Source organism: Candidatus Hydrogenedentota bacterium, assembly GCA_016791475.1.
In the GTDB taxonomy this organism is placed as follows: Bacteria; Hydrogenedentota; Hydrogenedentia; order Hydrogenedentales; family JAEUWI01; genus JAEUWI01.
Map to the genome: position 1 here is coordinate 1 of JAEUWI010000033.1, position 57,671 is coordinate 57,671.

Here is a 57,671-nt window from a genome sequence, read left to right on the forward strand (position 1 = left end):
AGCCTACAGCCTACAGCCTACAGCCTACAGCCTACAGCCTACAGCCTACAGCCTACAGCCTACAGCCTACAGCCTACCCCCTCATCGCCTTCACCGCGTCGATCAAGGTGTTCAGAGACTCGCGACTCTGACGCGGATTAATCGGGAAAGTCACCAGCCGCTCCGCCATGGTCTCTGCGACGGGGAACTGCCCCCGGGTGTAACCGCGATTCTGGAAGGCGGTGGACCAGTGGAGTGGGATGTAATGGAATCCGATGTGGATCTGCTTCTCGTGGCGCATACGGTAGATGAAGTCTTCCTTGTTTACGCCAAAGACCGCAGGATCAATCATGACAGGATAGAGATGGAAGACGTGCTTGTGTTCCGGCAGTACCGTCGGCAGGGTAAGTCCGGGCACATCTCTCAGATGCTCCGTGAGATACGCCGCGTTGTCGATCCGGCGCTGGTTCAGGACATCGGCCTTTTTCAACTGCTCGGTGCCCACGGCGGCCTGGATATCGGTCATGCGATAGTTGTAGCCACAGTCGTCGAAGTCCTGCCACCAGAACTTCTTGTCCATGGGGAACTTGTCGGGATCCAGCGCGCAGTACTTGGTGTTGCCACCATGAACCCGTGTGCAGTGGGAACGATAGAGTGAGACACGCTCGAAAATTTCCGGATCGTTGGTGACGACCATGCCGCCTTCGCCGAGGGTGGAGATGTTCTTCTGCTCGTGAAAACTGAAGCAACCCGCCGCGCCCATGGAACCCGCCATGCGGCCCTTGTACTGCCCGCCGATGGTGTGACACGAGTCCTCCACCACCGGGATGCCGTGCTTGTCGGCTATGGCGAGAATGGCGTCCATATCGGCACATTGGCCGTAGAGGTGCACGGGGATGATCGCCTTCGTGTCCGGCGTAATGGCCGCTTCGAGCTGGGCGGGATCGAGGTTGAAGGTCACGGGATCCACGTCGACAAAGTCGATTTCGGCGCCAAGGGTCACCGGGACCGCCGCTGTGGCAATCCACGTCATCGGCGTGGTGATGACGCGGTCGCCGGGCTTGATGCCCAGACCAACCATGGACAGGAACAGTGCGGCGGTGCCGTTACTGACGGCCCGGGCGTACTTTGTGCCGCAGTACTCAGCGAATTCCTTTTCAAAATCAACGCAGGCATTGCCGCAGGTGGGGGCGTTGTCGCGCAACACGCGCAGCAACGCTGCCTCTTCTTCCGGACCGTATTGGCTGCCAAACTTGATGGTAAGTTCGTCGTTCATGGGGAAACCTCTTTTTTTGAACCGCAAATGGACGCGAATTAACGCGAATTAAGAATACCGGCAACTGAAGTGGCGACTTTATCGTCGCATATCGTCTGCTTCAAAAATAGCCTCGGCTCTCGCGACAGATACTGGCGTATATTTCACCGCTATGGTTGAGGCGAAGCCCCGTGATGGGATTGCTCTATTGAAAACAAGCATAGGAAAGGCACTTATCAGCGAACGTGTCCCCGAACCAACGAAGATACGCGTTAATTCGCGTTCATTCGCGGTTCACCTTCCAAAGATCATATCCAGCGCCTCGTCCAAATCGCGCATGGGAGTCTTCAGCGTTTCCTTCGCCAGGGCATTGGCGAGGGAAACGTTGTTGGGCCGGGGTGCGCGGCCGGGCATGGCATTGGAGTCGGTCGGGACGATCAGGCCTTCGCTGTGGCCGAGCTTTCGGGCGATTTGCTTCGCCATTTCATAACGATTGAGACAGGTGCTGCCCGCAAGATTGATGGTTCCGGTAAAGTCGTTCCCCGCGAGTTCCAGCAGGCTTTTCCCGAGGGTGATGACGTCCACGGGCGAACGCACTTCGTTCTCCGGGATTTGAATCTCCCGGCCTTCCCGGAGATTTTCTTCCATCTTCACGAGGAATGAATTGCCCGACCCCATGATGGGCATGCCGATGACCAAAGCCACGCGAACAATGACGGAGTTTTCCAGGGCCTCGTGGGCGAGGACTTCCGCGGCCACTTTGGTGCGGCCGTAGAAATTAACCGGTGATACGAGGGCATCTTCACTGTAGAAACCGTCCACACCGTCAAAGACATTGTCCGTGGAGCAGAAGAGGAAACGCGCGCCATGCTCGGCCGCGAGGCGCGCCAGGCGACCGGTCGTCTCCGTGTTGACCAGCGCGGTCTCTTCCTGGTTGGCCTCGGCATAGTCGATATTGGCAATGGCCGCAATGTGGATGATGGCGTCGGGCTTTACCGACGCGACGATTTCCGCCGTTTTCGCCTTGTCGGCGAGGTCAAAGGCATGATGGACCACGTTGGCGGGCACCCCCGCGAGGGGACTTCGGCTGCAGGCATGCATATCCCAGTCGGCGGGCGCATGGTGCAGGACGCTGCCGCCGACGAACCCGCTGGCACCGGTGACGAGAACCTTCTTACTCATTCGAACTTTGCTCCGACTGCTGACGCAGTTCGTTTCGTTTGTGAATGCGATGAACCTGCCACGAGAGGATGAACATGATGACAACAAAGAGCAGGGCCGTCCCGAGGCCGAGCATGTTCACATTTCGAATCTGATCCACCGGCTCGCGTCCCTCCATGAGGTAGGGAATCCAGAGTTCCTGCACGACCGGCCCGATACTGCCGATGCCATTAACCAGCCCCGCAACGGCCACGGCGTTGCGCTCGCCCGCGACGACGACCGCCGCGACACCGCACAGCAGCGTGTCCGGTCCGTAGAGCATGAAGCCCACCATGCCAAAGCAAATTGCGAGCATGGTCGGATCGGTACCCCACTGCAAAACCATCAGGTAGCCCACGACAATGCCGATGCCCATCAGCAGGGTAAGGCGCTCCCACCGCCCGCGAAACAGTCGGTCCAGCACGATTCCAGCTATGATGGCGCCCGCGAAACCGGCGAAGTCGAAGATGGTGGAGTAATAGGATGCCTGATCCACGCCGAGCTGATTGGCGGGGTCCAGTCCTTCCTGCCGCGACTGGATATAGAGGAAGGTGGGCAGCCAGGAATCAAGGGCATAGCGCAAGAACTTGATGCAGAAATAGGCAATGCCCATCAGGGGCACGATGGGATTGAGCACAATCCGGAGATAGTCCTTGAAGTTGACGGACTCGGCGGTAGAGGCCTGTACCGCATTGTCCACGGCGTCTTCGTCGTGATCGATGATGGGATCGAGACCGACATCCTCCGGCTTATCCCGCTGCCAGAAGTAGATAATCCACCACACGGCGAAGGCAACGAGGGTACAGCCCCAGAACGCATAGGGAACGCCAAGATGGGCGAGAAGCCAGCCCGCCAGGGCCTTCACAACGATGTTGCCCACCAGATAGCTGGTGGACCAAACGCCCATGATGGTGCCGCGCTCCGCTTTGCGCAGCCATTCCGCCACCCCCCCCACCACGCCGGGCCAGCCCGCGGCCTGCACGAGTCCATTGAAGAACATGAACACGATGAAGGTGCTCAGGGAGTTAGAGAAACCGAAGACGACGTTGATGGCGATGGAAGCACCCAGGCCACCGAGCAGGAGACTCCGGGGACCATACTTGCGTCCGACGAAGCTGTTGACGAACTGGCCGATCATGTAGGCGACGAGATAGGCCGTCCAGATGTAGGAAACGCCGTGGAGGCCAAAATCATAGCCGCTCCCCTCTTCCAGCATCAGGGGCTTTGCGGAACCGAAGGCCTTGCGAACAAGATAGAAGCCCGCATAGGCCATGTAGGTGGAAAACAAAATCTTGTATTGCCAGGCGCGCTGGTCGCTATTCAGGGGCTTTAATGCAGCGGACACGAACTACTACTCCTCGGGTGAAATCGCAGAACCGGCGGAGGCGTCCAGTATTAAAGGTTACCACACCCCGATCGGCGCGCATTGGGTTGATTCCTGGGTTGGAATATCTTACCCCGACGGTGAAGATTATTGGGCTTCCGGACGCTCCCCATCTGGAAGAGCCGATATAGTACCGCTTGCACGCCGCCGCTGCAAGAATACTACCAGCGCATCTGCTCCGCGCGCGATGGGTCCAGCGTCACCCGAAGGATACTCGGGCGCATGGTGGCCTCGGCGATGACGTGGCCGCCGGGGTGAATTGCAAGAGAGTGGCCCACCCGAACCTGCGGCCCTTCCACACCGCAGTGGTCCGCACGCAGAAGATAGGCCCCGCAGAACTTGGCCAGCATCCGCATCCTCATGCGCCACTCATCGAGGCATTCATCGACCATACAGTCGATGACCTCGGACTTACCGTAATTGGTCTTGGCGAGGCCGTAGGAGGGCACAAGGATAAGGTCCGGACGCTGCTCCGCCATCGCGTTCTGGTTGGCGCGTTCGATGGTGTCCAGGCAGATGAGAATTCCCACCCGGCCAAAGGGCGTCTCCACGACCTCGATTGTAGACCCCGCGGTGAAGCCGCCGGTCAGGTCGCAGGAGGCCAGGGTGACTTTCCGGTGCTTGTGGAGCAGATCGCCCCCCGGCGAATAAAACAGGGCCGTATTGTAGACGGCATCGCCATCGCGCTCGATGGTGCCGCTGCACAGATATACTCCGTGGCGCTGGGCGAGTCGGCCAAGCCGGTCACTGAAGGGACCGGGCACCGCTTCCGCCAGAGGGCGAAAGTCGGCGACCGTGGTGTAGGGCGTGAAGGGGGTCTCGGCGATGAGGACTAGATCCGCGCCCACGGCGGCCTCGCCAATCAAGGTCTCGAGGCGCGCAATGGCTTCGTCTTTGTCGGGAGGACAGTCAAACTGAATGACTGCGGCTTCGATTTTCTTTCTCAGCATGACGTCCGCGTTCCTAAGCTATGGTGAGTCCGTCCAAGGCCTCGGCGAATCGGGACTTGAGATCTTCCAGCGGTTCCAGACCGATGGATACCCGGACGAGCCAGCGAGATACCCCGTGGCTCTCCGCCCAGTCGAGCTCTTCAAAATGGGCCAGCAAGGTGTAGGGACAGGCGAGGGAGAAGTTGTTTCCGAGGCTCGGGCCCTTTGAGATTTGGAGGCGATCATAGAACCGGGGCGCGTTGGCCGGGCCGTTGTGGAGAACAACGGAAAACAGGCTGCCATAACCGCCGCCGGGTCGCATGATCTCCCCATAAGCGTCGCGCAGGCAATACTTGGGATAGAACACCGAGTGGACCGCGGGCTGCCGCACGAGCCAGTCGCAGAGCGCTTCGGTCGTGGCATTGGACTTGAACACACGTTGTTCGAAATCCCGGGAATTCCGCTCCAACACGATCGCATCGTCGTCCCAGAAGAGCTCGTCAAAATTGCGGGCGGCCTCGGCCGCGAACGCGGCGCCAAAGGGCCCCCCGCCATGGACCGCCAGCCCCCCCGCCATCACGTCACCCTCACCGGAGAAGGCCTTGGTCAGGCTGGTCACCACGATGTCCGCATGGGGAAACACGTTTACGTTGGCGTACGTGGCCGCCGTGTCGTCTACGATCAGAGGAACCCCGTGGTGGTGGGCGAGTTTCGCGAGGTCGGGCAGGCTGCAGCCCGTCAGGAGTGGGTTGCCGGGAAATTCGCAGACGATGGCGGAAATCGGCTGGGAGGCCAGGAGCGCGCCGACCATATCGAGATCATAGTCTCCCACGAAGTGACTTCCGGGTCCAGAGACCGTCTGCACCTTGAAAACATCGACGTAGGGAAAGCCCAACTGGATGCTTTTTGCGCCGGGGCGACGTTCCTGCACGAGGCGCATGGCCCGGCTCATCGCCGCCATGCCCGAGGGATAGAGCCACACGTGGTCGGGGGATTCACCCAGAAAAGCGCCGATGCGTTCGCGGATTATCTTCTTGGCTTCGGGGCCGCCGGGAGCGGCTTCGCGCCCTTCGAGGGCGGCTTCCGCCCGGCGCGAACTGATGATCTTCCCGAAATGCTGCCAGAAGGCCTTGGCATCGCGGAAACCCTCCTCGGGGAAGAAGACCCCATGGATCCGGGTCTCCGGGCAGAGTTCACGGCGCGCGTTGGCCCAGCCTCGCTCCATGAGGAAGAGAACACACCGGTCCGCGGCTTCCTCCGAGGGGAAGGCGAAACATCGCTCACCGGGCCGACCGTAGCGTTTCTCGAGCAGGGCGAAAAGTTCGGCGACCTGGGGATGAAGCACGAAACGGGGATAACCCAGTTGCATGGCGGAGACAATTTCCGGGCGGCCTTCCTCGTAGCCCACGGCATGATCCCAGCAGGGCAGGGCCACGGAGGTAGCGTGGGGCGAATCCGGCAGGGGCTTCCCCAGGTCCTCGGCGCTCCAGCAGGGATCAATCAGAAGATTTCGGCTCATCAGTCGGGCGTACCATGGCGTAAAAGGGTGACATGTTCCTACGCAGCCCCTCGATCCATGCACACATTGAAGGGGGCTTACGGGCCGCACACCATAGCACAATCGGGTGTTATTCCGGAAATGCGCACCCGAGGCGGAGTCCGGCGCCCGGAGAAGTGACATTTTTTGTCACTCAGTCCCCCTCAGGGGCGAAATAATGCGCATCGCCGGGTGGTCGCGAGAGGGGGCATATTGCTAACCATCCTGTTTACAACACCTTAAGCATCTGGCACGGCAAATGCTCTATCCTGGCAGGTCAATTGACCTCCAGGTACAGAATATTACCGCACTGATCATAACGAACGGATAGGAGATGGGATATGAGCAAAAAAAGCGGCTTTACTCTGATTGAGCTCATGATTGTTGTCGGGATAATCGCCATCATTGCGGCCATCGCCATCCCGAATCTGCTGCGCTCGCGTATCCAGACCAACGAATCGGCGGCGATACAGAATCTGCGGACGGTGATGGGCGCACAGACGGCCTACAGCGCGACGAACTATGTGTTCGCGACGGATTTCGATGACCTGACAACGGCCACCCCATCCTTCCTGGCGGGCGACTGGGATCCGGCCCGGGGCGGCTACAATTTTGTCCTCGGCGGTGATGTGGACAACTTTACGCTCAACGCCAACGCGAAGGAGTATGGCGTGACCGGGAACCACGGCTTTTACACCGATGCTTCCGGGGTCATTCGATTCGCCGTGATGGGCGATGCGGACGGATCGGGTGAGCCGATCGGCTGACTTACGGACTTGAGGATGGTGGTGGTGTCGGTGCGCACCCCATGCCGCGCCGATACTGGAAACCTGGACTCGGCTGCGCGCGGAAAAAGCGGGAGCAGACACATTGGGCAGGCCCCCCACTTCGGGGGGCTTCGTATTTCTGGCAAGACGGATGACTTTTTAATCCTTCCCGGCCATCGGGTACACTCCTCTACTGGCAACCCAAACGCAGTGAGGCAACGAGTCGTGGGCGAATCCGATCTGAAAGTTTCTTCCACTCAGGCTCTGGACGAGATTCCCGCGCCGGAGCTCCCCTGGCTTCCGCCCCGTGCGCCCCAGCCCATACCGGGAATCGGTCTCATCGGGTGCGGGGGCATCACGGCCTACCACCTCGACGCTTACCGCGACGCCGGTTTTCCCGTGCTGGCCTTCTGCGATGTCGATGAAGACCGTGCATCGGGTCGGCGGGATACCTACAATCCTTCGGGCGCGGTCTACGCGGACTACGTCACCCTGCTCGCACACCCCGGTATCGAAGTGGTGGATATCGCCACCCATGTAGAGGTGAGGGGTGCCATGATCGAGGCCGCCCTTCGCGCGGGGAAGCATGTGCTGAGCCAGAAGCCCTTCACGCTGGACCTTGCCGAAGGCGAGCGGTTGATTGCGCTGGCGGAGGAGAGAAATCTCAAGCTCGCCGTCAATCAGAACGGCCGCTGGGCCCCCCACTTCAGCTACATGCGCCAGGCGATCGCCGCGGGAGTCATCGGCGAGGTAAACGCCGTCCATCTGGCGGTGCACTGGGACCATGCCTGGACCGAGACTACGGTCTTTAACGACATACCGCACCTGATTCTGTACGACTTCGCGATTCACTGGTTCGACATGCTGACCTGCTTCATGGGCGATACCGCGCCCTTGCGTGTCTTTGCTTCGGAAGCGCGGACGGCACGCCAGACCAACAAACCGCCCATGCTGGGTCAAGTTATTGTGGAGTACCCAAACGCTCAGGCCACGCTGGTGTTTGATGCGGCCACGAAATTCGGCGCGACAGACCACAGTTTCATCGCGGGCACGCTCGGCACCCTCCAAAGCACGGGCCCCGACTTAAGCCACCAGGCGGTAACGCTGTACAACGAGCACGGTATCGCACGCCCCGCCTTAACCGGAGAATGGTTCAAGAACGGCTTCGAAGGAACCATGGCGGAATTGCTGTGCGCCATCGCCGAGAACCGCCCCCCAGCTAACAGCGCCCGAAACAATTTGAGGAGTTTGGCGTTGTGTTTCGCGGCGATTGAAAGCGCCCGTAGTCACCAGCCCCAGGTTCCGGGTAACATCCGGCGCATGCCAAACTGACGTTCAAACACGACGGAGCATCAACATGATTCAAGTCGGAATTCTAAACGCCTATTTCCCCTACACGCTGGAAGAGAGCGCGCGGCGCATCCGGGCGCTGAACTTCAACACGGTCCAGCTCGACCTCGTCTTCAAGGATATGGATCTCGGTGTTAACGACATCAACACGGCGAAATGCAAGACCATCCGCGACACCTTTCGCCGCTACAATCTGCCCATCTGCTGCATCTCGGGCTACACGAACCTGGTTCACCCCGATCCGGATAAACGCAAGGCCAATCTGGCGATGCTCAAACAGATCCTCCACCACGCGTGCGAACTGGGCACCCCCTACGTCATCAGCGAGACGGGAACCTTCGACCCCGACAGCGACTGGGTACACCATCCAAGAAACAAGACGCGCGAGGGCTACGAGGAATGTCGCGACGTGATCGCGGACATCGTCCAGTGCGCCCGAGAGCACGGCGCGCGCTTTCTCATCGAGACCTACGTCAATAATGTCATCGGATCGATTGAGGAGACCCTTCGGCTCTTTGCCGACATCAACGACCCGACACTTGGCCTGCTGATGGACCCGACGAACTATTTCGAGACGCACAATATCGACCAAATGGACACGCAACTCAACGCCATCTTCGATGCCTTATCCGACAAGATCGTCATCGCCCATGCCAAGGACGTGCGCAAGGCGGAAAAGGATCAGGGCGTGGTGCTTTCCAACATTGACGCGGGTGAAGGGCACGCCTTGCAGGGCGTCGGCATGATTGAATTGCCCCCGCCGGGGCTGGGAGTGTTGAACTACGACCTCTACCTGAAGCGCCTCGCCCGGAAGCACCCGAACATTCCTATCATCATCGAGCACCTGGATGAATCGGATGTACCCCGGGCGAAGGAATTTATCGACGGGCGGCTGATGGCAAACGGGGTGTGAGGCGGGCGGGTCTCAGAACCCGGCGAACAACTTCAGGAGGACGACGGGTATCTGTGTGGCACGCTACGCCCGCCATCCGCCGGGTGATTTTCCCCATCGTCTTGTGTACACTGTATCCATCGAGTATTGGCAACACGTCAGGCGGGTATTAGCATGTCTTTGAAGTCTTTCGCGCGCGCTCTGTTCATCGGGACGCTGACCGTTGGTTCCGGCGTCATTGCCGAAGAAATGAGAGCCCCGGCATCGCCCCAGGACCTGGAATTCTTTGAATCCAAGGTGCGACCGGTGCTGAGCCAGTATTGCTACGAGTGCCATGGCGCGGAAACCCAGAAGGGCGGTCTGCGCCTGGACCATATTAGTACCATCCTCGCGGGTGGCGAGTCCGGCCCGGCCCTCATCGCAGGGAATCTGGCCGAGAGCCGTATCCAGCTCGCCGTAGCGTATGACAACGTAGATCTCCAGATGCCGCCCAAGGGCATTCTCCCCCAGGAAGCGCGCGACGCCCTCGCCGAATGGATCACGCGCGGCGCTCCCTGGCCTGAAGAGCCCGTACCAATGGGCGGCGCGGCTGTGGAGGTCTTCGACCTGGAGCAACGGCGCGATACGCACTGGGCCTGGCAGGCTGTGAGCGATCCCGCGCCGCCTGCGGTTCAAGATGAGCGCTTTCAGCACCACCCGGTGGACCAGTTTCTCCAGGCGAAGCGCGAGGAAAAGGGACTGACCACCGCACCCGAGGCGGATCGCCGGGTGCTTGCGCGGCGCGCCTCTTTTGCCCTGACCGGTTTCCCGCCCGCCCCCGAAGAGGTGGATGCCTTCGTCGCCGACGCCTCGCCGGACGCCTACAGCCGCCTTTTGGATCGACTCCTGGACGAGCCGGCCTTCGGCGAACGCTGGGCGCGCCACTGGTTCGACCTCGTGCGGTATGCCGAGACCCACGGCCACGAAGGCGACTATCCCATTCGCCATTCCTGGCCCTACCGCGACTATGTGATTCGCGCGTTGAACGACGACGTGCCCTACAATCAGTTCGTGCGCGAACACATCGCGGGCGACCTGCTGAAGCAGCCGCGCGAGAATCGCGAGGGACGCTTCAACGAATCGGTCCTCGCCACGGGCTTCTGGTACATGCACCAGGCCACCCACGCCCCGGTGGACGTGCAGCGCGATCAGGCGGATCGCATCGACAACCAGCTCGATGTCATGTCCAAGGCCTTTCTGGGTATGACGGTCTCTTGCAGCCGCTGCCACGACCACAAGTTTGACGCCATTCCCGCACGGGACTACTACGGGATGGCAGGTCACCTTTACAGCGCCCGGCAATCGGTGGCTTTTCTCGATCCCGGCCACAAAATACACTCCAGTACAGTGGCCCACCAGGCCGTGTTCCGCGACCAGATCGCCAGAACGCTGTCCGTCGTTGACGCGACACCTACTGTCGATCACCTTTCCGTCGCCCCTTATTTAACAGCAGCCGCAATCGTTCTGTTCGACGCACCCAAGCCCACGGACGGCGTACCCCTGGAAATTCCGCCGGACAACGCGCATCCCGAGCCACGGCCCGCCGTGGGACGCCCCATCGCCGTGGTTGCGGGAGAAATGCAGCTTGACGCGGACCTGCTCGATCGCTGGGTTGTGGCCCTGTCCGAGCCGGGCGTCGAAAGGCCCAGTCATCCCCTCCATGCCTGGCATCGACTCGCCCGCGAATCGCGCGTGGCGGAAGCCCAGACCTTTCTCGACAGCACTCGCGCTCTGGCCACCGCGCCCGCGACGACTCAGGAAGATCCGACGAACCGGGTCTATGCCACCTTCGATGGGACGGACTTCGAGGGCTGGTTCAATTCGGGAGACGCCTTTGGCGCAGCACCTTCCCCGGCCAATGCCTGGCAGTTTCTCCACGGGGAGGTGTTCCCCACGCTCCAGGGCACGGCTCACAGCGGCCTCGGCGCTGGGCGCCTGCAGGGCATACTCCGCTCCCCCAATTTCAAAATTGACAGCGACTATATCCATTTCCGTCTGGCGGGGCAGAACACGCGCATTCGACTGGTCATCGACGGCTACCAACTGACACCCGACAATGGCCTCCTCTTTGGCGACACGATGATCTACGTGGGCGACACCCGTGGGGCCTTTGCCTGGCACTCCATGGGCAAGCAGGTGGGAAAATACCGGGGACGAACCGCCTACATCGAGATTATCGACGAAAGTAATGGTTACATCGCGGTCGACAAGATCGTTTTCAGCAATAATCCTGAGCCGCCGATCGACCCGGCGTTGTCCTTCGCGGATCTCGTTCAGCCGGATGCCCCGAACGCGACAGCGACGCTGGAAGAGCTCGCACGGCGCTACGAAGCGGCTTTTCGAGCCGCGTGGGCGACCGGCGATCTTCAAGCCCGCTGCTCGAACCCCTATGCCGCCCTTCTCCTCCGTCGGGGCCTCTGGTGGAGCCCGGAAAAACTTGCTGAGCGCGACGCCATCCGAGCGGCCCTCTTCCAGTCCGAAGAACGCATTGCGGAGCCCATGAAAGCCGTGGCCATCACCGACGGCTCCCCCGACGATGCGGAGTACTTCATCCGCGGCGACCACAGGAATGCCGGCGACCCCGTACCCCGTGGCTTTCTGGCGGCGCTGAGCACCCGCATCGATCCCGTCGCGCCCGATCGGCTCACGCTGGCGGAGAAAATGGTGGACCCGGCAAACCCCTTGACGGCCCGAGTGTACGTGAACCGGATCTGGCACCATCTTTTCGGGCGGGGCATCGTGGCGTCCGTGGACAATTTCGGCAAGTTGGGCCAGCCGCCCACGCACCCCGAACTGCTGGATTTCCTGGCCACGCGCTTCGTGGAAAACGGGTGGTCCACGAAGTGGCTCATCAAATACCTCATGAGTACGGAGACGTGGCGAATGAGCAGCGTGCCCTGCTCCCCGGAAAGCGAGAAGCTCGATCCGGCGAATCTTTATCTCCACCGCATGACGGTGAAGCGCCTTGAAGGCGAAGTTATTCGCGATTCCCTCCTGGCGCTCGGCGGCAATCTGGACGCCACCATGTACGGCCCGTCCGTTCAGGCTTACGTGGCTCCATTCGAGCAGAACCGGCGCAGCCCCGCGTCCGGCCCGATGGATGGCAATCGACGCCGCACGGTCTATCTGGAAGTGCGTCGCAATCACCTTCTCCCCATGGTGATGGCCTTCGACGCCCCTGTCCCCGACACCACCATCGGCGCCCGAACGGTATCCAATTTGCCCGCGCAGGCGCTCATCATGATGAATGATCCCTTCGTGCTGGCCCAGGCACAGGTCTGGTGCGAAAGGATGCTGGCGAGCGAGCCCCCGGATCTCGATACCCTGCTGGAACGGCTCTATCAGGAAGCACTTACACGGGCCCCACGGGACGACGAACGTGGCGCGCTCGGCGCTTTCGTGCGGTCCCAGGCCGCGCTCTACGGCATCTCGGATGGCGACGTCTGGAAGGACAGACGCGTGCTGACCGACTTGTGCCATACCATATTCATGCTCAAGGAATTCATTTACATCGGCTGAGCCCAGGATTTACCCCATGAATCAAGACCGTGAAACTGGATGCGCCTGTCGGCAACATACGAGCCCCGCGCCCCTGACCCGGCGCGACATGTTGCTGCGCTGCGCCAATGGCTTCGGCGCCATAGCGCTCTCCGCCCTGCTCGCCGAGCGCGCTTACGGCGCCGTGCAGCGCGGCGGGGTCGCACCCGCAGCATCGCACTATCCCGCCAGGGCCCGCAACGTCATCTTCCTGTACATGGATGGTGGTGTCTCCCAGGTGGACAGTTTCGATCCCAAACCGCGTCTGACTGCCGAGAACGGAAAGCCGTTTTCGATGACCATGGAGCCAACCCAATTCGATAACAACGGCTCCACCCTGGGCAGTCCCTGGGCCTTCAAGCAATATGGCCAGAGCGGGACGCCGGTCTCCGATCTCTTCCCCTACGTGGGCGAGTGTGTGGATGACCTGGCCATCATCCGCTCCATGGTATCGAAGTTTTCCGAACACAACCAGGCCAATTACTTTCTCCATACGGGACACGGCCTCGTGGGTCGCCCTTCCATGGGCGCGTGGACGCTCTACGGACTGGGCACGGAGAATCAGAATCTTCCGGGCTTCGTTGTGCTGAACGGTGGCCTTATCCCTTCCGGTGGCGTGGACAATTTCGGCGCGGGCTTTCTTCCCGCCGCGTACCAGGCATCGCTCTTCAAGGCGCAGGCCTATCCACTGGCAAATATCGCCCCCACGGAAAGTGTGCCGGGCGCGCAGATCGCCCAGCTCGGCCTGCTCAATCAACTCGATCAAGCGTCCCTCAATGTGCGCGGCCACCACGACGCGCTGGAGGCCGCCATCGCCAACTACGAACTCGCCTACCGCATGCAGACGGCGGTTCCCGACATGGTGGATCTCAAAGGCGAGAGCGATGCGACCAAACGCCTCTATGGCATGGAAGCCGCCTATGAACAGACCCGCGCCTATGGCCTTCAGTGCCTCATCGCACGGCGACTCATTGAACGCGGGGTTCGCTTCGTCGAATTGACCTGCCCGCCCATCGACGGCCAAGACCGCTGGGACGCCCATGGCGATCTGGTGAGCAACCACAGTCTCAATTCCCTGGCCGTGGACCAGCCCATTGCGGGCCTGCTCAAGGATTTGAAGTGCCGCGGACTGCTGGACGAAACCCTGGTGATCTGGGCGGGCGAATTCGGGCGAACGCCTTTCGCCCAGGGCACGGTCGGGCGCGACCACAATCCCTTCGGCTTCACCATTTGGATGGCGGGCGGCGGCGTGAAGCCCGGCGTCGTCTACGGCGCCACGGATGAATTCGGTTACAAGGCGATCGAGAACAAGGTGGAGATTCACGATCTCCACGCGACGATACTCCATCTGCTGGGCTTTGATCACACGAAGCTGACCTACCATTACAGCGGACGAGATATGCGCCTGACCGACGTGCACGGACACATCGTGCATGATATTTTGGCATAAGGTTATTGAGCGGAGGCTTTACAGCCCCCAAAGAGGAATATGGTTGCGATGAAAAGCAACCGGGGGATGCGTAGTCCCCGCTCCATAGTTCCATAAATCCTGCCCAGACACCGGGCCTAATCGAACATTACTGGAGAGCACTAAATGACCACCAACGGATCGCACCCCTTTTCACTGGCAGGCAAGGTTGCCTGGATTACCGGCTCCAGCACGGGCCTGGGAAAGGTGATGGCCATGCAACTGGGCGCTGCGGGCGCCAAGGTTGCGCTGAATTACAACAACAATCAGGCCCGCGCGGAAAAGACCTTTCAAGAGTTCAAGGATGCGGGACACGAAGGCATCATGCTGCGCGGCAGCGTCATCGTGGAAGACGAGGTAAACCGCATGCACCGGGAGATCGTGGATACCCTGGGACCGGTGGACATTCTGGTGGTGAACGCCACGCCCGATCAGCCCCAGATGCCCATTGAGGAGTATACCTGGGAGTTCTACCAGTCCATGCTGGACTTCTTCGTAAAGAGTCCCTATCTGCTCACCAGAGCCGTACTACCCGGCATGAAGGAACGTCGCGCGGGCCGCATCATCAATATCGGTTCCGAAGTCTTCACACGGGGCGTTCCGAACTTCACCGCCTATTGCGCGGCCAAGGGCGGTCAGACCGGCTTCAACCGCAGTCTTGCCAATGAGCTTGCCCCCTGGGGCATCACCGTTAACATGATTTCGCCCGGCTGGATCCTGGTGGAGCGTCATGAGAAAGACCCCCAGGAACTCAAGGACGGCTATTTGGCCGGCCTGCCCATGAAGCGCTGGGGCGTGCCGAAGGAAGTGGCGGACACGGTGCTGTTTCTTTCCAGCGATGAGGCCTCCTACATTTCGGGCCAGAATATCGCCGTGAACGGGGCGCACACACTGGGTTGATTCTTCTTGGAAGCGAGGCCGCCCCTTTGCGTGTGGGGCGGCCTTCGTACTTTACAGGACGGATAGGATCGATACGACCCATGCAAATCCGTCCCGTCGGTCCTATCCGTCCTATCCCCCCGCGTTGCCTTTCCCCAAGCCCCTTGTTATAGTGGCGGCGGTTCATTTGCTCACAACAGCTCCCGCGCAACAGGCAGGAAAAACGATGGTCCTCTCTTTTCCCATATCGGCGAGCGCCACAATGGTCGCCTTCGCCGCGCTGCTTTTCGCTTCGAGCGCCCCCGCGCAGATCGATCGCCTTCCTGATCTTATTGTGGACCCCGAGCGCATGGACAACAACTTGCTGGACATCAATCGCCAGCCGGGTCGGGTACTTTTCCGCTTTGATTCTTCCCTGCCCAACATCGGCACGGGTGACTATCTGCTGGAAGCAACCGGCGAGGACCTCGGTGATGGGCGACAGCCGGTAAATCAACGCATACAGCAAACGGGAGGTCCCGGATACCTCCGCGATGCGGGCGGCTTCATATACAATCCGGCGATCAGCATGATGGAGGCCGAGGGCTGGGTGGCCTATCGCCTCCGCGAAATTACCGACGGCGATGGCGTGGGCGACATCGTGGCCACGGGAACGAAACCGGCCGTGCGAATTACGAGTTCCGCCCCCTATGATCGCAGCCTGCCCGGCGCGCCGGTTTTCGGCTTTCAGGCGAAGGATGGAAATCATGGTATCTCCGTCGGCTGGACGGACATCTATCCCCGCTTCCTGGAAAAGCAGTGGATCGATGTGACCAATGTGCCCTCTGGCTCTTACTGGCTGGAGATCGAGGTGGACGCCGCCAACCACATTCTGGAATCGGACGAGACCAATAATTTCGGTCGCCTGCGGGTTACGCTGGATATCCCCGAACCGGATTGCGACGACGACAGCGCGCATGTAGGTGAAACAGGGGACTTTGTCGCGACTGACCACGACGTGGCGGGCACCGTCACGGTGGTCAACAACTGCACGCTGCTCCTGGAGAATTTCTTCTTCGATGGCGAGGGTGGCGATGTGCGCATATTCGGCTTCCCTGATACTACTCTTGAGGGTGGCGTCGACCTTTATGGCAGGGATATCCGAAAGGTTGGCGGATATGACAACGCCTCATTGGCGGTTCATCTTCCCATCGATGTAACTTTCGACGAGGTGCGTGTCGTTCGCATTTGGGATGTGGAAACCGGAAGCAGCTTTGGCGAAGCCGTGCTTGCCCACGCCGGTGAGGGCGAGGGCGAGGGTGAGGGTGAGGGTGAGGGTGAGGGTGAGGGTGAGGGTGAAGGTGAAGGTGAAGGTGAAGGTGAAGGTGAAGGTGAAGGTGAAGGTGAGCCCGATCCTGTCGAGCAGGCAACCATCCTGCTGGACTCCTTTGACGAACTCGATCTGAATAGCGACGGTCAGTTGAGCTTCGCCGAGGCAACCGCCGCGTTTTCTTCGTTCAGCATCGGCGAGTTCGAGATGTTCGATGGCAATGGCGACAGCGAGCTCAGCGAGGCGGAGTTGAATGCGATTATCGATGGTGGCGGAAGTGGCTGCTTTCTTCGGGGCAAGTTTGTATGGCGTTATCTTCCGGGGGATTTGATGCTGCTGGGAATCGCCCTGCTGGGCCTTGGAATGCTACACGGAATATCTCACCCGCCTCGTTAGGCTCATGGCTTCTCCCCCACCTTCGCCGCTCGATTGCGCACGCTGAGCACAGGCTTTCCCGCCGAGCCAAAATCGCCGGTGAACAGGAGCCAGGTATCCTGCGGCTCGCCGCCGGACGGAAGGGTCAGGTCCAGCGATATTTCCTGCCGCGTCATGGGATCCAGAGCGACCTCCCACGTGTTCGCGGGCAGCGTCTCCCCCGATGACTGCAAGACCATTTGCAGGGTCCCGGATGCTTTCGCGGCTCCCAGATTGTAGACCGTCATGTTTCCCTTCAGTTCGGTGCCGGGCTCAAATTCATAGGCCGCTTCCTGCGTCCACTCCACGGTGCGAATAACCGGTTCGATGCCCGGCGCGTCGAACTGTAGTACGATGGGCGACGCCTCTCCTGTCCGCCGGGTTTCCACCGCGACACTTCGCAACTTCAGTGCGTCGCTCGATCCTGCGGGCAGCAACAGAAACACTGGCGCGGCACTCAATTCCGCAGGGGCGCGGGGCTCCAGAGGCCGACCAAGATAGTCGAGTGCGGCCTCGACCAGCAGAGACTCCGGAATCGGCCACGGCGCGCTGATTCTGCCCCGCTCCGGCCAGTCAAACTCGCCCTCACACCAGGCCACGAGGACATCGCGCTCAACACCATCGGGACGGGCGCGGAAGGCATACACGTGCAGCTCAGGTTTTTCTGGAACTTCGTATCGTCCCAGGCAGCGCCCATCCGCCAGCAGGCGTCCCAGCGTGGCCAGGGCCACATAGCCGGGACGGGGCGTGTGGTCCGCACGGAGTAGTCCGAACTGGACGCGATTGTCCCCTTCCATATAATGGCCCAGGATAAAGTGAAAGTGGCGACTCGCACCGGAGAAAAGGCTGCGGACATAGGACTGGGTCACAAACTCCGCCTTGCGACGGTCCATTTCTGGCGTGAAATCGCCTGTTGCGGAGGCTGGGTCGGCGTTCATCCCCCGATCTCCCTCGGTCACCCAGATGGGTCGGCCGCTCGCCCCGTTGCGAGAATCGGCCCAATACCCTTCATAGCCGTGGGGCCAGTCATAAGAATGTATGCTGTAGACGTCGAAATAAGGCCAGGTTTCGTTCCGAAGCAAATCCTCGACCTGCGTGGCCCGGTTAATGCCGCCCAGGGGGTTCCAGCACACGGTGAGCGATGGGTCACCCGCCTTGAAGCCCAGCCAGGCCGCTTTTTGCAGGGTGCATAACTCGTCCATCGTGAAGCCCCCGAAATTCGCGGCGTTGCCTTCGTTCCATGGTTCCCAGGCCTGCACGCGGCCGTGAAATCGCTCCGCCATCCCTCTGCAGAAGGCGTGCAACTTCAGCAGGTCGGTGCGGGGGCGCTCCGAGCCTGTGGTTGAGATCAGGGCCCACTGAGGTCGGGTATGGAAGACTTGGAGAATCTTGAGGCCCGAGGCCGTCTGAATATCGGCACTGTCGTCGTACTTCGTGCGGGGCAGAAAGACCCCCGTTGATTCCTGAACCTCGCGCCAGTGAATGCGATCGCGCACCCAGCCAACACCCGCCCGCCGCGCCAGTTCGGCCATCAGGGGCCAGTCGCGCTGATCCTTTGCGCCGAGCCACGCCAGGGCCACGTCGAGTGCGATGGGCGAGTCCCCCGCAGACGGCGCCACTGCGGGCTCAAGCACGGCGGCGGTGGTGAAACCGAGCGATGCACCGTCCTGTGCCTGAAATTCGACGCGGTACCACCCCACAGGCAGGGCCCCCAGATTGACGCTCGCCCCGGACACCGGAAGCTCGGACAGGGACTCCATACGCTCGTTCAGCAGTCGCAACGAATGGACAGGGGCGGAGAGGTCATCGGGAAGGGGAACGAGAACGGACTCGCCTCGGAGGAAGACGTGTGCCTCAGCGCCGACACCGGGCTCGACGCTCCGAGTTCGCAAGCAGGTGATCGCAAAGAGCGCAGCGACGGTGATGACGAATAAGCGGCCGACAGGAGTGGTCAACATCGGCGGGGTACCTCCATGGGCAATGCAGGCCGCTCCCCCGAGTCAGCCCGCGCACGGAACAATACCGTAGCACCCCGGAGCGCTTCCGCGCCACAACGAGCTACGCAAGCCTTAGTCCTCGCTCTCCTTAACGCCCACCTTCGCCGCCCAGGTGTCGTAGAGTGCCTGAAGTTCTGCGGCTTTCTCCGGCAAGTCTGCAATGCGATTCTTCATCTCACTTCGATCTTCGAGCAGGTTGTACAGCTCCCAGGGCCCGCCCTTGGCGGCCACCAGCTTCCAGTCCCCCTGGCGCACCGCGCGATTGCCCATGTGTTCCCAGTAGAGGATCCGCTCGCCGTCCGGGACCTCGCCGCGAAATGCGGGTACCAGGCTGCGCCCCTCCATCGGCAGGATGGCCTGGCCTTTGGACGTCTGGGGATAGGTCGCCCCGGCCAGCTCCACGATCGTTGCCATGATATCCACTAAATGGCCCGGCTGTCGTGTGAGGCCGCCACGAGAAGGAATGCCCGAGGGCCAACGCGCGATGAGGGGCGTCGATATGCCCCCTTCATGAACCCAGTGTTTATACATGCGAAAGGGCGTATTGCTTGCGCTGGCCCAGGAGCGGCCATAGCTCATGTAGCTGTCCACCCCCCCGGCGGGCTGGCCGTTCTTGCGGTTATCGAATCCCAGCGCCCCGCCTTCATGACAACCGCCATTGTCGGACAAGAACAGAACCAGTGTATTGTCCCCTTTCCCCGTCTCGTCCAGCGCCGCCAACACCCTACCGATCCCCTGATCCATGCGGTCAATCTGCGCGGCATACACCGCCATGCGGCGATCCATGTCGGCCTTATCTTCCACAGACTCCCAGTCAACGGTCTCGCCGTCGCGCGGCGGCAGCGCCCACGCCGGATCGATGAGCCCCATTTCTATCATGCGCTGATAGCGGGCCTTGCGCAGGACATCCCAGCCTTCCGAATACTTGCCCAGGTAGCGCTGGATATCTTCCTCCAGCGCGTTCAGGGGCCAGTGCGGCGCGGTGTAGGCCACGTAGAGGAAAAAAGGATTCTCCTTGACGCCGTATTCTCTGAGGTAGGCCACGGCGTTGTCGGTAATTGCATCGGTGAGATACCAGTCTTTATTCGGCGGCTCATAAGCTTCCCCGTCGATCGCGAACTTTCGCACCTCTCCGGGATTCTTCACCTGCTTGATGTCGAAATAGTTCATCGCGCCACCAATCAGACCGAAGTAGCGATCAAAACCCCGATCAACCGGCCAGTGGGGCCTGTCCTCTCCCACGTGCCACTTGCCCGCCATCAGTGTGGTGTAGCCCGCATCCTTCAGCACTTCCGCCATGGTTACGCACTGGTCGTTGAGGAACCCCTGATAGGGGCCGGGGCCCGTCTTGCTGTTGACCATGCCGCCCATGCCCGCCTGGTGGGGATAAAGACCGGTGAGCAATGAAGCGCGCGTGGGACAGCATCGCGCCGCGTTGTAGAACTGCGTGAATCGAAGCCCTTCCGATGCGAGCTTGTCCAGGTTGGGCGTGCGAACTTCGCCGCCGTAGCACCGGATGTCCGAATAGCCCATGTCGTCCGCCATGATCAGGACGATGTTGGGGCGCGGTGCGGCCTCGCTTGAAAGTGTGGCCAGAATCAGGGCTGCAAGTATTCCAAGTTTCTTCAACGATTTTCTCCGTGGCGGAAGCCCCCAGACGATGGAGGCCCTGCTAAAGCGACTAAGCTGATCTTACGCCTACTCACTTAGGCGAATCCGGCGCGGGAAACTTCCGAATCTCGCTGAATCGCGGGTAGGTCTCGAAGACTTCACCTTCTCCCGTAGCGCGGGGATCGCCTGTCTCTTTGAGAAAGGCGTCAAGCTTCCCCGAAAGCTCCCGCTTCACTTTGGCGGAATCGGGATGGGTCGCCAGATTCACCAGGCAATCGGGATCCGTGTTGATGGCGTACAGCTCTTCAGCAGGACGCTTGCCCACGGCGAGATCGAGAAACTTTCGAATACCTGGATCACTGTGGCCCTCCACGAGATACGTCAGTGAGGGGCCCGCGTCGATGTCGTGGTAAGCGTCATGCATTGGACCAAGCTGGCTCAGGTCTTCCGAATTCTTTCCCGTTCCGTATTTCTGCGGGTCCCCGGCGGGCCAACGGTCCGGATGGTAGTTCCGCACGTAGAGGTATTCGGCTGTACGGATACCGCGCTGGGGATAGCCCCAGTTGTTGTACCGCGAGGAGGAGTGTCGCTCCCGCGCGCTGAAGACTGCATCGCGCGATGGCTCGACCACGCCGGACTTCCCGCTGATGAGCAACGCCAGCATGCTCTTGCCAACCATGGACGGCGCGTCGCCCATTGCGCCGGGGTGTGTTACGCCTGCCGCCTCCAGCAGGGTCGGCGCGAGATCGGTGAGGCTGATCAGGTCGTCGCTTGTACGACCGCCGGGCGCCTTCGCGCCCCACCGAATCGCCAGCGGCATCCGTATGCCCGCTTCATAGACATTGGCCTTGGCGCGTGGAAAGGACATGCCGTTATCGGCCGTCACGATAACAATCGTGTTGTCCAGCTCCCCTTCCTGCTCCAGCATCGCGATCATGCGGCCCAGATGGGCGTCGAACCATTCTATCTCCGCGCAGTAGTCCAGAAGGTCGCTGCGAATCTCCGGGGCATCGGGCAGGAAGCCCGGCACCTTGGCGTCCTCAAGGCGCTTGCCCTGCTCCAGGCCGATGCCCTTCTTATACGTGCGGTGCGGTTCCTTGCCGCCATACCAGAAGCAGAAAGGTTGCCCCGGTTTTCGCGCCTTGAGAAAATCGCCGAAGTTCGCCGCATAGTCATTCGAATTAATCCCATCGGGAGAGGCCATCGTCTTGTCCGCAAACTCGGGGCCCGCCGGATTTCGCGAGCGGCCCGAAGCCTTGAAGTCGCCCGGCCCCCATCCCTTGCCGGTGAATCCCACGAAATAACCCGCAGCTTCCAGGAGGTCCGGATAGGTCACGTACTTCGTCGGAAAACCGCTCGCGTGGGTAGCCGCGTCTTCCAGTTGCCAGCAATAGCGTCCCGTCAGCAGGGCGGCGCGGGAAGGACTGCATCCCGGCGATGCAGTGACTGCATGGGTGAAGTAAACGCCTTCATTCGCGATCCGGTCAAAGGCCGGCGTCTGGATAGCGGGATAGCCCGCTTTGGAGGTGTGGTAGAAGGACTGGTCGTCGGAAATGGCGAGGAGGATGTTGGGGCGGTCGGCCGAGAACACCCGTGGGGTGCAGAAGATGACAATAAGCAGGCCAATAACAAGGCCAAAACAGCGACGGATGAATAGACTGCCCATACCAACCTCCATTAGCCGACCACAATCGGCTTCGATTGCTCAGTACACTCTCTGCAGGGCGCTATTGAGGTGATAGTAGCCAGAAGAGAGAATACGGATTGCAGCGCGGGAGGTCAAGTTGGGCATGACAGTTCGGCGTGACCTATCGGACGAGGCGACGACCAATCTTGCATTCGAACGATACAGGCGCATTCACCCATTGCGAATCCGCCTTCTTCTCCTCCCTCTATTGGCAGGGCGCTCGCTTCCAGCAGTCGGCGCCCGATAACGAATACAAACAGGCACTGCGATGCTGTCTCTTAGACGGCGTCTGGCTCTACGTCTCGGTATCCCCATAACGCGATGACCACTACTCTTCGGCAGCTTCCAGGACTCTATCAATAAGCGCCGCGCTGACGTGAAAGCCTGCTTGCGTATTGAGCGCTTCGAGCACCGGCCGCAGTACCGACAGGTGCCCTTGCACCTTTGCCTCAAGCAACACACCCAGCACCCCCACGACCCTGCATCCGAGCCGAGTCGCGGCCATGCGACCTCGACGCTCATCCATCAACAGCAGGCCCGCCTGATTTTCCACGGAGAGGGCTATCGCCTCAGCCTCGCCCGGGTCCAGCTTAAGCGTTAGGGCTTCCACCAGCGCTCGATCTCTCACGGCCCGCACGCGTATCCACGGGGCCGAAACGAGAGCCGCTACTCCGGGGGCATCATCTTCTACACCTATGGCTTCACCGTGGACGGCTTCGGGAATCAGCACCACTGAATAGAGCTTTTGCAAGAGGTCCAGATGTCCGACCACAGCCAGGCTGATGAGTGGTGACGCGTCACTGACAACAATCACACGCGTCCCAGCTCACGAAGCGTACGCAAGTCGTTCTCGAATTCAGCCACGTCGTAGTGTGCCTCAATTCCCCGGCTCGCCAGTAGGTGCTGGAATCGCAGACGATTTACCTCCGCGAGGCGTGCGGCCTGGGCTAGCGTAAGCCGCTCCCGTTCAAAGAGGAAAACAGCCAGTTCCATACGGAACTCACTCCCGCTCATCTGCACGGCTTCGAGGAGATCGTCCGATATCGTTACACTCATAAATCGCTCCTGATCAGAGGATCGCTTTGACCTCGAATTGAATTAGCGGTACCGACGACCGGGGTGCCCAGTTACGGAGAGGCGCATGCCATTGCTCGCCGCACTCTATGACGAATTATACGATCAATGCGGCAAAGGCGCAATGGCCTATCGGTCTTGCGATAGCAGCCCAGTGCGACCGTCTCCCCCCTACTCCTGCAACCGCTTCTTTTCCTCGCCCTTGAGCAGCGCGTGCGCTTCCTGGAGTCTTTCGGGAATCACGGAGGCATAGGGATGCTTCGCAACGGTCGCCGTGACCGCTTCGAGATCAACGCCTTCGAGTTTCTTACCGGGAAACCAGTGCCCGCCGTTGCCGAGGAGGCCATAGCGCATTTTGCCGTATTCGACCATATCGAAGGCCTTGGCATAGTTCCAGAGGCGAAGCACGACCGGAATGTTCACATCGCCGGGGGTCTCGTCCCATTCGGGGAGGCCTTTTTCCCAGTTGGCGACCCAGTCTTCGCCCAGTTGGTCGACGAGTGCCTCGTGAAGGCGGGATTCGATGGGGGCGATGTGTTCGGCGGCCTGGTCCATCAGACGGACTGTTTCCATGTGAATGTCAAAGTCTTCGGGGCAGGAAACGCCGCAGCTCAGGGTGTGCACTTCGGGCCGCGCGAGACAGAACAGACCATTGAAGACCATGGGATGGAGCGGCGCGCAGAGCTCGATGAGCTTCTGGCTGGGCTTGTAGAGCAGACCGCCTTTGTCATTGGGAGAAATGATGAAGACGCCCATGTCGCGCTTCGTTGCTTCGAGCACGGCGGGCCAGTTGTTCTGGAAGATGTAGTACCAGTGCAGGTTCACATGCTCGAACATGTCCGTCTTTATCGCGTCTGTGATAACGCTCAGGGGTCCATGGGTGGAAAAGCCGATATCGCGGATTCGGCCTTCTTTCTTCCACTGCAGGGCGGTGTCCATGCACTTCTTCGTATTTTCGAGACACTCGGGCGTGTTCACGCCGTGGAAGGAGAAAATGTCCACATAGTCGAGCTGAAGCAGGCCCATGGACTTTTCAAACTCCTCAACGAATTTCGACACGTCGGCGCTGGGGCCCACCTTGGTCTGCACGATGATCTTGTCGCGCTGGAAGGTCGGCAGGATTTTGCCCAACTGGTATTCGCTCGTGCCATAGCCCCGGGCGGTTTCGATGTGATTGACGCCCAGCTCCACGGCGCGGTGAATGCAGGCTTCGAGGTTTCTCTGGTTCTCGGGCGTGACCTTGTCAGTCTCGTAGTCTTTCCAGGACTGCTGGTAGCGCATGCCGCCGCAACTGATAACGGGAATCTGGAGTTCGGTTTTACCGAATCGACGATATTGCATTCGATTTCTATCCTTTTCTTCTCCGCCCGCAAAGCGACCGAAAACCTTTAAATCTTACTCTTCACCTTCCGCCACGGGACACGTGGCATCATTTCCCCACTCCGCCATGGAGCCGTCGTATACGGAGACGTCTTGAAAGCCCGCGATGCGATAGGCGAGGTAGCCCACGGTCGCATCGCGACCGCTGTTGCAATAGGTTATCACGGGCTTCTTCCCAGCCGGGACGCCCGAGCCAATCATCTCCCGAATCTTTTCAGGAGACTTAAAGGTGAAGTATTTCCCCTCGACGAAAGATGTGGCGGGCTTGCTCTTGGCGCCGGGGACGTGGCCGGCATTCTGGACGAAGTCCTTCTTCTTCGCGCCGGTGTACTCGTCTTTCGAGCGGAGGTCCACCACGAGCGCCGTTCCACGATCCATCGCCGCCATCAGTTGCTTCTTATCCACCACCAGCGCTTCGGCCCGCTTCAGGTCCGTCAGGTGGTCCACGCTGGAAGGCGGCACCTTACTCGGGCCCGTCTCCGGAACGCCGCCTTCGGCTTTCCACTTCGCGAGGCCACCATCAAGCACGCGGACGTCGTCGAAGCCCGAATGCTCGAGTACCCAAAAGAGGCGGGTGACCCCTTTCACTTCCGCGCCGTCCTCCAGGCCGCCATAGACCACCAGCGTCTTCCCCATCTCAAGGCCTGCGGCGGCAAACAAGGGAACCAGAGCGTCGTGCGATTTGAGCATCCCGATGACACCGTCGCGCGTCTCCGAGAGGGAATCCACATCAAGATTTGCAGCGCCGGGGATATGGCCCGCCGCGAAAGATTCCGCGCTTCGCGCATCTACAAAGAGGGCATTGGTCAGTGTTGCCACGCTGGCGCTGTCCACCAGCGGGGATTCGGCCCGTACCGCGCAGGCCAGCAGCAAGGTGAGGGAAAGAATTGTGCGCATGAGGTATCTCCAGTCCAAATACCGTCCAATATTTTCGAATGTCTCCGGCCCGGACTCACGCGGGCGCGGATTTGTTTCCGGGGCGATAGCTCTGCACCAGCCCCAACAGATCGTCCGCCTTGAACGGCTTGATAAGGTACCCGTCGGCGCCACACTCGTGCAACTGGGCCAGGCTCTTATCCACGGGCTTTGCGGTGACCATATAGACCTTGATGCCGGAAATGGCCGCGTTGGACTTGATCCGCCGGCAGGTCTCCCAGCCGTCGATGCCCGGCATAGCGATATCGAGTAGCACCAGCCAGTAGTCGCCGTTGGCCACCTTTTCCAAGGCATCCTCGCCGTTATTGCAGCGTTCCGTGGGGTAGCCCTCGTTTTCCAGGCATCGCGATATGAAGATGCCGATCTCCTGGTCATCATCCACGCAAAGCACCTTGTCACCCAACTGGTCGAAGCCGGGGACGCCATGGCTCAGGGCATAGTGAATCCCGCTGAGAAGGGTGCTCTTACGGAAGCCTCGCCGGATACGCGCGGCGACTTGAGACTCGTACTTCGCATAGAGCGTATCATCGTTGGTGAGTAAAATAACGGGCACGCCCACCGCCGCGGGTGTGTTGACGATCTCCTCCACCACCACGCTTCCGAGGGGGCCGGCCTCCGTGTCGACCAGCAGCACGTCGGGGCTGTACTTTTCCGCCAGGGCACGGGCCACGGACGGGTAGGCGGCGTGAATGACATCCATCCCCTCCGAAAGGAGCAAATTGCGAATCTGCGCGCTCAGGGCACGGTCCTGTGTTACCAACTCCACGAGCAGGTGAGTTTCCGTGGGCAGAGGTGGATTGGGCCCGGCGTTCGAGCGTTCCGGATGCTGGGACATGCTCAGGGGGAGCACGAAATTGAAGGTCGTTCCCTTGCCCACCTGGCTGGTCACGGTGATCCGACTGCCATGCAGGCGCATGATGTCCTGGGCGATGGCAAGCCCGATACCGGTGCCGCCATACTTCCGGGTGGAGGAACCATCGTACTGGTAGAAGCGCGTAAATATCTTGTCCAGCGCCTCTTCGGGGATCCCGATGCCCGTATCCGACACAGAAACGGAAGCCTGTGCGCCGTCGAATTTGATTTCCACGCTTACCCGACCGCCGCCGTCGTTGAATTTGACGGCGTTGGAAAGAAGATTGTTGAAGACCTGGCCCATCTTACCCTTGTCGCCTTCGACAAGGACCGGCCCCTCCGTGGCGATAAGATCCAGCGCGATATCGCGGCTGTCCGACACGGGTTTGATAATTTCCATGCTCGTCCGGGCGCAATCCACCAGATCGAAGGTGTCAAACACGAGCTCTTCCGCCCCACGATGGAGCCGGGAGAAATCGAGGAGATTCTCGATCAAGGTAACCAGCTTCTCGATATTGCGGAGGCTGATGCCCAAATAATCCGACTGCACTTCGTTGATCGGGCCCACCTTGCCATTGAGGATCATGTCCGTGTAGCCCATTACCGCCACCAGGGGCGTCCTGAGTTCGTGGGACACATTAGACAGCAGGTTGGTCTTGAGCTCGTCCAGCGTCTTCAACTCGTCGTTCATATCGTGGAGGCGTTCCCGTGCCAGGGTCACTTCTTCGAGCGAGTGCTGTAGATTTTCCAGGAGCTGGGCATTCCGAATGGCCACGGCCACATGGGGCGTCATCTGTTCGGAGATCTCGATTTCGTGGCGCCCGAAGGCGGCCACCTCTTTCGCGCCGAGATTGAGGGTCCCGATGATGCGCTCGGTTGCGTAGAGCGGCAGGCAGAGACAACTGCGAATCTCTTCCGGAAATTCGCTGGCGAAGGGCGAGTTCCCCTTGCGCAGATCGCGCACGCAGAGCACTTTTTTCTCCCGTGCGACCCAGAGGGCGCTTTCCGGTCCTCCCTCGGTTCGTTCCAGAGCCATGTTTCCGCTTGCCGGCTCCGGCCACAGATGATGGGTCTCCAGGGTGTCGCTCTGAGGATTCATCAAGACCACTTCGGCGTAGTCAAAGGTGATCAGCTTGCGAACTTCGACCACGATGCTTTCGTAGACGCGCCCGGCCTCCAGGCTGGAATTGATCGTGTTGGCGATCTGGTTGATCGCCGCAATGCGATCGGAGCGCTCCCGGGCCTCCTGTTCCAGCATCACGTTCTGGGTCACATCGCGGAAGGTGCCCTCCATGCCGATGAAGGCTCCGCTCTCGTCGAAAATGCGATTGGCGCTGAGTTCCACGCAGATCGTCCGATCATCGGGCCGTTTCATCCAGACCCGCGCCCGTTCCACGAAGCGATGCCGTTCCAGCTCTCCGGTGACGCGGGCGTAATCCATGCGTTCGAGAAAGAGCTCCCGCAGATTGAGCCCCACCACGGAGGCCGCGCTCTTGAAACCAAGAATCTGGACGCCGGCGGGATTGATCAGGGTCAGGCGCCCCTCGGTATTGGTCTGGTAGATCCCGTCGCGCATGGAGGTGATGAGATTACGGTAGCGCTCCTCGGATTCCTCCAGTTGATTGATATTGGTGCGAAGGGCACTGGCCATCTTGTTGAAGGACATGGCCAACTCTTCGATCTCGTCCCCCGTGCCGATGACGAGCTTCAGCTCGAGATCGCCCTGCCGGATGATCTGGGCACCTTCATTGAGGAGGGAGACGGGACGAATGACGTTGTTGTGCACGTTTCGGTAGGCGATGATGCAAAAGAGGCCGATGATGAGACTGGAGAAGACCAGAGTCAGCGCGGCGGCAATATTGATGTTTTCGTAGACATCGTAGGCGGAGCAATAGGCCAGAAGATAGATCTGCCTGCCTGGTAGCAACCGGTGAAACGCGACCACCGCGGCCATAGGGGTGCCGTGGCCACGATAATCATTGAGCAGGAGTGCGCCCGAATCTTCCCGGGGAAACTCGGTCAGATGTGCGACGAGCGCGGCATCGGTCGGGCGCGAAGCCGTGCCGGATTGAGAAGTGTCGTTTCCGATCTCCGCCATGTAGTGGGTCAGAAAGTTCCCACTGCCCGCCGGGGCGACAATTTCGTATTTCTCGTCTTCCTCCAGCGCTACGGGCCACGTCTGCTCGGCCAGGTTGCCCAGTACGTCGCGCACGCCCTGATCTTCGACCAGGAAACCCATGGGCTGCACATTGCCACCCACCTTGACCGGAGTCGCAACGCTGAGAATATAGCCGGCGGTGTCAAAGGCAATGGGAGCGGTGCCCAGCAGTTCGCCTTCCCACTCAGGGTGGCGTTCGGTCGGTGGCACCGCACGGGTGCTGCCGAGCAGCACGCCGAAACGATCATACGCGGAGAAATCCGCCCGATCATCGCCGCCGCTTACGGCCAGATCTTTCAACTGCCGGAGCGCCGCGAGCAACTCGGACTGGGCCAGCGAAGAAGCGGCCAGCGTGATGGTCCTGATGAGCTCGGGATCGCGCGCGGCGCGGGCCGTGCGCTGGCAGCGCGCCATGATGGCGAGCTGGAGCCCCTCGGTCCTGAGGCGGGCCGCCGTTTCCAGGTTAATTCGGACGGCGTTTTTCTGGTTTTCCCGCGCAAGCACATAGCCACTGACCAGGGCCAGCGCCATCGGGATCACCCCAACCCAGAGGATGGAGGTGATAAACTTGCGCTCGATTCCGCCACGAGCCTGTCGCTTGAACATGGTAAACAAGGAGAATATCCGGTTGGCATCTTGGACCCGCACTCCCGCCGGGACACCGAAATTAAACCTCGGAACGGGGGAGCTTCAGGCGCTTGGGTAAAGCCCCGTTGGGCCTTGCGCGAACACATGATGCCAGTTCGCCCGAGCCGGTGCAAGCCCGCCGAATACCGCGCACACGAGGGATTTACTCGCTCGCCCGGCCCCGACCGATAAGATCCCGGACCTTGTCCAGCATTTGATCCACGCGAAATGGCTTCGCAAGGTACTCGTCGGCGCCACACGAAAATATCCGTTCGATGTCGGACTCTTTTGTGAGGCAGGTGACCGCCATGATGGGAATACTGCGGGTGAGTTCGTTGTCCCGGAGGGCCTTGCAGACTTCGAAGCCGTTTATCTCCGGCATGAGAAAGTCGAGCAAGATGAGGTCCGGTCCCATCTGGGCCGCTTTCAGGCCCACTTCCGTCGCGTTGCTCACCTTCACCAGCTCGAAGCCATCGTCCGTGAGGATATTCTCCATCAGGGCCAACGCGTCGGGATCGTCGTCGACAATCATGACCCGACGCTGCGAGGGCCCCTTTTCCCGGGGAAACATATCGTATTTCTCCCGGAATCGATCCAGATCGTCTTCGAGGATTCGATAGTGCCCACCCGGCGTCCTGGAGGCTTTAATCAGCCCTTGTTTAATCCAGTTCTTAATGCTGTGGTGGGTGACGTGGCAAATCTTGGCGGCCTCGAAGGTGGTATATGCTTTTTGTTCACGATCACTCACGAGCCATACTCCTTAAAAAAAGAACGCGCTGACTTCATTTCGCCGCACGATGGGAAGTTCGGTGTACAAGAAACGAGAAGCCGCGTACAATTAGCATTTTAATGAACTTCAGACTGATTATAACGCGCTATTTGTAAACCTGTCAACTCAACGCTAACAATTATCGCTGTTTTCACTATTTAGCCCAGGGGAGGAGCCCCGGTTACGCCGGGCACCGGGTTCAGGATGATAACATCTGGTACAGGTCATTAAACAGCACAATTTCACGTAATTCCACACCGGAGGTCAGCAGTTTCACATCGGTCGGATAGAGCCCCGTCACGATCCGGAAGCCGAGGAAGTACGCCGCAAGTAGGATTACGTAGGAACCCAGAACAATATTGATGTATCGCCCGCTTAAGGAGATCCAGGCCTTACGCCTGCGTCGGCCCGCTTCGCGCAATCGCTCCGCATATTCTGGATCCTCCAGAAATCCCTGACAGAGCCGTTCCGGCGCGGGTAGACGCAATAGGGGGAAAACCAGCGCATAGACCAGGATGGCGGATAGCAAGAGGTGCCAGGCGACTTGAATTCCCGTCTGAAGCCCCCCTGTCTCCATGGTGCCGGAAAGGAGGAGAAGGAGCGCGACCAGAACCAGCCATCCGCCGAGGAGGTACATTCCCCCCCTGGCCTGCCGAAGGGTCCGGGCATTCTTGTCGGTGCGAAACAAACTCGACAGCAGCCAAGCGGCGCTGACCGCCGCGCCGAGCACCAGCATGCCCTGGGCGGCAAGCCCCAGGGGCCGGGTCACGTGTCCCTCCGCCGCCGCGACGAATTTCTCCCGCTCGGCCTCGAAGTGCTGCACACGGGCAATGGCCGCCTCGATCTTTTCCAGTCGGGCCCTCAACTCGGCCGGTTCGGCGCCCCGACGCTCGCGCAATGCGATCCGCATGAGGAGGGCGTCTTTCTGGACCTGGAGACCGCAGAGGGCGGGGCTGGTGCCGACACCGTCTCCATCTTCCGTCCCGGCCTGGAGCAATCGATCGCCCATCTGCTGCACTTGAAGCAACCAGCCATCCCACGCTTGGAAGTCCCCCTGGTCCAGCGCTGCCCCGGCGCGCTTGATGACGACATTCCGGAGGTAGTACAAGGGTGCGCAGGCTTCGTCCGCGAGGCGTCGCTGTAGCATTTCATACCAGTTACCCCGCTTGGGCAGGGATTCATGCCACAGGGGCTGGGGGAAGACCGCGGGCTCGCCACTGTCGTTGGCGCGTCCCAACAGGGCCAAGGCGGTCCGGAAGTCGTCTTCCGATTCGGAGGACGCGGCAATCGCGGCCGCCTGAAGATACTTGGGCAGGGCATTTCGCGTCGCCTTCAGCGTCGCCTCGCGAAAAATCTGTCGAGACTCCTTGAACTGGCGCTGCTGAAACAGCTTGCAGCCGTAGACGATAAGCAGCGAGCCCTTGTCCGGGGCGAGCTTTACCGCTTCGGCAAAGCGCTCGATGACGAGGTCGTCCTCTTCTATATTGGCCAGGGCCTCCACGTACTTCGCGGTGGGGACTTCGCGGTTCTCACTGTCCCGGCGCACCACATTACGCAGAATCGCCCGCTGGGAATCGTCTTCCAGCGTGAGGGCCATGCGGTAGTGAACCTCGTTCAATTCGTAGCGGAGATAACGCTCCACATAGTACAGCGAGAAGGTGAAGCCGATGCAGGCGAAGACCAGCAGCCGAAAGGCACGGCGGGTGCGCCGGGCGCCCACGTAGTCCCCTCCAACGCCATACGGCAGGAGGTGACGGTTGTTGACGTCCTGGCGCTCCCCGCGTGGCGCGTCGCTCACCCCTCGCCCCCCATGAGGCGGCGGGCAATGATTTTGCCTTCTTCCACACCGGGTTGATCAAAGGTATTGACGTTATAGAGACGACCGGCCATGGCGGTCTCCACTTCGAGCATGTACAACAACTGGCCGACGGTGTGGGCGTTGACCTTGGGCAGAATCACGCGGATGGCGGGGCGCAGGCTGGCCTTGAGGGCGTCCAGCGTGCCGACCAGTTCGGCGGTCATCAGCTTGTTCATCGAAGCGCCGCGCAGGTAGTCCAAATCTTTAATTTCCGTGAGGTTCGCGGGAATCTTCAACGTCTTGTCGAATCGACCGGCTTCGAGCGTGGTAAAGATCTTGTCGTTGGGACCTTCGCGGAAAAGCTGCACCTGCGAGTGCTGGTCGGTGGCGCCGAGGGCCTTGATGGGCGTCTGTCCCGCATAGACCTCTTCCCCATCGAGGCTGAACTTCTTACCCAGGCTTTCGGCCCAGAGCTGGCGATACCAATCGGCCACGTCGCGGAGCCCGTCCACATAGGGCATCATGACGGACATGACCTTGCCCTTCTGCTTGTCCATCATGTAATGCACGGCGGCGCGCAGGTACGCGGGGTTATCCATCAGACTTCCGAGAGAGCAGCGCTTGTCCATGGCGGCGCAACCGGCGAGCATCTCATCGATATCGAGACCGATCAAGGCGGCGGGGAGCAGGCCAACCGGTGTAAACACGGAGAAACGTCCGCCCACATTGAGCGGGATGTCGAAGCTGTCAAGGCCATAGGCCTTGGCGACGGGATGAAGAAGGCTCTTGGGGGCGTTGGGGCCCTGGGGGCTGGTGGTGACGATAAGGTGATCTTTCACCTTGTCCTTGCCGAGCTTGCTCTCGAGAATTTCCAGCACGATCATGAGCTGGGACATGGTCTCCGCGGTGCCGCCGGACTTGGAAATCACGTTGTAGAGGGTTTTCTGCGGCGGGCACAGGCGCAGCATGGCGCGGAAGGTCACGGGATCGATGTTGTCCATGACAAAGAGTCGCGGAAAGCCTTTGCGTCCGCGCTTGGTGAGCATATTGTAATAGGGCGGATTCAGCGCGGTGTTCAGCGCGGTGATGCCCAGGGCGGAGCCGCCGATACCGAGCACGACGAGATTTTCATAACCGAAAGCGGCGTATTTCTTTGCCGCCGCCTTTACCGCCTTAAGGGTTTCTTTGTCCTTGTGAAGGTCGTAGAAGCCGTAGGCCTTGTCCTTGCGCTCTTTCTGGAGGATCTTGTGTATTTCGAGGACCCGGGGCTCGATGGCCTGAAATTCGGCTGGCGTGATGCCGTGTTCCTTGCCTACGGCGGCGGACTTGGCCCGCGAAATATCGATGCGAATATCGGCTTGCATTGCTCAATCCTCGGTTGGTTGCTGGAAGAAAGTTTCCATCTCTTGAAAAACAGTATCGCGATCACCCCGAACGACGCTTAACGGCGGCAGGGAATCCAGGAAGATGCGACCGTAACGTTTGGTCAGAATGCGCTGATCAAGTACAACAACGACGCCCCGATCGCTGCGCCTCCGTATGAGGCGGCCAAATCCCTGGCGGAATTTTATGACCGCCTGGGGTACGGAGTAGTCCATGAAGGCGTTGCCGGTTCGGGCTTCAATCGCCTCGGACCGGGCCTGCTGGATAGGCTCCGTGGGAACCCGAAAGGGCAGTTTGGGCAGTATAACACACTGCAAGGAATCGCCGGCAACGTCCACTCCTTCCCAGAAACTGTCGGTGGCGAAGAGCACGCTGTTGGCGTCGAGCCGAAAGCGATCAAGCAACTGGGTGCGTCCGGCTTCGCCCTGCTTCAGGGGCGTGATGCCCGCCTTCCGCAGGTCTCCCGCGAGGTGTTTGTAGGCGTGCTCCAGCGCGTAGAACGAAGTAAACAGGACGAAGGCATGTCCCCGGGAGATCTCCAGTGCGCGTCGAATCCCCGCCACCGAATCCTCCAGAAAGCGGCGATCGCCGGGGTCCACGACATCATTGAGCAGGCACAGCATGGCCTGTTCGCGATAGTTGAAGGGCGAGTCAAGGAGCGCGGTGCTTACCCTGCCGTCCTCCACGCGATTGAGTCCCAGGCGTTGAAAGAGATAGTCGAACTCGCGCCGGACCGCGAGGGTGGCCGAGGTCATAACGACGGTGTCCAGGTTGTTGTACACCCATTCCGCAAGGGGCGGCCCCACTTCCAGCGGGCACCGCGCAATGCGGATGGACTGATCGTGGCGCGCGTCGACTTCGATCCAGCGAACCGTGTTCTCCTGCAGCTCTTCGCTGGTGCATTCCAGCAGGGCGTTGGCCGTGCGTTCGAGACGACCGGCGTAAGCCTGCAACTGGGCTCTCTCGGACACCAGCGGCGGCTCTTCCCCCTCTTCCTTCGGAGGGATACGCATGAGCAGGGTATGGAGATCCTTGAGATGCTTCAAGAGCTTTGTTACGGAATCGACCGCGGGGACGACCCGCTCGTTGTGTACTTTGCGCAGTCGCTTATCGAGTAAGATCTCCTCGGTAAGGCGCCACTTCACGTCGCGGCCAATTTCGCCACTACAAATGGAGGCGAGTTCGCGGAGGGCCAGAAAGGAATCTTCGACCAGATTGCGACTCTCAAAGAGCAGGGGCTTCACCTTCTCCTCGATGAGTGTCTGTATCACCTCAAATTTATCCACCGAAAGCTGAGGACATTCCTTCACCAGCATCGCGCGGATCACGGGAATAAGACCGCGTTCCTGACCCCGCTCCATGCGAATAAAGCGTCCAAAAGAGGCCTTGGCGCCAAAAAGCGTGGCGGAGAGGCCAAAATACTCGGTGGCGGAGTCCTCGATGCTGTGGGCCTCGTCGAAGATCACGCGCTTGTAGTGGGGCAACACCGCCTGAGCCGAAAAATCGCCCGCCTCTTTCTTGATCGCGATGTCGGAAAAAAGCATGTGGTGATTCACCACCAGCAGATCGGCCTTGCCCATCTCGCGCCGGGCCTTTCCCACAAAACAACGCTTATTATCCGGGCAACGCCCCATGCTGCAACTGTCCGACTCGGAGCAGACCTTTTCCCAGACCTCGCGACCGGGCATGAAGGGCAGATCCGTCCGGCTGCCGTCCTCGGTTTTCTCGGCCCACTCGCTGATGGCCTGAAGCTGGCCTTGGGTGGCTTCGTCGTCAAACAAGGTGGTCTCGGACAATGCCCGCTCCAGCTTGCGAAGGCAGAGGTAGTTGCCCCGTCCCTTCACCAGGCAGGCCTCGAGAGGTTCGTTAATCGACTTCCGAATCAGCGGGATGTCTTTCTCCATGATCTGTTCCTGGAGATTGATGGTCCGGGTGCTGATGACAATGCGCTCTTTGTTTCGCCTGGCCCACAGGGCGGCGGGCAGCAAATAGGCAAAGGTCTTCCCCACGCCCGTGGGCGCTTCCACCACCGCGATGCGATTCTGATTGAAGGCGTCGGCCACCGCTTCCATGAATTGAACCTGCTGCGGGCGCACCTCGAAGCCCGGCAGGGTTTTCCCCATCTCGCCGTTGGGCGCGAACATCTTCCGCAGCTCCTGGGTGGAGAGGAGTGCGACCTGTTTGGGGAGAAAGGGCTCCACCACCACATAGACTCGGGTGACATCGTTGTCCACGATGTAGACCCCGTGGCCGTGGGCGCTGTACATGGCGGCCAATTGAACATCCGCCTCGCTCGGCGCGATTTCGCCCGAGGGATGGTTGTGGATCACTACATCGCGAACGTCCAGCGTTTCAAAAAGTGCCGGAACGGCGGTCTCGTGGCCCCGCGCACAAACACGCACGGTGCAGATGCGTCCCTGGCCATCGAAGGCCCCCGCAAAGAAGACCTCGCGCCCCCCCGCTTCCGCGATGGCCTCCTGAATCTTCAGGGCCGCCGCCGGGGTGAAGCGGGTGAGTATATTTTCTCCGAGGGCGTTGTTCATGGGGCTCCAGTGGGATTGGGGCGCGGCGGGTTGGAACGAAGTCTTTACGCGCCGCGTCGGGTGGTGTATCCTACCTTGCCGGAGCGTTCTGAACCAAGTTCAGACCCGTTCCGGCGACTTGGAGCCCCTTTTCGGGGAGAAACGGAAGACAACCCGATGCGCGTCTGGACTCATGGAATCCTCGCCCTTTTCCTCCTCGGAACGCTTCCGTCCTGGAGCCAGGGGCTGCCCGAAAGCGGCTGGGTTTCCCTCGCTTACGATGCGACGAAGGCACCTGCGGACAATCCGCTGAAGGGCTTCGTCCCATTTTCCGGGGAGTATGACTCCTTCCCCTACAGCATGGAATTCGACTATGTGGGCCTGGCGACCCTCATGAGCGGACCCACTACCTTCACCTTCGACTCCGGGCTGGAGCCCCTGCTCAACGAAATTGCGGGACGGGGACATCAGGCGATTATCCGGGTTTATCTGGACTATCCCGATGATTCTACGTCCATTCCCCAGTTCCTCCTCGATGACGGCCTTCAATTGACGGCCTACAACGGCAGCAGCGGCTCCGGCATGAGTCCGGACTACGACGACGAGAATCTGGTCCAGGCGCTCGAAGCCTTCATCGCGGCATTTGGCGCGCGCTACGACGGCGACCCGCGCGTTGGCTTTGTCCAGCTTGGCCTGCTGGGTCACTGGGGCGAATGGCACACCTATCCCGAGGAGGAGCTCTTCGCCGGCGTGCAAACGCAGAACCGGATTCTTGTCGCCTATGACAATGCCTTCAGCGAAACTCAGCTACTCATTTCGCAGGATGTCATGAGCCATGAACCCATGGCGACCCTCGAAACTCGACAGATTGGATTCCACGACGACGACTTCACCAACTCGACCCTGCCCACGGAAGACTTCCATTTCTGGAGCCGGATGCTGGCAAACGAGTTCGACCTGCGCTGGCAATCGCTACCGAACGGCGGCGAAGTGCAGCCGGATTATCAGCAGGTCGTCTTCGATCAGCCCACCGGCGCGCCCGAGGATTTCGCAACGGCGGTTTCGACCACCCACGTGTCCTGGCTGCTCTACCACCAGGCCTTTGAAGGCGATAACGGCGGCAGCAATGGCTGGAGCAACGCCAAAGTGGCGCGGGCCATCGCGGGGGCCAAATCGACGGGCTACGAATTTTTCATCAGCGCGGCAAACCTGCCGGACGCCCCCGAGAACGGGGCATTGACCATTGGCGTGCGCCTGCAGAATCGGGGCTTGGCCCCATTCTACTATGACTGGCCTTTCAAGATAACCGCAACGGGCAACGGCGGCGCCCCGGTCGTGCTGGAGACACCTGGCTGGGCCCTCAGTAGTATTCTGGCGAATTCGACCGACCATGAATTCGTTTTGGAGTCTGCGGCCCCTGGGCTAAACGCGGGAAACTATGCCATTCATCTGAGCGTGCCCAACATCTTGCCCGGTGGCAATCCGATCCGCTTTGCAAACGCCACTCAGGACGAGAACGGTGTTTTGCTGGGCACGCTGACCGTGGGTTCCGGGGGTGAGGGTGAGGGTGAAGGCGAAGGCGAAGGCGAAGGGAACTTGGAAGAAATTGCCGATGACCTGCTGACCGATTTTGATGACCTGGACGCGGACAACAGTGGCGGACTTACGATAGGCGAAGCGCGTGTGGAACGGGCAGACTTGACGCAAACTCAGTACGACGAGATAGACACCAACCGTGACGGCGAACTGAGCGAGTCGGAATTGGAGGCACTCGCACCCCGCGAGAATCCCTTTGGGTGTAACCTGTCGTAGCGATTCAGGGACAGCGTCGCCCGGCGACTTCAATGCTGGGACCACCGCAACGAGCCCAACGGGAAGCCCGAACGGGGGAAGTGCGCTGCGACCGGCGGGGCTGTCCTGCAGGCTGGCGTCGCGGTTTAGATTATTCGGCCTGAGATCTGACCATGAAAGAATGGCCGCCCGACGCGCCACCTCGTGAACGATCGCTTGATATATATTGGGGCAACGTCGCCTAGCACAGGACAGCCCCGCCGGTTGATGTGTGCTTTGTCTCGAATGAGAAGAACCAAAGCCCCCAAAGTCTCTTACGCAATTTCGAGACCCGCGGCGACGCTGTCCCTTCGCCACAATTGAGCCGGGCCGCCGCCGCGTGATAGCCTGTTGGGCGTATCCCCTCACCTTTTGCAACCCCATTGCGGAGAGAAACACGATGGCTGAATATTTTCCGGGTATCAAGAAAATCAAATACGAAGGTCCGGACACGAAGAATCCGCTGGCCTTCCGTCACTATAAGGCGAGCCAGAAGGTGCTCGGCAAGACGATGGAAGATCACTTCCGCTTCGCCGTGAGCTACTGGCACACCTTCAAGGGCCTGGGCCAGGATCCCTTCGGCCTCCCCACCGCCATTCGCAGCTACAACAATGCGCCCGACGATGTGGCCGTGATGGACCGCACCATGGAAGCGGCTTTCGAGTTCTTCACCAAGCTGGGTGTGAACTACTGGTGCTTCCACGACTCCGACATCGCGCCCGAGGCGGAAACCCTCTCCGAATCCCAGCAGCGCCTCGACCGCGTGGCCAAACAGGCGAAGAAGCTTCAGGATGACACCGGCGTGAAGCTCCTCTGGGGCACGAGTAACCTCTTCTCCCACCGCCGCTTCATGTCGGGCGCGGCGACCAATCCCGATCCCGCGATCTTCGCCTATGCCGGCGCCAAAGTAAAGAAGGCGCTGGAAGTCACCAAGTATCTCGGCGGTGAAGGTTACGTGTTCTGGGGGGGCCGCGAGGGCTATGAAACCCTGCTGAACACGGACATGGGCCGCGAGTTGGATCACCTGGCCCGCTTCCTCCACATGGCGGTGGACTACAAGAAAAAGATCAAGTTCAAGGGTCAGTTCTTCATCGAACCGAAGCCGAAAGAACCCACCAAGCACCAGTACGACTTCGACGCGGCGAGCTGCCACGCCTTCCTCCAGAAGTACGGCCTGACCGATCACCTCAAGCTCAACATCGAAGCGAACCACGCCACGCTCGCGGGCCACTCCTTCCTCCATGAGCTGGAATACGCCGCCGCGAACGGCCTCCTCGGCTCCGTGGACGCCAACCGGGGCGATGAACTCCTCGGCTGGGATACGGACCAGTTCCCCACGAACCTCTACGAGACCACGCTGGCCATGTATGCCATTCTCAAAGCGGGCGGCTTCAAGTCCGGCGGCCTGAACTTCGACGCCAAGGTCCGCCGCCAGTCCATCGACCCGGAGGACTTGTTCCACGCCCATATCGGCGCCATGGACGCCTTCGCCCGGGGCCTGAAGAGCGCCGCGAACATGATCAAAGACGGCAAGTTCGAAAAGGCCATCAAGAAGCGCTATGCCGGCTGGGACACGGCCTTCGGCAAGTCCATCGAGAGCGGCCAGGCCACCCTGGAAGATCTGGAAGCCTACACCTTCAAGAACGGCGATCCCCAGCCCCAGAGCGGCCGTCAGGAATACTTGGAAAATCTGCTGAACGAGTACATCGTCTGAGGCCGGTTCCGTAATTGAATATACCGCACGGGGCGGTTACTGGTAGTACAATGGCAGCGCATCGGAAAGATCCGATGCGCTACCTTTGTTTTGTGTTCGGCATTCCAATTTTCGCAGTGATAAGCTGTCCACTCAAAGGTCCGCTTATACCGATACCCCGGAGGAACCGTAACATGCTGAATATCCAGATCGACGACCCCGAACTCGAAAGAAGCATCCGAAACACGTACGGTAACAATACGCAATCCATTGCGCGCGCTTTCGCCGCATTCATTCAGCAAGAGCAACTCAAAGACGATGTCCGCGTATCCGTTCAGCAATTGGACAACGGGGAAGCTATCCCCCTGCGTACGGTAATGCAGGATTTGCGTTCGCGGTATGAATGAACGAGACATCGTATTCTCGCCACGGGCGCGCGAGCGATTGGAAGAGATTGTCGAGTATCTCTATGGCAGACATCTTTCGAGCGAATTTGTTCTCGATTATATCGAGCAATTCGAGCATTGGTTGGAACGACTCCTTGGAACTTTTCCGGAATCGGGGACGTTGATGCCCGAGTACGGGGAAGGCGTCAGACGCGTCGTATACAAGAAGTACTGTTTTCTATACCGAATTTATTAAGACAGGATTGAAGTTCTTACCGTATACCGCCGCAACCTTCCTTAATGTCCAAAACCAACGGACCCGCAGTATCCAAAGCGCCCCCCTGACATTGCCCGACGCCCGGCACGAATGTACAATATCAGTACGGCGGAGTGTCCCGCCCATGAGGAGGTCTGAAGAAACCATGTCATTGAACAATTCAACCCTGGTGATAGCCACCGTAGCCGCCGCGTCTCTTGGCGTCGCCGTGGCGGTCGGGCTGGGCTGGAACCCGCTGGCCCCGCTCGTGCACGCGGCGGCCGACCCGGCAGCCGGCTCCGGCACCAAAATCGGCGCGGGTGCCCATGCCGACGGCCCCGTTACGATCCGCGCCTTTACCAAAGAGGGCGTCCTCGGCGATCCAGTCACGACCGACCCGCTGGTGCTGGACAATGCCGAATGGAAGAAGCGCCTGACGCCCACGCAGTATTACATTTTGCGCGAGAAGGGCACCGAGCGCGCCGGCACTGGAGCCTTGCTTAAGAACAGCAAAGAAGGCGTGTACACCTGCGCGGCCTGCAAGCTTCCCCTCTTCGAGTCGAAGGCCAAGTTTGACTCCGGCACGGGCTGGCCGAGCTATTTCCAACCCATCGCCAAGGAAAACGTGCTGGAGATATCGGACGATTCCCACGGCATGATTCGAACCGAAGTGGTCTGCGCCCGATGCGGTGGACATCTGGGGCACGTGTTCAACGACGGCCCCGATCCGACTGGTCTGCGCTATTGCATGAACTCTGAGTCGCTGGGCTTCACCGAAAACACAAAATTGGCGGAACTGGCGGAAGAAGTAAAACCCGCCACGAAAAAAGCCGATACGGCGAAGGAAAGTGACTCCATGTGGTTGCCCATGCCCACCAATGATGTGCCGCTGGCGGCGGAATCCGGCGAAGTCAAAGTGGTCTTTGCCGGGGGATGCTTCTGGTGCACCGAGGCCGTTTTTGAGGAGTTGGATGGCGTGAGCGCCGTCGTTTCCGGGTATACCGGCGGCGATGCCAAGCAAGCGAACTATAAAGCGGTCTGCACGGGCACCACGGGCCATGCGGAGGCCATCGAGATCACCTATGACCCCTCCAAGATTACCTACGGCGCGCTTCTCCGTGTATTTTTCACGACCCACGACCCCACCACCTTGAATCGTCAGGGCGCGGATCAGGGCACGCAATATCGCTCGGCGGTCTTCTACCAGGACGAGTCCGAAAAGGCGCGGGTGGAGTCGTATATCGCCGAATTGAACGCGTCTGGCAAGTTTGATGCGCCCATCGTCACCACCCTGGAACCCCTGACGGAATTCTACGAGGCTGAAGAGTATCATCAGGACTACGTGAAGCATAATCCCGGTCAGCCCTACATCCAGTTCAACGCTCTGCCCAAGGTCAAGAAACTGCACAAGATGCTGGAGGCGGATAAGAAGGCGGGCGAAAAGACCTGAGCCCGTTCACAGGACAAACAATTGCGGCCCGTACTCCATATCGGATACGGGCCGCATGCATTTTTGAGCTTCAGTTGAGCGCGATTCCCTGGAGCGCCTCATTGACGGCAACCAAGTCAAAGAATTCGGGATCCAGATCGTCTCCGACCCAGTCCAGAATCTCCTGTCGCTGCTGGTGCGCGGGGTCGGCCAGAATGACCAGCATCTGCTGGTAGCCGTGAATTCCACCGCTGTCCTCCATCGGGCAGGCCCGCTTGCCCGTTACGCATTCGGGATGATCGAGTACGGCGGTATTGCTCTCGATCTTCTCCACGACGATTTCGTGTTCCCAACCGTCTCCGAAATCATACAGATACACCATCTTGTCTTTTTCCAGCGGGAGCACATCCTCAAGGGAGATATCACCCGCGTCGGCCAGACTGAGTTGCCACGACGCGTCCAGTTCCGTCAGATCGGTGTAGCGGGTGTCGTTCTTCTCAAACTGAAACAGGTGGCAGTTCTGCCAGCCCATGGCGGACTGGATGGCATAGTGCAGGTCGAGCAGAGAGAATCCGCCGGCGATTTTCAGACGCCGCCAAATCGGCGGTTTCGATCCGTGGAGGGTAATTTTGAGGGTGTAGAGTTTCTCGGCCTCTAACTTCTTCGGTGCCATGCGGCTCACTTTCCGGTAATGCGTTGCCAATTCAGGTCGAACTTCGCCAGGTACTTTCCCAGCCGATCCGCATCGTTGGTTGATTTTCTTTTGGTTCGGGAGACAGAGAATAGTTGCCGGCCCGCCTCGGAGAGGCTGCGGCATTCGCGACAGACGCGAACTACTTCCGCCAATTGTACTCGGTCGAAGGGGTCAATGTCGCCAATCTCCTCGGGACTCAATATCAGCTCCAGAATCTGCCGCCCCGGATCGTGGGCCGGACGGCTCCAGTCCCGCTTCAAGCGCTCCACCTCCCGCTCCACTTCCGCCACCGTAATTCGGCCGCCCGAGGCCAGGGTGCTCATGCGCGTTACCGCCGCGCCCAGATCGCGAAAGTTGCCGTTCCACCGGCCCTCCGGCCCTTTGGCAAACTTCAAAAAGCGCTTCAACGCTTCTTTGTTGAACTGGACATGACTCCCCCGACGCTGGGCCGTCTTCTCCAGTTCGTAGTCCAAATTCGGGGCAATGTCTTCCTTGCGATCGCGAAGGCCGGGCAGAGAAAAAGACCACAGATTGATGCGCGCCAGCAAGTCTTCTCGAAATCGCCCCTGCCGAACGCCTTCGGACAGATCGCGATTGCTGCCGCAGATGAGCTGAAAGTCACTCTGGGCGGGCAGGTCCGCACCGACGGGCAGGAAGCGCTTTTCTTCGATGGCCTGCAGGAGCATGGCCTGCTCATCCATGCCGAGCTCCCCCACTTCGTCCAGGAATAGCAGGCCACGGTCGGCCGTGCGCAACAGCCCCGGACGATCACTGGTCGCCCCGGTGAAGGCGCCCCGCTTGTGACCGAAGAGTGTGGCCATCGCCGTATCTCCCCGCAGGGTGGCGCAGTTTACCGAAACAAAGGGGCCCTGGAGACGCTGGCGGAGCTGCTTCAGCTCGTAGATCTGTCGTGCGAGCTGAGACTTCCCCGCGCCGGTCGGGCCTGAGAGGAGAATCGGCTGGCGACTGTTCACCGCTACCTTCTCCACTTCTTCGATCAGGGCGTTGAAAGCCGCGTTGCGCGTATTGATACCAGATTTAAGAAGCGATACATCGTCGCGCTGGTCCTGTTTAAAGCGCTTGGCAAGCTGATCGTAGCGGGAGAGATCGAGGTCGATGATTCCATAGCGACCCGGACTGCGCGGCTCGTCCCCGCGCCCCGGCCCCGTCTGCACGAGGCGTCCGGGTATATACCGGGCCTCGGTCAGGAGAAAGAGACAAATCTGGGCCACATGGGTGCCCGTGGTCAGATGAACGAGGTATTCCTCTTTCTCCAAATCAAACGGATAGGCCCGGGCGAAGTCATGGAGGACGGAATAGACTTCCACGAAATCCCACGGATCGTCGCAATGCACATCGTGAATCCGCACGGACGTATCCGGGCAGGCGGAGCCGATGTCGCGTTGCACACGTTCTGCGGTGCGCTGGTGCACGGGGTCCGAGAGGAGCTCGAATCGGTCGACGCGCAAATCGGGCTGTCTGCAGAGATCGACGGAGGGTCGCCACTTTTCCCAGCGCTTTTCCGCGCGACCAAGTCGATCGAGGATGGTGCCGAGGAAGCCAATTACGACTATTTTCTTTTTAGCCATTATTCTATCTCGCTATATTTTTCTCTAGTCAATGCCCAGCGAGAGCATAGGACATTTTCGCGCCTGAATCAATCATGACGACGCTAATCCCATGCGTTGCAGCAACTTGCATCCTGCCAACCGGGAGCAACTGGAAAGTTGGCACGGCTCCTGCCTTAGAGAAGTCGTTGCCGATGCAGCCTCCGGGAGCACGGCAACCCCGAAAGTTTAATCAAGATATTCAGTGAAGCCCCGCAAGGCCGGAAGGTACGCCGGGTTGAACTGAACGCTTGCCTCTAGGAGGCAGGCGCACATTGCTGACGCCCCGCGACCGGCGGCGCAGTTCGCCCATCGTATCCCCTGGGATGCGGGCTTGGCGGGCGGCGTACCGTGAACGGGTTCTGAACGCTGGTGTCAGGAAGGGTAATGGCCCCGGATGGGCCGGGTGGCCTGGCCACCACACAGGTTCGACTCCTGTATTACCAACCACGGGTAGCTCAGTTGGTAGAGCATCGGACCAAGGATCCGAGAGTCGCGGGTTCGATTCCCGCCCCACACGCCTCGAAAGCGTGTTACCTCGTTCCGCAAGGAACACCAGAATAGAACCGGAAGGGTGCGGGCGGCGAACGGGTTGCCGGACGTCCCGGACCGCGCCATTCGTGGCGCGCGAAAGGAAGAACGGCAGCACCTCAGGCACCATGCGGCGCGCGGATGCCGCCGTGTGCGAAACGCCAGGAAGCGTGGAACTCCCTCGGGAGACCAGCGCGGAAAGGCGGACCTTCGGGCCGCGTACTCCTCCGGGAATACGCGGGTAACACACGGCTCAAGCAGCGCCCCGTGCCGGAGGTGTGAAGGCCCGTCGTCGCCCGTGCCCCAAGGGTTAAAAATCATCATCAGGACCGATGAGGTCTGAACATACAAGGAGGTACACCCCATGACGAACGTAATCACGGCTATTAAGGAACGCATCCTCAAGCGGGTCCATGTGCGCAAGCACGAATTCGGGCTTCGCGTTGACGAAGGCGAATTCACGAAGGTCCTCGGGCCCGGCGTGTACCGCGTAATCGACCCCATGAACCGGGTCACCGTGGACATCGCAAGCGAACGGGACGTTTACCTTCAGCATCGCCAGCTTGACGTGATCGTGAAGTCGGGCGCGCTGGAGGGCCGCGCGCTGGTTCTGGAACTTCAGGACAACGAGCGGGCGATCATCTCGGTAAATGGCCGGGTCCACAGCGTCATCGGCGCGGGCCTCTATGTGCTGCCGAACACCTTCAACAAGGTGGCGGCGGAAATTCTCACGACCGACGCGGTGCGGTTTGAGCACGCGAACCTGAACAACGTTCTGGCGGCTGCCGGTGCGGTGGCTGTCTTCGACAAGCATCAGGTGGACGAAGGTCGGGTGGGTCTGCTCTACCTCAACGGCGTGTTTCAGGAAGTGCTGACGCCGGGCCGCTATGCCTTCTTCAAGGGCGTGGGCGCGGTGAAGATTCAACTGGTCGATGTACGCGAGCGTGTACTGGACGTAGGCGGCCAGGAGATCATGACCGAGGACAAGGTTACGCTGCGGCTGAACGCCGTGGCGACGTATCGGGTGTGCGATCCGCGCCTCTATGCCGATGTGGCGGAGGATGCGGTGCAGGCCCTGTACCGGGATGCCCAGTTGGCGCTCCGGGCCACGGTGGGCACGCGCACCCTCGACACCCTGCTGGCGGAGAAGGACGCTGTAACCGATGAACTGGCGGAGGCCCTGCGCAAGCGGGCGGCCACGCTGGGTATTGAAGTGCTCAGCGCCGGTATCCGGGACATCATCCTGCCGGGCGAAATGAAGGAACTGATGAACCGGGTGACCGAGGCGAAGAAGGCGGCGGAAGCCAACCTCATCGTCCGGCGCGAGGAAACGGCCGCCATGCGGAACCAGGCGAACACGGCGAAGGTGTTGGAAAACAACCCGACGCTGATGCGTCTGCGGGAGCTGGAGGTGCTCGAAAAGATCGCGGTTCACGCGAAGCTGAATGTTGTGCTGGGCGAAAAGGGCCTGGCCGACCGGGTGGTAAACCTGCTGTAGGCGGGGGGCGAAGGCGGATCAGCCGGATTGGTCGAATCGGACCGATCCGGCTGATTTGGCCGTTCAATGACCCCCTATGCCCGACGGCAGCATTTTTCCTGCCTACCGCTCCCTGCGCGCGCCCCGCCTGTGGTACAATCCCCGGTCCGCGCCGCGCTTGCCCCTGGCATCGCGTCTGGCCGGCTTTATTGCGACCCGATGGATACCCAGCAGCGCCCATGACCCATGAACTTCGACTTACGCCCGGCGGCCAGTTGCGCTGGCAGACCCTGAACGACGACGCGAAGCACCTGGCCCCCCTGCAGAAGCACTTCGCCCACGACTGGCGCGAAGGGCTTTTCTCTCTTGCCGCCGCAAAGTACGACGTGGGCCCCTACCCTACCCTGATATTCTGGCAGGAATTCGCCAGCCAGTACCTCACGGCGCTGTGCCATGTGGCGCCCTCGGCCCGAGACTGTTCTGTCCCGCCGCCGGACCAGGAGACCGCCGAGACGCTCGCGATTAACGCCCCTCCCATGGTGGGTGGCGAATACCTTACCCCCGGGATGCTCGTGCGCATCTGGAAATCCCTGGATCGCTGGGTGGTGGACCAGTCCACGCTGGATGATGGACTGGACGCCTTTCTGCACGCCTGGGCCCCGAAATGGCGGCAGGTGGGCCAGGTTTGCTTTCACCTGGCGGAGAATCCCGCCGATCCGGAGCGTCCCTTCGCCTTTTTGAGCACCTATGCCCAAGGCTTCAGCACCGATGGCTCCCTCAAGCATCAGCCGCTGCGCAATGCCCTCGAGCAGTTTGCCGGCGACAATAAACGAAGCGCCCTGCTCAAACTGCTCACGCCGGTCGAGCGCGCGGCGAAGGCGTGCCCCTGGCTTCGCGAGATGGTGGACTCAGGCGCTATCTACCACGCCACGGCGTGGACCGCGTCGGAGGCGTACCGGCTCCTCCTCAGTGCGGAAACCCTGGAAGAATGCGGTCTTGCCCTGCGCCTGCCCAACTGGTGGAAGAAGCGGCCCCGTCCCCAGATAGCGGTTACGATTGGTGAACAGCGCAGCACCACCCTGGGCGCATCGGCGGTGCTGGACTTCAAGATGGAAGTCGCGCTGGGGGACGAAGCCCTGACGCGCGACGAGGTGGACATGCTCCTGGAAGGGGGCGATGGACTCGTGTTTCTTCGGGGACAGTGGATCGAAGTAAGCAAGGCCAAATTGAGTGAGGCGCTGGCCCACTGGCAGGTGATCGAGCGCGAAGCACAGGATGGCCACATCGACTTTATCGAGGGCATGCGTCTTCTCGCGGGCGCCTCGCGCGACCTTCGCCCCGACGAACACGCCGAGGAGGAGCGCCCCTGGGTTCACGTGGCGGCGGGGGAGGCGATGCACCGCATACTGACGGGCCTGCGTGACCCGGCCAATCTCGAGCACTTGGGTTGCCCGCCGGGCCTCAAGGGCGAACTGCGCCCCTACCAGCGCGATGGCTTGAACTGGCTCCACTTCCTCTCTGAACTGGGCCTGGGCGCCTGCCTCGCCGACGATATGGGCCTGGGAAAGACGGTGCAAGTGCTCGCGGCCATGCTGGTGCGCCGCAAGAGCGACGCGACGGTGGAGCGCCCGCCCGCACTGCTGGTCGTTCCCGCATCGCTCCTGGGGAACTGGAAGAGCGAATCCAACCGCTTTACACCCGCACTCCGCCTGGCGATCCTTCATACTTCGGAGATGGAAGTGGATTCCATGGACGCCATCTCGGACGATCCGGAAGGTCGCCTCCGGGGGACCGATCTGGTCATGACCACCTATGGCATGGTGACGCGGCTCGGCTGGCTGTCGGAGTTTGAATGGGACACGATCATCCTGGACGAGGCGCAGGCCATCAAGAACCCCGCCACGCGCCAGAGCAAAGCGATCAAGAAGCTGCGCGGCGGACGCCGCATAGCCCTCACCGGCACCCCCATCGAAAACCGCCTGGGCGACCTCTGGTCCCTCTTCGACTTTCTGAATCCGGGGTTGCTGGGGTCCGCAACGCAGTTCAAGGGCTTCCTCAAAAGTCTGGAGGCGCGGGAGCACGACCACTACGCCCCCCTGCGCAAACTGGTGAATCCCTATATCCTGCGACGACTCAAGACGGATCGGGCGATTATTTCGGACCTTCCCGACAAGACGGAAACGTCGCGTTTCTGCAACTTGACGCCCCTCCAGATTAAACTCTATCAGCACACCGTCAACGCCATGGCCAACGCGCTGGAGTCCTCCGACGGCATGGCCCGTCGCGGCCTGGTGCTTAAGACCCTCACGCGGCTGAAGCAGATCTGCAATCATCCGAGTCAGCTCACCGGCGATGGCGGCTACAGCGCGAAAGCGAGCGGTAAATTTCAGCGGCTGGCCGAGATCTGCGAAGAGCTCGCCGAACGTCAGGAGCGCGTACTTATATTTACGCAGTTTCGCGAGATCATTCCGGCGCTGGGCGATCACCTGGCTTCCCTCTTCGGTCGCCCCGGCCTGGCGCTTCACGGGGGCACCAGCGTGGGGAAACGGCGCGCCTTGGTGGATCAATTCCAAGAGGAAGACGGCCCGCCCTTCTTCATCCTGTCCATCAAAGCCGGTGGCACCGGTCTCAACCTCACCGCCGCCTCGCACGTGATACATTTCGACCGCTGGTGGAACCCCGCGGTGGAAAACCAGGCCACGGACCGGGCATTTCGCATCGGCCAGCGAAAGAACGTGCTGGTTCACAAGTTCGTGACACTGGGCACCATCGAAGAGCGTATCGACGCGCTGATCGAAGAGAAGCGCCAGCTCTCCGCCGAGATATTGTCGAACGACGGCGAGATTAATTTGACCGAGCTTTCCAACGATGAACTTATGAACCTTGTACGCCTTGACGTGAACCGCGCCGCGATTTGAGTTTCCCCCATGTGTGGAAAGGCTTAGCTATGTCGTTCTGGAGAAAGTACGTCCCTGTCGCTCAACGCCGGGCCAAGGCCAAGAGGGAAATCAAGGGCCTGCTGAAGAAGGGGCAAACGCCTCAACCCGTCTCGGTGGAAGGCCGGGCCATGGCCACGAGCTTCTGGGGAAAAGCCTGGTGCGACCACCTGGAGTCTTTCTCCGACTACTCGAATCGCCTGCCCAGGGGCCGGACCTATGCCCGAAACGGGTCCATATGTCACCTGGAAATCTCGTCGGGCCGCATCGATGCCATCGTATCTGGATCAAACCTCTATGAGATTTCGATAACGATCACGCCACTCCCAAGGGACCGTTGGAACGCCATCGTCCAGAAAGCCGCGGGTGGAATCGGTTCTGTCATCGAACTGCTCCGCGGCGAACTCTCTCACGAGGTCATGAGGCTCGTCACCGACAAATCGGAAGGGCTCTTTCCCAAACCCGCAGAGATAAAGCTCAAGTGCTCCTGCCCCGACTGGGCGGACCTCTGTAAGCATCTCGCGGCGGTGCTCTACGGAGTGGGCAATCGCCTGGACACCCGGCCCGACCTGCTTTTTCTACTCCGGGGCGTGGATCCGCAGGAGCTGATCTCCACGAGCATCGCACTTCCCGATAGCGCAAGAGCAACGCACGCAATACCGGACAGCGCACTCTCCGGCCTCTTCGGCATCACCCTGGACCTGACGCCGCCGACAGAGAATGTAGCCCCGAAATCATTACGGAGTCGGCCAGTCGCAACCGCAAGAAAAGTGACTCCGACGCCCCGGAATCCCGCCAGGCGTGTGAAGCCCATCACCGGCCCCGCTATACAACGACTCCGCAAGCGACTTGGCATGACACCGGAGGCCTTCGCGAAGACACTGGGCGTCTCCCTCGCCTCGGTCCTGCGCTGGGAACAAATCGCCGGCGAGGTCCGACTGCACGCGGCGTCACGCGCAGCCCTGGAAACTTTAGTCAGTCAACCCAAAGTCCCCAGGAAAATAAAGCCCTGAGGCCATTCCTCCACTCAATCCACGCCTCGGACACGAACAATCGCGCTGAGCACGCCCAGCGAAATCGACAGCACCAACCAGTCTCCCACTTCCTCGCGCAATGAGTTCAGCGTCGACCGCTTACCTGGAACACATCCGCCCGGCTCTTCTGGATTCAGGTAGTTTTCCAGCGCATCGCGAGAAATCCCGTCTTCCAGGTTCCCGCCCATTTCGACAACCGCCAGTCTGGTAATGCTCGGATCGAAGGCGCTGAGTTCCTCCAGCGACAAGAATCCATCTCCATTCCCGTCAATAACGGCGAAATTCGCCAACAACTCTTCTGCGATTTCCTCTAAACTTCGTTCACCTTCACCTTCGCCTTCGCCTTCGCCTTCGCCTTCGCCTTCACCCTCACCTTCACCCTCACCTTCGCCCTCGCCCTCGCCCTCACCTTCACCCTCACCTTCGCCTTCGCCTTCGCCTTCACCCTCACCTTCACCCTCACCCTCACCCTCACCTTCACCCTCACCCTCACCCTCACCCTCACCTTCACCCTCACCTTCACCCTCACCTTCACCTCCACCTTCACCTTCACCTTCACCTTCACCTTCACCTTCACCTTCACCTTCGCCTTCGCCTTCGCCCTCGCCCTCGCCTTCACCCGCTATGGCGGGGGCGGCAAGTACGAAGGTTCCTGGAACGGAACTGCGAAAGATTACCCTGTGTTGCGATCGGTCAAGATCGATATTGCTCAGGCTTTCCTGGGAGTAGGTGCCGTCGCCAACATAAAGAAACGGTTCCAACGCAGATTCGTCCAAACCGACAACATCGTCATCGCTATACGATAGGGTGAACTCGGCATCTTCAATCTGGGCAACGCGGAAATCGCTCTCCGATGCGGAAAAAGTCACCACACGGGCGCTTCGCGTCCGACCTGGAATTTCGCCGCCAGGGTCTTCGGAAAGGGCGATATCCACGGTGCAATTGAAATTGCGACTGCCATCGCGCAGTCCAGCGGAATAAAGAGTCAGGACATTGCCGGACGCGTCCGTGGCGGTACCCAGCCACTCCCCGGCGTCGTTGTCGCCTTCCTCACGGGGGAATTCCAGCGGCAACACCGTGCTCTCCGGTCGCTCGGGGTCGGTCAAGGATACCCGCGTCTCGTAGTCGTCGAGTATGCCGTCGCCGTCGCTGTCCACATCCGCCGCAACATCCGCCACCGCGTCGATTTCCGGCGTCATCTGACCCAGCGGGCCGTTCAGAAAATTCACGAAGGACGAAATCCGAATGAAATGAAACTGCGTTAAACCCGCCGGCTGTCCGAAAGCGTCCACGGCCCAGGCCAGGTCTATGGCGTCGCCGCCGCCACTACGTTTCGTGAGACCCACCGCCAGCGGGTCATCGGGGCGCACGTAGTTGTCCAGATATTCCTGCTGCGTGGGAGAAAGGTCCAGATAGCCCCAGTCGTGCTCGCTGCCGTCCGTTTCCGGGTTTACGATAAAGCCGGAAAGGGCGGGGCTCGGGTTCGCCATACCGGCCGGCAACACATTTGCGGCGATCCCGCGACTGCCGGGAATGACGTACCACGCGTCGTCGGCCGCGCCGTTGTCGTTGGCGTCTTCGCTGATCTCGATCAGGCCCGGTTCCGAGAACTTCCGCAAGGGATCACCGCCCACCCAGTGGCCGTTTCCATAGACGATGAAGTCCAGCCCCATGGGATTGTCCGGGTCATCGGTGATCGGGGTGTCGAAGCTCAAAATAATGAAACTGCCCGGAGCGTCGCCGGGTGTTCCGATGGAATGCAGGCTGCCATTGTTCGCCGCGAAGGTGCCCCCGCCCACCGGGGCCCCAAGGGCTTTCTCCGGCGTATTAAATCCCGCATTCGGATTGATCGCGTTCACCGAAAGCACCGCGTCGGCCCAGGGGTCTTCCGCACGGCAAAGCGGGGAGAAGCCGATCATGAAAAAGATGGCAACGGACAGTGGGGCGAGCAGGCGACGGCAAATACGGCGCAAATTCGCCATCTCGGATGAACGAGGCGACATGAAGACCCTTCGGTTCGACGCAACGGTTACAGTGCGCCGGAAGGGGAACGAGGGGGGGAGGATGAAAAATAGCGGTGCTCCGCCAATCGCCCATCCCTCGGGGCCCCGGATGCATGGCACACCCAGTGTTAAACGCGATTGGCAGGTCTTCGGACTTTCAGGCGCGTCCCGTGGGGGGGGCCTACTCCGCGCGGCTTCCCAGTCCTGTATCGCCAGGGCCAGTGCCTTTGTTTCAGACTCCAGAGAGTCCGCTGCGCGTTTCGTTCCTGATTACCGCTGCGGGGCAGTTCCGGATTCACACCGGATTCCCTCTTAGCGTGCCGGGAACCCAAGATCCCGGCGCGAACCAACACCCTAAGAATACGGGAACAGGACTCGGGCTGTCAATAGCAGTTCACAATTGACAGTTGACAATTGACAATTGACAACGATTCGGTCCGGAGAGCCTACAGCCACGTTTCACCGCATATCGCACGGCCCCATTGCCCCATTGCCCCATAAGTCCCATAAGTCCCATACGCCCCATAAGTCCCATAAGACCCATAAGACCCATAAGTCCCATACGCCCCATAAGTCCCATAAGACCCATAAGCCCCATAAGCCCCATAAGCCCCATAAGCCCCATAAATTCCTTCCCATCGGTCGCCCAGCCTTCATTGTCCATTGTCCCTCGACTCGTTCGTTGATCAATCGCCACTGGACACCCCGCCATCGCCATGGTAGGCTGGTATGAGGTTGCAGGCCAGTGAACGTTTCAACACGAAAGGGGACGCCATGTCCAACGTGTGCCTCATGGTTTCCACGGAGAAGGGGCTCTTTCTCCTCTTCTCGGATAGTGCGCGGGAGCGCTGGGAAGTCCTTCCGCCCGCCCTCAAGGGTTGGAAGGTAAACTATTGCACCATCGATCCGCGCACCGGGCTCATGTACGCGGCCGTCGGCCACTATGTCTATGGCCCAACCATCCAGATTTCCCGCGATCGGGGCAGGACCTGGGCGCAGCAGGAGCACGGACCCGCCTTCGGAAAGGAAAGCACCTCCAAGCTCAAAAACATCTGGACCATCGTGCCCGGTCTCGACAGCGAGCCAGGCACCCTCTACGCCGGCACCGACGACGCGGGCCTCTTTGTCTCGCGCGACGGCGGCGTGCATTGGGAAGAACTCACGGCTATTTCCGAACATCCCACCCGCGCCGAGTGGATGGGCGGGGCGGGGGGGATGTGTCTTCACAGTATCCTGCTCGACAAGGACCGGCCCGACCGAATCCTCGTCGGAATTTCCGCCGTAGGGGTATTGCGCTCGGACGATGGCGGCGCCACTTTCGAGCCCCGCAACGAGGGCATGCCCATCATCATCGAAGGAGAGAACCACAAGTGCGTTGGCTCCTGCGTCCACGCCCTCGTGCAGGACCCCGCGGTTCCCAGCCGCATCTATCAACAGAACCACCAGGGCGTCCTGCGCACCGCCGACGGCGGCGACCACTGGGAACGTATTGAAAACGGCCTCCCCTCGGTCTTCGGCTTCCCCATGGTCATCGATCCACACGACGCCAGTACGCTTTACATCATCCCCCAGGAGGCCGACGAATACCGGATCTTCAAAGACGGCCTGCCCATGGTCTATCGCACCCGGGACCGGGGAGATCACTGGGAACCCCTCAGAAAGGGCCTGCCGGAAAACTGCTACAGCGGCGTCCTCCGCCATGCCATGGTCATGGACACCTGCGACGCGCCGGGTCTCTACTTTGGTACTTCCGGCGGTCAGCTCTTTTACAGCCTGGACCGCGCCGAGAGCTGGCGCTCCATCCCGTGCAGTCTGCCGAGGATCAGCAGTGTCCGGGCTGCCGTGCTGGATGGGGAGCCCTGAATCATGGCGGTCGTCTCCGTACCCTTTACCCTGCCCGGTCTTCTGGCCACTTGTGCCGACGGTCGTAAGGTGGTCAACGTGGAGGCCGAGACGGTGGCGGGGGCCATCGATGCGCTCCTAATCGCCTATCCGCTGCTCAAAGTACACCTCTACGAAGAGGGTGGGCGACTTCGGCCCCACGTGATGTTCCTCTACAACGACCAGAGCGTTAAGTGGCTGCCAAGCTTGAACATAGCACTGCGGGAAGGTGACCGGATGACGGTGCTCCAGTTGGTTTCGGGGGGATGATCGGGGTGATCTTTGGTGGCGCGGTTTGCGTGGAATGCGCGTTTTAATTGGATTCTCATGGGAGCAATTGCTTACACTCCCCCGCTGTGTATTGCCCTTATCAATCCCAAACCAACAGGAATCCAAACCATGAAAGACACGCAAGAGGTGTCTCCGAACTACAAATGGCAGGTCGTCGGCATGCTGTGGTTCATGGCATTTTTCAACTACGCCGACCGCCAGGCCATCACCACCGTGTTTCCGTTGATCAAAGCGGAGATGAGCCTGACCAATGAACAAATCGGTTATATTGGCGCGGCTTTCGCCTGGATATACGGCCTCGCCGCTCCTTTTGCGGGTGCCGTCGTGGACCGCGTGCGCAGAAAAACCGCCATTCTCGTCGGGCTCATCGCCTGGAGCTTGATCTGCATCGCGACCGCCGGCTCCAAGACTTTCAGCCACCTCATGTTCTGGCGGGCAGCCGAGGGCCTGGGCGAATCGTTCTATTTCCCGGCGGCCATGTCCCTAACCAGTGACTACCACGGCAAGGAAACCCGCTCCCGCGCCATGGCGATTCACCAGACCAGCGTGTATGTCGGCTCCATTGCCGGCGGCGCCTTCTCCGGACTGATCGGTCAGCATTTTGGCTGGCGCTGGTCCTTTGTTGTGTTCGGTTCGCTCGGCGTCATGCTCGGCATCATCCTCTGGCAGAAACTCCGCGAGCCCCGGCGCGGCGCGGCCGACCTCAAAGATGTCGGCGCGGACGACGCCCACGTTGCCGCCAAGGTCAGCTTCGCTGAATTCCTCAATATCGTCGCGACCACACCGACCGTGCTAATCCTGCTCTGTGCGTTTCTTTGCGCCAATTTCGTCGCGGCCATCCTGCTGATCTGGATGCCCTCCTACCTCACGGAGAAGTTTGGATTCAGCCTCGCGGAGGCGGGGCTGGGCGCCACGATGTCCGTGCAGTTGGCCAGCATGGTCAGCGTGGTCCTCGGCGGCTACCTCGCCGACAAGTTCCGCAAGACCACAACCCGCGGGCGTATTGGCGTGCAGATGGCCGGACTCCTCCTCGGCGCGCCCTTCGTCGTGCTCTGCGGCATGACCACCGAGGTCCTGTGGCTCATGGTGGCACTCTCGGCCTGGGGTTTCTTCAAGGGCCTCTACGACGCCAACATTTTCGCCTCCGTCTTTGACGTGGTTCGGCCCGAAGCACGCGGCTCCGTCGCGGGCTTCATGAATTGCATCGGCTGGCTCGGTGGCGCGGGTACCGCGCCCATCATCGTCGGCAAACTCGCGGAGAAGTACAGCCTCGGCACCGCGATCGCCCTCGGCTCGGTGGTGTACCTGCTGGGCGCGGTTCTCCTGCTCGTCGGCATGGTTTTCTTCGTCAAGCGCGACGTGGAGCGCATGCAGTCCGCCCTGGTGGCCGACGCGAAGTCGTGAATCGACAATAGACGTTATGAAAAGCGCCAGCGGTCCGAAGGCCGCTGGCGCTTTCTTAATAACTGTCCCTACGCAATGATCGGCCGGATCACGTTTCCGTGTACATCCGTCAGTCGGAAGTCTCGCCCGCCACTGCGATAGGTCAGACGTTCGTGATCCAGACCCAGCAGGTGGAGTACGGTCGCCCAGAGGTCATAGACCGTGCACGGGTTTTCCACCACATGGTACCCGTAGTCGTCGGTCGCGCCGTGGACCGTGCCACCCTTTACGCCGCCGCCCGCCATCCAGATGGAGAAGCCGTAGGGGTTATGATCCCGGCCGTTGCTGCCCTGCGAGAAGGGCGTGCGGCCAAACTCGCCCGCCCACACCACGAGGGTTTCGTCCAGCAGGCCGCGGGCCTTCAAATCCTTCAGTAGCGCGCCGATGGGCTGGTCCACCTGGAGCGCCATGCTCGAATGGCCCTCCTGCAGATTGCCGTGTTGGTCCCAGGGATTGGCGCGCTGCGGATCCTGCGGGTTCTGGGACAGGCAACTTAACTCGACGAAGCGCACGCCCCGCTCCACCAGGCGCCGCGCCAGCAGGCACTGCCGCGCATAGGCCGCCGTGGAGCCGTTCGGGTGGTCGAGGCCGTACATGTCCTTCGTTGCCTGTGTCTCGCCGCTCAGATCGCAGAGCTCCGGCACCGCGGCCTGCATGCGGAAGGCCGTCTCATAGTTGGCCACGGCCGCCTCCACATCCTGCTGGCCACCGAGGTTGCTTATGAAATGCTTGTCCAGATCGCGCACCAGATCCAGGCGGGCCCGCTGATTTCCCGCGAGCTCCAGCGGCTGGATATTGCGCACCGCACTGGGCTGGTCGCCTTGCAGGAAGGAGCCCTGGGTCTGCGCCGGAAGGTAACCGCTGCTGAATAGACCAACGCCCCCGTGGGGCACGGTGCTGTTGCCACTTTGAAGCACCACGAAGCCCGGAAGATTGTCCGCGTCCGACCCGAGGCCATAATTGATCCAGGCGCCGGCGCTCGGGTGGCCCATGAACGGGAAGCCGGTGTGAAAAAAGTAATTGCCCTGGGCGTGCTCGCTCACGCCGCTGGTCATCGAGCGGACCACCGCAAGCTCGTCGGCGCACGCGCCAATGTGGGGAAAGAGACTGCTCACTTCCATGCCGCTCTGACCGTAGCGTTTGAATTCAAAGGGCGAGCCGAAGATGTTGCCGTTCTGATTGAACTGGGTGCGCTCCACCTTCACCGGCATGGGCTTGCCATGCTCCGCATTGAGCCGGGGCTTGGGATCGAAGCTGTCCACATGAGACACGCCGCCCGACATGTAGCAGAAGATTACGTGTTTCGCACGGGGCTGATAGTGGGGAAGCGCAATCGCGGGACGCATCAATCCCGCCAGGGCCAGGGCCCCGAAGCCGGTGGAGCAACGGGTCAGCATTTCACGGCGGGAGATGGTCGCGGTGCGTGGGTCGTGGTTCATGGCGCTTACCTCAGGTAGATGAATTCTTTGAGACTGAAGAGGGACTGGGCGAGCTCCACCCAGGGCTGCGCCGGGGCCGCCAGCCCGCGAAGGTAGTCGAGCTGGGCCTGGGCTTCATTGCGCTGCTGCCACAAGCCCGGATTGGCCCTGGCGCTGCGCTGGTCTTCGGGGATCTCCGAAAATCGCGGATCTTCCGACAGTTTCTTCGCTACCGCTTCCGAGACCGCTTGCTCGTGATCGGCCAGTCTGTCTTCGGCTACGTTGAGCCGCGCTTTCAGTGATGGCTCGAGCACTGCGCCATCGGGACGCGTCTGCGCCGTGGCGACATAGGCCAGCATCCGCTCACGCTCTTCCGCTTGCGGTGAGCGACCCGTCACGAGGCGAAACATCGCTTCCGCCCGGGCACCATCGTCGGCCAGCGCAGCATCCTGCCGTACCCGGCTCGCAAGTCCATCGGCCAGCATGCGGACGAAGGGTTCGTTCATGAACGTGAGCGACTGGGCGGGAACGTTTGTGCTGTCGCGCCGGCCCTGGGTCGTGAAGGGGGTGGGAAAGTCGAAGGTGGTCAACAGCGGATCGAGTCCGTTTCGTATGACCCGAACATACACGCTCCGCCGGGGCTCCCAGCCGCCGACGGGTTCACCGCCAATCGTTGCGTCCAGGCGGCCCGAGGTGGCGAGCATGGCATCGCGAATGGCCTCGGCTTCCAGCCTGCGCACATGGGCATGGGAGAGCAGGAGATTGTTCGGGTCGCGCTCGCGCGCCTCGCTGGAAGGCGCCGCGCTGAGCTGAAAAGTCCGCGATGTGACCAACAGGCGCAGCATGGCTTTGACGGACCAATCTTCCTCGCGCATCCGCGTCGCCAGGAAATCCAGGAGCTCGGGGTGCGTCGGCAGTTCGCCCATCTTGCCGAAATTGTCGGTCGTGGCGACGATGCCGCGACCGAAAGTATAGTGCCAGAGGCGGTTCACGATGACGCGTGCGGCGAGCGGATTGTTCTCGCGCAAG

At 60.6% G+C, this 57,671-nt stretch carries 41 protein-coding genes and 1 riboswitch (1 of these 42 running past the window's edge); of the genes, 18 read left to right on the top strand and 23 right to left on the bottom strand.

Annotated features, from left to right (window positions below; translation table 11 throughout):
• Nucleotides 1-73: 73 nt before the first annotated feature.
• The 5 genes from JNK74_17275 to JNK74_17295 all read right to left on the bottom strand — a co-directional run bounded on the left by JNK74_17275 (nt 74) and on the right by JNK74_17295 (nt 6,266).
• Nucleotides 74-1,255 carry a DegT/DnrJ/EryC1/StrS family aminotransferase gene (locus tag JNK74_17275; GenBank protein MBL7647936.1) on the bottom strand — a complete coding sequence of 394 codons (1,182 nt, stop codon included), beginning with the start codon at nt 1,253-1,255 and terminating at the stop codon, nt 74-76.
• Nucleotides 1,256-1,528: 273 nt separating this feature from the next.
• Nucleotides 1,529-2,416, bottom strand: a complete 888-nt coding sequence (locus JNK74_17280) for an SDR family oxidoreductase (GenBank protein MBL7647937.1) — start codon at nt 2,414-2,416, stop codon at nt 1,529-1,531.
• The gene (locus tag JNK74_17285; GenBank protein ID MBL7647938.1) at nt 2,409-3,779 is read right to left on the bottom strand and encodes an MFS transporter; all 1,371 of its coding nucleotides are present in this window, start codon (nt 3,777-3,779) and stop codon (nt 2,409-2,411) included. Before JNK74_17285 ends, JNK74_17280 begins: the two co-directional genes overlap by 8 nt.
• A 200-nt stretch (nt 3,780-3,979) precedes the next feature.
• Complete coding sequence (locus tag JNK74_17290) at nt 3,980-4,768, bottom strand: carbon-nitrogen hydrolase family protein (GenBank protein ID MBL7647939.1); 789 nt, start codon at nt 4,766-4,768, stop codon at nt 3,980-3,982.
• A 13-nt stretch (nt 4,769-4,781) separates the two neighbouring features.
• Entirely contained in the window at nt 4,782-6,266 is a 1,485-nt protein-coding gene (locus JNK74_17295) for a PLP-dependent transferase (GenBank protein MBL7647940.1), read from the bottom strand.
• Nucleotides 6,267-6,625: 359 nt separating this feature from the next.
• On the opposite strand from JNK74_17295, the gene JNK74_17300 reads away from it, so the two are divergent.
• From JNK74_17300 to JNK74_17330, 7 genes are all read left to right on the top strand, one after another.
• On the top strand, nt 6,626-7,051 hold the full coding sequence (locus tag JNK74_17300) for a type II secretion system protein (GenBank protein ID MBL7647941.1): 426 nt from the start codon (nt 6,626-6,628) through the stop codon (nt 7,049-7,051).
• A gap of 15 nt (nt 7,052-7,066) precedes the next feature.
• Nucleotides 7,067-8,383: a Gfo/Idh/MocA family oxidoreductase gene (locus JNK74_17305; protein ID MBL7647942.1), complete on the top strand. Its 1,317-nt coding sequence runs from the start codon at nt 7,067-7,069 to the stop codon at nt 8,381-8,383.
• Nucleotides 8,384-8,408: 25 nt separating this feature from the next.
• Complete coding sequence (locus tag JNK74_17310) at nt 8,409-9,314, top strand: sugar phosphate isomerase/epimerase (GenBank protein MBL7647943.1); 906 nt, start codon at nt 8,409-8,411, stop codon at nt 9,312-9,314.
• 153 nt (nt 9,315-9,467) lie between these two features.
• On the top strand, nt 9,468-12,851 hold the full coding sequence (locus JNK74_17315; GenBank protein ID MBL7647944.1) for a PSD1 domain-containing protein: 3,384 nt from the start codon (nt 9,468-9,470) through the stop codon (nt 12,849-12,851).
• 88 nt (nt 12,852-12,939) lie between these two features.
• On the top strand, nt 12,940-14,319 hold the full coding sequence (locus tag JNK74_17320; GenBank protein MBL7647945.1) for a DUF1501 domain-containing protein: 1,380 nt from the start codon (nt 12,940-12,942) through the stop codon (nt 14,317-14,319).
• Between the two features lie 144 nt (nt 14,320-14,463).
• Entirely contained in the window at nt 14,464-15,237 is a 774-nt protein-coding gene (locus tag JNK74_17325; GenBank protein ID MBL7647946.1) for an SDR family oxidoreductase, read from the top strand.
• Nucleotides 15,238-15,442: 205 nt separating this feature from the next.
• Nucleotides 15,443-16,921: a DM13 domain-containing protein gene (locus JNK74_17330; protein MBL7647947.1), complete on the top strand. Its 1,479-nt coding sequence runs from the start codon at nt 15,443-15,445 to the stop codon at nt 16,919-16,921.
• A 2-nt stretch (nt 16,922-16,923) separates the two neighbouring features.
• Here JNK74_17330 and JNK74_17335 read toward each other — a convergent pair whose 3' ends face one another.
• The 12 genes from JNK74_17335 to JNK74_17390 form a co-directional block, all read right to left on the bottom strand.
• A complete protein-coding gene (locus JNK74_17335) occupies nt 16,924-18,897 on the bottom strand; it encodes a hypothetical protein (GenBank protein ID MBL7647948.1) in 1,974 nt (657 codons plus the stop codon).
• Nucleotides 18,898-19,008: 111 nt separating this feature from the next.
• Entirely contained in the window at nt 19,009-20,481 is a 1,473-nt protein-coding gene (locus tag JNK74_17340) for an arylsulfatase (protein MBL7647949.1), read from the bottom strand.
• Between the two features lie 157 nt (nt 20,482-20,638).
• On the bottom strand, nt 20,639-22,213 hold the full coding sequence (locus tag JNK74_17345; protein MBL7647950.1) for a sulfatase: 1,575 nt from the start codon (nt 22,211-22,213) through the stop codon (nt 20,639-20,641).
• Between the two features lie 349 nt (nt 22,214-22,562).
• Complete coding sequence (locus JNK74_17350; protein MBL7647951.1) at nt 22,563-23,048, bottom strand: DUF3368 domain-containing protein; 486 nt, start codon at nt 23,046-23,048, stop codon at nt 22,563-22,565.
• Nucleotides 23,045-23,290, bottom strand: a complete 246-nt coding sequence (locus tag JNK74_17355) for a UPF0175 family protein (protein ID MBL7647952.1) — start codon at nt 23,288-23,290, stop codon at nt 23,045-23,047. The genes JNK74_17350 and JNK74_17355 overlap by 4 nt, the downstream gene beginning before the upstream one ends.
• A gap of 189 nt (nt 23,291-23,479) precedes the next feature.
• Nucleotides 23,480-24,649: an aldo/keto reductase gene (locus JNK74_17360; GenBank protein MBL7647953.1), complete on the bottom strand. Its 1,170-nt coding sequence runs from the start codon at nt 24,647-24,649 to the stop codon at nt 23,480-23,482.
• Between the two features lie 54 nt (nt 24,650-24,703).
• The gene (locus JNK74_17365) at nt 24,704-25,585 is read right to left on the bottom strand and encodes a sulfurtransferase (GenBank protein ID MBL7647954.1); all 882 of its coding nucleotides are present in this window, start codon (nt 25,583-25,585) and stop codon (nt 24,704-24,706) included.
• A 55-nt stretch (nt 25,586-25,640) separates the two neighbouring features.
• Entirely contained in the window at nt 25,641-29,249 is a 3,609-nt protein-coding gene (locus tag JNK74_17370) for a response regulator (protein MBL7647955.1), read from the bottom strand.
• A gap of 175 nt (nt 29,250-29,424) precedes the next feature.
• Nucleotides 29,425-30,009, bottom strand: a complete 585-nt coding sequence (locus JNK74_17375) for a response regulator (GenBank protein MBL7647956.1) — start codon at nt 30,007-30,009, stop codon at nt 29,425-29,427.
• Nucleotides 30,010-30,229: 220 nt separating this feature from the next.
• Nucleotides 30,230-31,828 carry a hypothetical protein gene (locus JNK74_17380; GenBank protein MBL7647957.1) on the bottom strand — a complete coding sequence of 533 codons (1,599 nt, stop codon included), beginning with the start codon at nt 31,826-31,828 and terminating at the stop codon, nt 30,230-30,232.
• Complete coding sequence (locus tag JNK74_17385) at nt 31,825-33,192, bottom strand: glucose-6-phosphate isomerase (GenBank protein MBL7647958.1); 1,368 nt, start codon at nt 33,190-33,192, stop codon at nt 31,825-31,827. Before JNK74_17385 ends, JNK74_17380 begins: the two co-directional genes overlap by 4 nt.
• Before the next feature lie 3 nt (nt 33,193-33,195).
• Nucleotides 33,196-35,754, bottom strand: a complete 2,559-nt coding sequence (locus tag JNK74_17390; protein ID MBL7647959.1) for a DEAD/DEAH box helicase family protein — start codon at nt 35,752-35,754, stop codon at nt 33,196-33,198.
• A gap of 156 nt (nt 35,755-35,910) precedes the next feature.
• Here JNK74_17390 and JNK74_17395 point away from each other — a divergent pair, with 156 nt between their 5' ends.
• From JNK74_17395 to JNK74_17415, 5 genes are all read left to right on the top strand, one after another.
• A complete protein-coding gene (locus tag JNK74_17395) occupies nt 35,911-37,545 on the top strand; it encodes a DUF4832 domain-containing protein (protein MBL7647960.1) in 1,635 nt (544 codons plus the stop codon).
• A gap of 418 nt (nt 37,546-37,963) precedes the next feature.
• On the top strand, nt 37,964-39,277 hold the full coding sequence (gene xylA / locus JNK74_17400) for a xylose isomerase (protein ID MBL7647961.1): 1,314 nt from the start codon (nt 37,964-37,966) through the stop codon (nt 39,275-39,277).
• 173 nt (nt 39,278-39,450) lie between these two features.
• Nucleotides 39,451-39,663: a hypothetical protein gene (locus tag JNK74_17405; protein ID MBL7647962.1), complete on the top strand. Its 213-nt coding sequence runs from the start codon at nt 39,451-39,453 to the stop codon at nt 39,661-39,663.
• Nucleotides 39,656-39,898 (top strand): type II toxin-antitoxin system RelE/ParE family toxin, encoded by a 243-nt coding sequence (locus JNK74_17410; GenBank protein ID MBL7647963.1) that lies wholly within the window; start codon nt 39,656-39,658, stop codon nt 39,896-39,898. Before JNK74_17405 ends, JNK74_17410 begins: the two co-directional genes overlap by 8 nt.
• 166 nt (nt 39,899-40,064) lie before the next feature.
• Entirely contained in the window at nt 40,065-41,348 is a 1,284-nt protein-coding gene (locus JNK74_17415) for a bifunctional methionine sulfoxide reductase B/A protein (protein MBL7647964.1), read from the top strand.
• Between the two features lie 70 nt (nt 41,349-41,418).
• Here the strand turns inward: JNK74_17415 and JNK74_17420 are convergent, their stop codons facing one another.
• Both JNK74_17420 and JNK74_17425 read right to left on the bottom strand, forming a co-directional pair.
• A complete protein-coding gene (locus JNK74_17420; GenBank protein MBL7647965.1) occupies nt 41,419-42,000 on the bottom strand; it encodes a plasmid pRiA4b ORF-3 family protein in 582 nt (193 codons plus the stop codon).
• Nucleotides 42,001-42,005: 5 nt separating this feature from the next.
• A complete protein-coding gene (locus JNK74_17425) occupies nt 42,006-43,610 on the bottom strand; it encodes a sigma 54-interacting transcriptional regulator (GenBank protein MBL7647966.1) in 1,605 nt (534 codons plus the stop codon).
• Nucleotides 43,611-44,523: 913 nt separating this feature from the next.
• Between JNK74_17425 and JNK74_17430 the strand changes: the two genes are divergently transcribed.
• From JNK74_17430 to JNK74_17440, 3 genes are all read left to right on the top strand, one after another.
• Nucleotides 44,524-45,657, top strand: coding sequence for a slipin family protein (locus JNK74_17430; protein ID MBL7647967.1), 1,134 nt, complete (start codon nt 44,524-44,526; stop codon nt 45,655-45,657).
• Between the two features lie 218 nt (nt 45,658-45,875).
• Nucleotides 45,876-48,554: a DEAD/DEAH box helicase gene (locus JNK74_17435; GenBank protein MBL7647968.1), complete on the top strand. Its 2,679-nt coding sequence runs from the start codon at nt 45,876-45,878 to the stop codon at nt 48,552-48,554.
• Nucleotides 48,555-48,583: 29 nt separating this feature from the next.
• Nucleotides 48,584-49,585 carry an SWIM zinc finger family protein gene (locus tag JNK74_17440; protein MBL7647969.1) on the top strand — a complete coding sequence of 334 codons (1,002 nt, stop codon included), beginning with the start codon at nt 48,584-48,586 and terminating at the stop codon, nt 49,583-49,585.
• Between the two features lie 14 nt (nt 49,586-49,599).
• Here JNK74_17440 and JNK74_17445 read toward each other — a convergent pair whose 3' ends face one another.
• Both JNK74_17445 and JNK74_17450 read right to left on the bottom strand, forming a co-directional pair.
• A complete protein-coding gene (locus JNK74_17445; protein MBL7647970.1) occupies nt 49,600-51,609 on the bottom strand; it encodes a hypothetical protein in 2,010 nt (669 codons plus the stop codon).
• Nucleotides 51,610-51,731: 122 nt separating this feature from the next.
• Nucleotides 51,732-51,975: riboswitch (cobalamin riboswitch) on the bottom strand.
• Between the two features lie 80 nt (nt 51,976-52,055).
• Entirely contained in the window at nt 52,056-52,259 is a 204-nt protein-coding gene (locus JNK74_17450; GenBank protein ID MBL7647971.1) for a hypothetical protein, read from the bottom strand.
• A 79-nt stretch (nt 52,260-52,338) separates the two neighbouring features.
• Between JNK74_17450 and JNK74_17455 the strand changes: the two genes are divergently transcribed.
• From JNK74_17455 to JNK74_17465, 3 genes are all read left to right on the top strand, one after another.
• Entirely contained in the window at nt 52,339-53,472 is a 1,134-nt protein-coding gene (locus JNK74_17455; protein ID MBL7647972.1) for an exo-alpha-sialidase, read from the top strand.
• 3 nt (nt 53,473-53,475) lie between these two features.
• Nucleotides 53,476-53,760: a MoaD/ThiS family protein gene (locus tag JNK74_17460; GenBank protein MBL7647973.1), complete on the top strand. Its 285-nt coding sequence runs from the start codon at nt 53,476-53,478 to the stop codon at nt 53,758-53,760.
• Nucleotides 53,761-53,889: 129 nt separating this feature from the next.
• On the top strand, nt 53,890-55,185 hold the full coding sequence (locus JNK74_17465; protein ID MBL7647974.1) for an MFS transporter: 1,296 nt from the start codon (nt 53,890-53,892) through the stop codon (nt 55,183-55,185).
• A gap of 68 nt (nt 55,186-55,253) precedes the next feature.
• Here JNK74_17465 and JNK74_17470 read toward each other — a convergent pair whose 3' ends face one another.
• Nucleotides 55,254-56,621: a DUF1501 domain-containing protein gene (locus JNK74_17470; protein ID MBL7647975.1), complete on the bottom strand. Its 1,368-nt coding sequence runs from the start codon at nt 56,619-56,621 to the stop codon at nt 55,254-55,256.
• A gap of 47 nt (nt 56,622-56,668) precedes the next feature.
• A protein-coding gene (locus JNK74_17475) for a PSD1 domain-containing protein (protein MBL7647976.1) crosses the window boundary here: on the bottom strand, nt 56,669-57,671 show its end. It continues 2,402 nt past the right edge of the window; the window shows 1,003 of its 3,405 coding nt (coding positions 2,403-3,405); the start codon falls outside the window, past its right edge — the gene reads right to left on this strand; the stop codon is at nt 56,669-56,671.

Excerpts from the sequence above, each read along its gene's own strand:
- JNK74_17275 (MBL7647936.1), bottom strand. The coding sequence starts at position 1,255 with ATGAACGACGAACTTACCATCAAGTTTGGCAGCCAATACGGTCCGGAA.
- JNK74_17280 (MBL7647937.1), bottom strand. The coding sequence starts at position 2,416 with ATGAGTAAGAAGGTTCTCGTCACCGGTGCCAGCGGGTTCGTCGGCGGC.
- JNK74_17290 (MBL7647939.1), bottom strand. The coding sequence starts at position 4,768 with ATGCTGAGAAAGAAAATCGAAGCCGCAGTCATTCAGTTTGACTGTCCT.
- JNK74_17295 (MBL7647940.1), bottom strand. The coding sequence starts at position 6,266 with ATGAGCCGAAATCTTCTGATTGATCCCTGCTGGAGCGCCGAGGACCTG.
- JNK74_17300 (MBL7647941.1), top strand. The coding sequence starts at position 6,626 with ATGAGCAAAAAAAGCGGCTTTACTCTGATTGAGCTCATGATTGTTGTC.
- JNK74_17305 (MBL7647942.1), top strand. The coding sequence starts at position 7,067 with ATGGTGGTGGTGTCGGTGCGCACCCCATGCCGCGCCGATACTGGAAAC.
- JNK74_17310 (MBL7647943.1), top strand. The coding sequence starts at position 8,409 with ATGATTCAAGTCGGAATTCTAAACGCCTATTTCCCCTACACGCTGGAA.
- JNK74_17315 (MBL7647944.1), top strand. The coding sequence starts at position 9,468 with ATGTCTTTGAAGTCTTTCGCGCGCGCTCTGTTCATCGGGACGCTGACC.
- JNK74_17320 (MBL7647945.1), top strand. The coding sequence starts at position 12,940 with ATGTTGCTGCGCTGCGCCAATGGCTTCGGCGCCATAGCGCTCTCCGCC.
- JNK74_17325 (MBL7647946.1), top strand. The coding sequence starts at position 14,464 with ATGACCACCAACGGATCGCACCCCTTTTCACTGGCAGGCAAGGTTGCC.
- JNK74_17330 (MBL7647947.1), top strand. The coding sequence starts at position 15,443 with ATGGTCCTCTCTTTTCCCATATCGGCGAGCGCCACAATGGTCGCCTTC.
- JNK74_17335 (MBL7647948.1), bottom strand. The coding sequence starts at position 18,897 with ATGTTGACCACTCCTGTCGGCCGCTTATTCGTCATCACCGTCGCTGCG.
- JNK74_17340 (MBL7647949.1), bottom strand. The coding sequence starts at position 20,481 with ATGGCGGACGACATGGGCTATTCGGACATCCGGTGCTACGGCGGCGAA.
- JNK74_17345 (MBL7647950.1), bottom strand. The coding sequence starts at position 22,213 with ATGGGCAGTCTATTCATCCGTCGCTGTTTTGGCCTTGTTATTGGCCTG.
- JNK74_17355 (MBL7647952.1), bottom strand. The coding sequence starts at position 23,290 with ATGAGTGTAACGATATCGGACGATCTCCTCGAAGCCGTGCAGATGAGC.
- JNK74_17360 (MBL7647953.1), bottom strand. The coding sequence starts at position 24,649 with ATGCAATATCGTCGATTCGGTAAAACCGAACTCCAGATTCCCGTTATC.
- JNK74_17365 (MBL7647954.1), bottom strand. The coding sequence starts at position 25,585 with ATGCGCACAATTCTTTCCCTCACCTTGCTGCTGGCCTGCGCGGTACGG.
- JNK74_17385 (MBL7647958.1), bottom strand. The coding sequence starts at position 33,192 with ATGCAAGCCGATATTCGCATCGATATTTCGCGGGCCAAGTCCGCCGCC.
- JNK74_17390 (MBL7647959.1), bottom strand. The coding sequence starts at position 35,754 with ATGAACAACGCCCTCGGAGAAAATATACTCACCCGCTTCACCCCGGCG.
- JNK74_17395 (MBL7647960.1), top strand. The coding sequence starts at position 35,911 with ATGCGCGTCTGGACTCATGGAATCCTCGCCCTTTTCCTCCTCGGAACG.
- xylA (MBL7647961.1), top strand. The coding sequence starts at position 37,964 with ATGGCTGAATATTTTCCGGGTATCAAGAAAATCAAATACGAAGGTCCG.
- JNK74_17405 (MBL7647962.1), top strand. The coding sequence starts at position 39,451 with ATGCTGAATATCCAGATCGACGACCCCGAACTCGAAAGAAGCATCCGA.
- JNK74_17410 (MBL7647963.1), top strand. The coding sequence starts at position 39,656 with ATGAATGAACGAGACATCGTATTCTCGCCACGGGCGCGCGAGCGATTG.
- JNK74_17415 (MBL7647964.1), top strand. The coding sequence starts at position 40,065 with ATGTCATTGAACAATTCAACCCTGGTGATAGCCACCGTAGCCGCCGCG.
- JNK74_17420 (MBL7647965.1), bottom strand. The coding sequence starts at position 42,000 with ATGGCACCGAAGAAGTTAGAGGCCGAGAAACTCTACACCCTCAAAATT.
- JNK74_17425 (MBL7647966.1), bottom strand. The coding sequence starts at position 43,610 with ATGGCTAAAAAGAAAATAGTCGTAATTGGCTTCCTCGGCACCATCCTC.
- JNK74_17430 (MBL7647967.1), top strand. The coding sequence starts at position 44,524 with ATGACGAACGTAATCACGGCTATTAAGGAACGCATCCTCAAGCGGGTC.
- JNK74_17435 (MBL7647968.1), top strand. The coding sequence starts at position 45,876 with ATGACCCATGAACTTCGACTTACGCCCGGCGGCCAGTTGCGCTGGCAG.
- JNK74_17440 (MBL7647969.1), top strand. The coding sequence starts at position 48,584 with ATGTCGTTCTGGAGAAAGTACGTCCCTGTCGCTCAACGCCGGGCCAAG.
- JNK74_17445 (MBL7647970.1), bottom strand. The coding sequence starts at position 51,609 with ATGTCGCCTCGTTCATCCGAGATGGCGAATTTGCGCCGTATTTGCCGT.
- JNK74_17455 (MBL7647972.1), top strand. The coding sequence starts at position 52,339 with ATGAGGTTGCAGGCCAGTGAACGTTTCAACACGAAAGGGGACGCCATG.
- JNK74_17460 (MBL7647973.1), top strand. The coding sequence starts at position 53,476 with ATGGCGGTCGTCTCCGTACCCTTTACCCTGCCCGGTCTTCTGGCCACT.
- JNK74_17465 (MBL7647974.1), top strand. The coding sequence starts at position 53,890 with ATGAAAGACACGCAAGAGGTGTCTCCGAACTACAAATGGCAGGTCGTC.
- JNK74_17470 (MBL7647975.1), bottom strand. The coding sequence starts at position 56,621 with ATGCTGACCCGTTGCTCCACCGGCTTCGGGGCCCTGGCCCTGGCGGGA.